The sequence below is a fragment of the Isoptericola sp. NPDC060185 genome (genome assembly GCF_042728595.1).
GTDB lineage: Bacteria > Actinomycetota > Actinomycetes > Actinomycetales > Cellulomonadaceae > Isoptericola.
In genome coordinates this window covers 1-41,579 of the sequence record NZ_JBHWYY010000037.1, presented here as the reverse complement: position 1 = coordinate 41,579, position 41,579 = coordinate 1, and the positions used below count along the sequence as shown (strand labels likewise).

The 41,579-nt window shown below is 73.4% G+C and carries 44 protein-coding genes; 22 read left to right on the top strand and 22 right to left on the bottom strand.

The features are described 5' to 3' along the window. Both ACFWDO_RS13330 and ACFWDO_RS13325 read right to left on the bottom strand, forming a co-directional pair. Positions 1 to 193 (bottom strand): 3-deoxy-7-phosphoheptulonate synthase (locus ACFWDO_RS13330; RefSeq protein ID WP_380346983.1); only part of this gene is annotated, 193 nt, incomplete at its 3' end. Positions 194 to 251: 58 nt separating this feature from the next. Then, positions 252 to 1,478 (bottom strand): pyrophosphate--fructose-6-phosphate 1-phosphotransferase, encoded by a 1,227-nt coding sequence (locus tag ACFWDO_RS13325; RefSeq protein WP_380323466.1) that lies wholly within the window; start codon positions 1,476 to 1,478, stop codon positions 252 to 254. A 168-nt stretch (positions 1,479 to 1,646) separates the two neighbouring features. On the opposite strand from ACFWDO_RS13325, the gene ACFWDO_RS13320 reads away from it, so the two are divergent. Continuing rightward, positions 1,647 to 2,180 carry a GNAT family N-acetyltransferase gene (locus ACFWDO_RS13320; protein ID WP_380323469.1) on the top strand — a complete coding sequence of 178 codons (534 nt, stop codon included), beginning with the start codon at positions 1,647 to 1,649 and terminating at the stop codon, positions 2,178 to 2,180. A 17-nt stretch (positions 2,181 to 2,197) separates the two neighbouring features. Here the strand turns inward: ACFWDO_RS13320 and ACFWDO_RS13315 are convergent, their stop codons facing one another. Beyond that, positions 2,198 to 3,076, bottom strand: coding sequence for a lysophospholipid acyltransferase family protein (locus tag ACFWDO_RS13315; protein ID WP_380323472.1), 879 nt, complete (start codon positions 3,074 to 3,076; stop codon positions 2,198 to 2,200). Between the two features lie 117 nt (positions 3,077 to 3,193). Here ACFWDO_RS13315 and ACFWDO_RS13310 point away from each other — a divergent pair, with 117 nt between their 5' ends. Next, positions 3,194 to 3,745, top strand: a complete 552-nt coding sequence (locus ACFWDO_RS13310; protein ID WP_380323475.1) for a hypothetical protein — start codon at positions 3,194 to 3,196, stop codon at positions 3,743 to 3,745. 51 nt (positions 3,746 to 3,796) lie between these two features. Here the strand turns inward: ACFWDO_RS13310 and ACFWDO_RS13305 are convergent, their stop codons facing one another. Continuing rightward, a complete protein-coding gene (locus ACFWDO_RS13305; RefSeq protein ID WP_380323478.1) occupies positions 3,797 to 4,741 on the bottom strand; it encodes an ROK family glucokinase in 945 nt (314 codons plus the stop codon). A 235-nt stretch (positions 4,742 to 4,976) separates the two neighbouring features. Here ACFWDO_RS13305 and ACFWDO_RS13300 point away from each other — a divergent pair, with 235 nt between their 5' ends. The 3 genes from ACFWDO_RS13300 to ACFWDO_RS13290 all read left to right on the top strand — a co-directional run bounded on the left by ACFWDO_RS13300 (position 4,977) and on the right by ACFWDO_RS13290 (position 8,926). Further along, positions 4,977 to 6,788 (top strand): AMP-dependent synthetase/ligase, encoded by a 1,812-nt coding sequence (locus ACFWDO_RS13300; RefSeq protein WP_380323481.1) that lies wholly within the window; start codon positions 4,977 to 4,979, stop codon positions 6,786 to 6,788. A 105-nt stretch (positions 6,789 to 6,893) separates the two neighbouring features. Then, positions 6,894 to 8,651 carry a DEDD exonuclease domain-containing protein gene (locus tag ACFWDO_RS13295; RefSeq protein WP_380323484.1) on the top strand — a complete coding sequence of 586 codons (1,758 nt, stop codon included), beginning with the start codon at positions 6,894 to 6,896 and terminating at the stop codon, positions 8,649 to 8,651. Beyond that, the gene (locus ACFWDO_RS13290) at positions 8,645 to 8,926 is read left to right on the top strand and encodes an Lrp/AsnC family transcriptional regulator (protein ID WP_380323486.1); all 282 of its coding nucleotides are present in this window, start codon (positions 8,645 to 8,647) and stop codon (positions 8,924 to 8,926) included. Before ACFWDO_RS13295 ends, ACFWDO_RS13290 begins: the two co-directional genes overlap by 7 nt. Positions 8,927 to 8,949: 23 nt before the next feature. Here the strand turns inward: ACFWDO_RS13290 and trpD are convergent, their stop codons facing one another. Continuing rightward, positions 8,950 to 10,017 carry an anthranilate phosphoribosyltransferase gene (trpD, locus tag ACFWDO_RS13285; RefSeq protein ID WP_380323489.1) on the bottom strand — a complete coding sequence of 356 codons (1,068 nt, stop codon included), beginning with the start codon at positions 10,015 to 10,017 and terminating at the stop codon, positions 8,950 to 8,952. Positions 10,018 to 10,075: 58 nt separating this feature from the next. Next, positions 10,076 to 10,513 (bottom strand): hypothetical protein, encoded by a 438-nt coding sequence (locus ACFWDO_RS13280; RefSeq protein WP_380323492.1) that lies wholly within the window; start codon positions 10,511 to 10,513, stop codon positions 10,076 to 10,078. A 264-nt stretch (positions 10,514 to 10,777) separates the two neighbouring features. Between ACFWDO_RS13280 and ACFWDO_RS13275 the strand changes: the two genes are divergently transcribed. From ACFWDO_RS13275 to ACFWDO_RS13255, 5 genes are all read left to right on the top strand, one after another. Next, the gene (locus ACFWDO_RS13275; protein WP_380323495.1) at positions 10,778 to 11,431 is read left to right on the top strand and encodes a heme-copper oxidase subunit III; all 654 of its coding nucleotides are present in this window, start codon (positions 10,778 to 10,780) and stop codon (positions 11,429 to 11,431) included. 67 nt (positions 11,432 to 11,498) lie between these two features. Then, positions 11,499 to 12,278, top strand: coding sequence for a c-type cytochrome (locus tag ACFWDO_RS13270; protein ID WP_380323497.1), 780 nt, complete (start codon positions 11,499 to 11,501; stop codon positions 12,276 to 12,278). Beyond that, positions 12,275 to 13,327 (top strand): Rieske 2Fe-2S domain-containing protein, encoded by a 1,053-nt coding sequence (locus ACFWDO_RS13265; protein WP_380323500.1) that lies wholly within the window; start codon positions 12,275 to 12,277, stop codon positions 13,325 to 13,327. The genes ACFWDO_RS13270 and ACFWDO_RS13265 overlap by 4 nt, the downstream gene beginning before the upstream one ends. Next, a complete protein-coding gene (locus tag ACFWDO_RS13260; RefSeq protein WP_380323503.1) occupies positions 13,324 to 15,027 on the top strand; it encodes a cytochrome bc complex cytochrome b subunit in 1,704 nt (567 codons plus the stop codon). The genes ACFWDO_RS13265 and ACFWDO_RS13260 overlap by 4 nt, the downstream gene beginning before the upstream one ends. Positions 15,028 to 15,196: 169 nt before the next feature. After that, positions 15,197 to 15,823 (top strand): superoxide dismutase, encoded by a 627-nt coding sequence (locus tag ACFWDO_RS13255; RefSeq protein ID WP_380346981.1) that lies wholly within the window; start codon positions 15,197 to 15,199, stop codon positions 15,821 to 15,823. 96 nt (positions 15,824 to 15,919) lie between these two features. On the opposite strand, the gene ACFWDO_RS13250 is transcribed toward ACFWDO_RS13255, so the two are convergent. The 4 genes from ACFWDO_RS13250 to coxB form a co-directional block, all read right to left on the bottom strand. Then, positions 15,920 to 16,756, bottom strand: a complete 837-nt coding sequence (locus ACFWDO_RS13250; protein ID WP_380346979.1) for a hypothetical protein — start codon at positions 16,754 to 16,756, stop codon at positions 15,920 to 15,922. Between the two features lie 179 nt (positions 16,757 to 16,935). After that, entirely contained in the window at positions 16,936 to 17,337 is a 402-nt protein-coding gene (locus ACFWDO_RS13245) for a cytochrome c oxidase subunit 4 (protein ID WP_380319908.1), read from the bottom strand. Then, complete coding sequence (gene ctaD, locus ACFWDO_RS13240) at positions 17,334 to 19,154, bottom strand: cytochrome c oxidase subunit I (protein ID WP_380319906.1); 1,821 nt, start codon at positions 19,152 to 19,154, stop codon at positions 17,334 to 17,336. The genes ACFWDO_RS13245 and ctaD overlap by 4 nt, the downstream gene beginning before the upstream one ends. Beyond that, a complete protein-coding gene (gene coxB, locus ACFWDO_RS13235; protein ID WP_380319903.1) occupies positions 19,154 to 20,074 on the bottom strand; it encodes a cytochrome c oxidase subunit II in 921 nt (306 codons plus the stop codon). The genes ctaD and coxB overlap by 1 nt, the downstream gene beginning before the upstream one ends. 446 nt (positions 20,075 to 20,520) lie before the next feature. Here coxB and ACFWDO_RS13230 point away from each other — a divergent pair, with 446 nt between their 5' ends. Next, positions 20,521 to 21,651: a cysteine desulfurase family protein gene (locus tag ACFWDO_RS13230; protein WP_380319900.1), complete on the top strand. Its 1,131-nt coding sequence runs from the start codon at positions 20,521 to 20,523 to the stop codon at positions 21,649 to 21,651. Further along, positions 21,648 to 21,938, top strand: coding sequence for a sulfurtransferase TusA family protein (locus ACFWDO_RS13225; RefSeq protein WP_380319897.1), 291 nt, complete (start codon positions 21,648 to 21,650; stop codon positions 21,936 to 21,938). Before ACFWDO_RS13230 ends, ACFWDO_RS13225 begins: the two co-directional genes overlap by 4 nt. Before the next feature lie 115 nt (positions 21,939 to 22,053). Here the strand turns inward: ACFWDO_RS13225 and ACFWDO_RS13220 are convergent, their stop codons facing one another. Beyond that, on the bottom strand, positions 22,054 to 22,404 hold the full coding sequence (locus ACFWDO_RS13220) for a HesB/IscA family protein (RefSeq protein WP_380319894.1): 351 nt from the start codon (positions 22,402 to 22,404) through the stop codon (positions 22,054 to 22,056). A 120-nt stretch (positions 22,405 to 22,524) separates the two neighbouring features. Further along, complete coding sequence (locus ACFWDO_RS13215; protein WP_380319891.1) at positions 22,525 to 23,001, bottom strand: glycerate kinase; 477 nt, start codon at positions 22,999 to 23,001, stop codon at positions 22,525 to 22,527. A 214-nt stretch (positions 23,002 to 23,215) separates the two neighbouring features. On the opposite strand from ACFWDO_RS13215, the gene nadA reads away from it, so the two are divergent. From nadA to ACFWDO_RS13200, 3 genes are all read left to right on the top strand, one after another. Then, positions 23,216 to 24,436: a quinolinate synthase NadA gene (nadA, locus tag ACFWDO_RS13210; RefSeq protein WP_380319917.1), complete on the top strand. Its 1,221-nt coding sequence runs from the start codon at positions 23,216 to 23,218 to the stop codon at positions 24,434 to 24,436. A gap of 36 nt (positions 24,437 to 24,472) precedes the next feature. After that, positions 24,473 to 25,084 carry a DJ-1/PfpI family protein gene (locus ACFWDO_RS13205; protein WP_380319888.1) on the top strand — a complete coding sequence of 204 codons (612 nt, stop codon included), beginning with the start codon at positions 24,473 to 24,475 and terminating at the stop codon, positions 25,082 to 25,084. 73 nt (positions 25,085 to 25,157) lie between these two features. Further along, positions 25,158 to 25,694, top strand: a complete 537-nt coding sequence (locus tag ACFWDO_RS13200) for an acyl-CoA thioesterase (protein WP_380319914.1) — start codon at positions 25,158 to 25,160, stop codon at positions 25,692 to 25,694. A gap of 109 nt (positions 25,695 to 25,803) precedes the next feature. On the opposite strand, the gene ACFWDO_RS13195 is transcribed toward ACFWDO_RS13200, so the two are convergent. The 3 genes from ACFWDO_RS13195 to ACFWDO_RS13185 are packed head-to-tail and all read right to left on the bottom strand — an operon-like array spanning position 25,804 to position 29,778. After that, complete coding sequence (locus tag ACFWDO_RS13195; protein ID WP_380319885.1) at positions 25,804 to 26,346, bottom strand: hypothetical protein; 543 nt, start codon at positions 26,344 to 26,346, stop codon at positions 25,804 to 25,806. Further along, on the bottom strand, positions 26,336 to 26,842 hold the full coding sequence (locus ACFWDO_RS13190; RefSeq protein ID WP_380319882.1) for a pyruvoyl-dependent arginine decarboxylase: 507 nt from the start codon (positions 26,840 to 26,842) through the stop codon (positions 26,336 to 26,338). Before ACFWDO_RS13190 ends, ACFWDO_RS13195 begins: the two co-directional genes overlap by 11 nt. Further along, positions 26,839 to 29,778, bottom strand: a complete 2,940-nt coding sequence (locus tag ACFWDO_RS13185) for a response regulator (RefSeq protein WP_380319879.1) — start codon at positions 29,776 to 29,778, stop codon at positions 26,839 to 26,841. The genes ACFWDO_RS13190 and ACFWDO_RS13185 overlap by 4 nt, the downstream gene beginning before the upstream one ends. Positions 29,779 to 29,905: 127 nt before the next feature. Between ACFWDO_RS13185 and ACFWDO_RS13180 the strand changes: the two genes are divergently transcribed. Together ACFWDO_RS13180 and ACFWDO_RS13175 are read left to right on the top strand one after the other, a co-directional pair. Continuing rightward, positions 29,906 to 30,292 carry a response regulator gene (locus ACFWDO_RS13180; RefSeq protein ID WP_380319876.1) on the top strand — a complete coding sequence of 129 codons (387 nt, stop codon included), beginning with the start codon at positions 29,906 to 29,908 and terminating at the stop codon, positions 30,290 to 30,292. Continuing rightward, on the top strand, positions 30,289 to 30,633 hold the full coding sequence (locus ACFWDO_RS13175) for an Hpt domain-containing protein (RefSeq protein ID WP_380319873.1): 345 nt from the start codon (positions 30,289 to 30,291) through the stop codon (positions 30,631 to 30,633). The genes ACFWDO_RS13180 and ACFWDO_RS13175 overlap by 4 nt, the downstream gene beginning before the upstream one ends. A 4-nt stretch (positions 30,634 to 30,637) precedes the next feature. Here ACFWDO_RS13175 and ACFWDO_RS13170 read toward each other — a convergent pair whose 3' ends face one another. Together ACFWDO_RS13170 and ACFWDO_RS13165 are read right to left on the bottom strand one after the other, a co-directional pair. Continuing rightward, positions 30,638 to 31,498, bottom strand: a complete 861-nt coding sequence (locus ACFWDO_RS13170) for a hypothetical protein (protein ID WP_380319870.1) — start codon at positions 31,496 to 31,498, stop codon at positions 30,638 to 30,640. A gap of 4 nt (positions 31,499 to 31,502) precedes the next feature. After that, on the bottom strand, positions 31,503 to 32,927 hold the full coding sequence (locus ACFWDO_RS13165; RefSeq protein ID WP_380319867.1) for a dipeptidase: 1,425 nt from the start codon (positions 32,925 to 32,927) through the stop codon (positions 31,503 to 31,505). Positions 32,928 to 32,966: 39 nt separating this feature from the next. On the opposite strand from ACFWDO_RS13165, the gene ACFWDO_RS13160 reads away from it, so the two are divergent. The 3 genes from ACFWDO_RS13160 (at position 32,967) to ACFWDO_RS13150 (ending at position 35,201) form a co-directional block, all read left to right on the top strand. Then, complete coding sequence (locus ACFWDO_RS13160; protein ID WP_380319864.1) at positions 32,967 to 33,581, top strand: DUF3043 domain-containing protein; 615 nt, start codon at positions 32,967 to 32,969, stop codon at positions 33,579 to 33,581. Between the two features lie 34 nt (positions 33,582 to 33,615). Beyond that, positions 33,616 to 34,629 carry an aldo/keto reductase family protein gene (locus tag ACFWDO_RS13155; RefSeq protein WP_380319861.1) on the top strand — a complete coding sequence of 338 codons (1,014 nt, stop codon included), beginning with the start codon at positions 33,616 to 33,618 and terminating at the stop codon, positions 34,627 to 34,629. 86 nt (positions 34,630 to 34,715) lie between these two features. Continuing rightward, entirely contained in the window at positions 34,716 to 35,201 is a 486-nt protein-coding gene (locus ACFWDO_RS13150; RefSeq protein WP_380319858.1) for a GNAT family N-acetyltransferase, read from the top strand. Between the two features lie 37 nt (positions 35,202 to 35,238). Here the strand turns inward: ACFWDO_RS13150 and ACFWDO_RS13145 are convergent, their stop codons facing one another. Beyond that, on the bottom strand, positions 35,239 to 36,213 hold the full coding sequence (locus tag ACFWDO_RS13145; RefSeq protein WP_380319855.1) for a YitT family protein: 975 nt from the start codon (positions 36,211 to 36,213) through the stop codon (positions 35,239 to 35,241). A gap of 61 nt (positions 36,214 to 36,274) precedes the next feature. Between ACFWDO_RS13145 and ACFWDO_RS13140 the strand changes: the two genes are divergently transcribed. Beyond that, a complete protein-coding gene (locus ACFWDO_RS13140; protein WP_380319852.1) occupies positions 36,275 to 37,744 on the top strand; it encodes a PLP-dependent aminotransferase family protein in 1,470 nt (489 codons plus the stop codon). 25 nt (positions 37,745 to 37,769) lie between these two features. Here ACFWDO_RS13140 and ACFWDO_RS13135 read toward each other — a convergent pair whose 3' ends face one another. From ACFWDO_RS13135 to ACFWDO_RS13120, 4 genes are read right to left on the bottom strand one after another with little or no spacing between them, the layout of a single operon-like run. Further along, entirely contained in the window at positions 37,770 to 37,976 is a 207-nt protein-coding gene (locus tag ACFWDO_RS13135) for a hypothetical protein (protein ID WP_380319849.1), read from the bottom strand. Continuing rightward, the gene (locus ACFWDO_RS13130; RefSeq protein WP_380319846.1) at positions 37,973 to 39,073 is read right to left on the bottom strand and encodes a quinone-dependent dihydroorotate dehydrogenase; all 1,101 of its coding nucleotides are present in this window, start codon (positions 39,071 to 39,073) and stop codon (positions 37,973 to 37,975) included. The genes ACFWDO_RS13135 and ACFWDO_RS13130 overlap by 4 nt, the downstream gene beginning before the upstream one ends. Then, positions 39,070 to 39,636: a hypothetical protein gene (locus ACFWDO_RS13125; protein WP_380319843.1), complete on the bottom strand. Its 567-nt coding sequence runs from the start codon at positions 39,634 to 39,636 to the stop codon at positions 39,070 to 39,072. Before ACFWDO_RS13125 ends, ACFWDO_RS13130 begins: the two co-directional genes overlap by 4 nt. Continuing rightward, on the bottom strand, positions 39,612 to 39,971 hold the full coding sequence (locus tag ACFWDO_RS13120; RefSeq protein WP_380319841.1) for a hypothetical protein: 360 nt from the start codon (positions 39,969 to 39,971) through the stop codon (positions 39,612 to 39,614). Before ACFWDO_RS13120 ends, ACFWDO_RS13125 begins: the two co-directional genes overlap by 25 nt. A gap of 74 nt (positions 39,972 to 40,045) precedes the next feature. On the opposite strand from ACFWDO_RS13120, the gene ACFWDO_RS13115 reads away from it, so the two are divergent. Beyond that, positions 40,046 to 41,536, top strand: a complete 1,491-nt coding sequence (locus ACFWDO_RS13115; protein WP_380319838.1) for a leucyl aminopeptidase — start codon at positions 40,046 to 40,048, stop codon at positions 41,534 to 41,536. The last annotated feature ends 43 nt before the right edge of the window (positions 41,537 to 41,579 follow it).

The window sequence follows — 41,579 nt, the reverse complement described above, 5'->3', positions numbered from 1 at the left end:
AGGCGAGGCGCTCGGTGAGCCGCCTCGCCTCGGCCGGCACCACCAGGGGCGCCGCCTGGGAGAGCCGGCCCGCCACCGCCGCGAGCGCGTCGGCGTCCGGCCACGTGGGCTGCTGGCGCGCCTCGAGGCTCCGGAACCTGTCCAGGCCCTCGGGGTCGCTCCCGGGCGCCACGGTGTCGACGGCGGTGGTCATGCGGGCTGCTCCTCGCTGGTGGCGGCCGGCTGGCCGCGGGGTGGGTGCGACCGGGTCGTCAGTGCGCGGCGGGCTTCGCGGGGACCAGCGGCTGGCCGATGCCCGCGAGGATCTCGCCGAACCACGGCTGCGAGACGTCGAACGCCTTGCCGCCCGCGATGCGCGGGAACGCGATCGCCTTGAGGCGGTCGCCGTCCTCCTCGTCGTGCCCGATGACGCCGGGCTCGCCGCGCAGGGCGCACTCGACGGCCAGGTCGGTCATCGACTTGATGAGGCGCAGGTCCTCGGCGTTGGCGGCCGCGGCGCGCGAGTAGTAGCCCGACTTCTGCACCATGACCTTCTCGGCGCCCAGCTTCTCCGCGAACTGCTTCGCGAACCACTGGCCCGGGTTGATGGTGTCGAGCTTGACGTGCCCGAACGGGTCGCGGGGCACCTCCTCGCCGGAGGCCTCGAGCTGCTGGACGATCTCGTTCATCCCCGCGCCCTCGGACAGGAAGATGTTGACGTTGCCGATCTCGTCCATGACGGCGCGCAGGCGCGCGGCCTCGGCGTCGATGTCGATCTCCAGCTCGGGCAGGAAGACGGCGTGCACGTCCCAGCGCTCGCGCGTGAGGCCGAGGGCGGGGGCCCACTCCTGCGCGTCGAGCCACTTGCGGTACTCCTGCGCGGCTGCCGCGGTGAGCCAGCCGCAGTGGCGGCCCATGACCTCGTGCACGATGAGCATGCGCGGGCCGGAGCGGTGCTCGCCGATGACGTTCGCGGCGAAGCCGGCGGCCTCCTCGGCCGCCGTCCAGGCGCCGAGCGACTGCTTGATCGGCACCACGTCGTTGTCGATCGTCTTGGGCAGGCCCACGACGGTGAGCTCGTAGCCGTTGTCGTGCAGGTACGCGGCGAGGTCCGCGGCCGTGGTGTTCGTGTCGTCGCCACCGATGGTGTGCAGCACGTCCACGCCGTCGGCCTTGAGCTGCTCGGCCGCGACCTCGAGCGGGTTCTGCCCCTCGGAGACGAGGCCGCGCTTGACGCAGTCCGCGGCGTTGGTGAGCTTCACGCGCGAGTTGCCGATCGGCGAGCCGCCGAAGCGGTGCAGGATGCCGGCCTGCTTGCGCCCCTCGGCGTCGATCACGATCTTCGTGCCCGTGAGGAGTCCGTGGTAGCCGTACTGGTAGGCGATGATCTCGATCGACGGGTCGAGCTCCGTGTAGCGCTCGATGAGGCCGCCGACGGCGGAGGACAGGCAGGGCGCGAAGCCGCCGGCGGTCAGGAGAGCCACGCGACGAACCGACATGACAGGGGCTACCTCTCGGTGGGGGACGGGATCCCTCCCATCCTAGGAGCACCGCCCGGGAGCCGGACCCGCCGTCCACCGGGCGAACCGGGCACCCGGCCGGCACCCGCGGCGTGAGATGATCTCGGCCGAGCCTCCCCGCCGACCGGCGCCGGGAGGCTCTTGCGTATGACGACCTCACGCACTCCCCTGCCCCCGCCCCGCCTCCGCCCCGCGACCGCCCGCGACGGCGACGCCCTCGAGCGGCTGTGGGCGCTCTTCCGCCACGACCTCTCGGAGGTCACGGGCGAGCTTCCCGGGCCCGACGGCCGCTTCCGCGACGAGCGGCTGCGCGCGGCCCTCGCGGACCTCGACCGCTGCGACGGCGCACGCTGGGGCGCGCACCTCGCCACCGTCGACGACCGTCCGGTGGCGTTCGCCCTCGTCCGCGGCCTCGACACGCCCGTGCGGGTGCTGTCGGCGTTCTTCGTGGCGCGGGCGGCACGACGGCACGGGCTCGGGCGCGAGGTCGCCACCGCGGTGCTCCGGACCGTGCCCGGGCCGTGGGAGATCGCCTTCCAGGACGCCAACGCTGCCGCCGCGGCGTTCTGGCCGCGGGTCGCGACCGACGTCGCCGGCGAGGGCTGGTCGCTCGAGCACCGCGCGGTCCCGGGCAGGCCCGACCTGCCGCCCGACTCCTGGGTCCGGCTCGACGTGTCGTGAGCGGCTCGGGACGCGGCTCAGGAGGCGGTGGACGGCCCCTCGGGAGTGTCCTGCGGCGGCGTGGCGCCCTGGTCCTGCTGCGGGTCCTGCTGCGGGTCCTGCTGCGGGTCCTGCTGCGGGTCCTGCTGCGGGTCCTGCTGCTGGTCCTGCTGCTGGTCCTGCTGCTGGTCCTGCTGCTGGTCCTGCTGCTGGTCCTGCTGCTGGTCCTGCTGGGCCGCCGTCGCGAGGCGGGCCTTCATCGTGGCCGCGTAGACGTCCACGTACTCCTGGTCCGACAGGCGCAGGATCGCGTACATGATCTCGTCGGTCACCGAGCGCAGCACGAACCGGTCGTTCTCCATCCCCTGGTAGCGGCTGAAGTCGAGCGGCTCCCCGAAGACGATGCCGATGGGCATGGGCTTCGGGACCGCCCGGCCCAGCGGCTGCGCGACGTCGGTCCCGACCATCGCGACGGGGATCACGGGCGCGCCGGACTCCAGCGCCAGCCGGGCGACGCCCGTCTTGCCGCGGTACAAGCGCCCGTCGGGGCTGCGCGTACCCTCGGGGTAGATGCCGAACAGGTCGCCCTCGTCGAGCACGCGCAGCCCGGTGCGCAGGGCGGCCTCGCTGGCCTTGCCGCCCGACCGGTCCACCGGGATAGTGCCGACGCCGCGCATGAAGCCCGCCACCATGCGGCCGCGGACGCCGCCGCCGGTGAAGTAGTCGGACTTCCCGAGGAACTGGACCTGGCGGTCCAGCACGAGCGGCAGCACGAACGAGTCGATGACAGCGAGGTGGTTGCTCGCCAGGATCGCCGGGCCCGAGGACGGGATGTTCTCGACGCCCTTCGTCCAGGGGCGGAACGCCAGCCGGAGCCACGGCCCCACCACCACGTTCTTCATCACCCAGTAGAACAACTGTCCTCCTCGCCCAGTGCGGGCAGCGCCCCGTCAGCGGACCGCCTGCGACGGGCCGAGGCGCCGGCGGTGGTCGCCACCGACGCGTTGCTTCGCCCACGACAATAGAGTGAACCCATGCCCGCACCGAACCCGGACGCCGAACCGGACCTGCCGGACGACGACCTGCCCGACGACGCCGTCGAGGCCCGCTGGGCCGACATCGTCGCGCAGCTGGGCGGCCTCGGCGACGACGCGGAGACCGAGGCGAGGACCGCGGACGAGGCCGACGCCACCGCCGCGCCCGACGCGGCCACGTCCCGCGACACCCAGTCTCCGCCGGAGAACGACGAGCGGCCGGTGCGCACGACCGGGAACGGCCCCCGCGACTGGCCCGTCACGCCGGAGGTCGAGGCCCTGGAGGAGACGGAGTCTCACTTCGTGCCGCCCGAGCCCGAGCCGGTGCTCGCGCGGGACCCCCTGCTCACCCTGGCGTGGACGCTCGTGGTGGCCGTCCCGGTGCTCGTCGTCGTGGGGGTCGTCGTGCGCGCCGCGGTCCCGACGCTCCGCATCCCGGCCTGGTCCGGGCCCGTCGCGGGCGTCCTGTTCCTGGTCGCGCTCGGGATCCTGCTCTGGCGCATGCCGCACCGGCGCGACCCGGACGACGACGACACGGGCGCGGTCGTCTGAGGAGCCCCGCCCTGCGGGCGGGCCGGCAGCGGTGGCCGCCGGCCCGCTCCGTCAGCGGCGCGCGAGGTCCGCGGCGCCGATGATGCCCGCCTCGTTGCCGTGCTCGGCGAGCTCGATCTGCGCCACCGGCCGGTGGCCGAGGGCGGAGAGCTGCGCCTCGTAGGCCTTGCGGACCGGCAGGAGCAGCAGGTCGCCGGCCGCGCCGACACCGCCGCCGATGACGATCAGCTCCGGGTCCAGCAGGGCGGCCACGGACGCCGACCCCTCGCCGATCCAGCGGCCGAGCGTCGCGAGCAGCTCGACGGCGAGCTCGTCGCCCTCCTGGGCGGCCTGGGTCACCTGCGGCCCCTCGATCGCGGCGGAGTCACCGCCCGCGAGCTCCACGAGCCGCGCGGCGCGGTCCGGCTGGGCGACGGCGGCCTGCCGGGCGTCGCGCACCAGGGCCGAGCCGGAGGCGTACTGCTCCCAGCAGCCCTCGTGGCCGCACCCGCAGTAGTGGCCGCCCGGGACCACGCGCATGTGGCCGACCTCGGCCGCCACGCCCCACTTGCCCCGCACCAGCTCGCGGTCCACGACGACCGCGCCGCCGAGTCCGGTGCCGACGGTGAGCATGAGCATGTCCGTCGCCTCGCGGGCCGCACCGAAGCGGAACTCCGCCCAGCCGGCGGCGTTCGCGTCGTTCTCCACGACCACCGGGACGTCCAGGTCGAGGAGACCCTCGATGCGCTCCGCGAGCGGGTACTCGCGCCACGCGATGTTGGGCGCGAACAGCACGGACCGGCGGTCCGGGCTCACGAAGCCCGCCGCGGCGAGCCCGATGGCGCCGATCTCGTGCTCCTTGGCCAGCTCGGCGCAGGCGTCGGCGATGGCCCGGTCGATGCTCGCGACGTCGTCGGCGACCGTCTCGCGCCGTACCTTCGCGAGGACCGTGCCCGCCTCGTCCACCACACCCACGGCAATCTTGGTGCCGCCGATGTCGACTCCGATGGCGTGCATGCAGGAACCTCACGTTCATGTGTCGGGACGCCGCGTCCGCGCGGCGCGTCTCCCGGTCGCCGAGCGGCACGGGGGCGCGCGGCGCGCGCCGGGTCCAGACTAGCCATCACGACCGCGAGGGTGCGACGCTCGTCCGTCACCGAACCGTGTCCTGGACCACTCGTGAGACCCGGTATCGTGACCGCCTGGGAACGAACACCCCTGGCAATGCATCAGCATGGACGATGGAGTCAGCATGGACGAGATCACCATCCCGCAGGCGGTCGAGCTGCCTGCCACGTCGAACCTCAACGACCTTCTCTCCACCCGAGTGGCGAACGACCCGCGCGCCACGCTCGCCGAGCGCCCGTCCGGCGGCGGCTGGGAGCAGGTCTCGGCCGCGCAGTTCGACGCCGAGGTGGTGGCCGTCGCCAAGGGGCTCGTCGCGAAGGGCGTGCAGCCCGGCGACCCGGTCGGGATCATGTCGCACACCCGGTACGAGTGGACGCTCCTCGACTTCGCAGCCTGGGCGGCCGGCGCTGTGCCCGTGCCGATCTACGAGACGTCGTCGGCCGAGCAGGTCGAGTGGATCCTCACCGACTCGGGGATCACCCTGCTCGTCGTCGAGGACTCCGGCCTCGCCGCCACGGTCGCCGAGGTCTCCGACCGCGCCCCGGCGCTTCGTGAGGTGCTCGAGATCGAGGACGGCGCGATCGCCGCCCTCACCGCCGCGGGCGCCGCGGTGCCCGACGACGAGATCGTCCGGCGCCGCGGGATCGCGGACCTCGCCGACGTCGCGACCATCATCTACACGTCGGGCACCACCGGGACCCCCAAGGGTGCGGAGATCACCCACGGCAACCTCGCGCTGCTCGGGGTCAACGCCGTCGCGGCCGTCCCCGAGGTGTTCAAGGACGGCGGGCGCACGCTGCTGTTCCTGCCCCTCGCGCACGTCTTCGCCCGGTACATCGAGATCCTCGCGATCGCCAGCGGCACCGTGCTCGGCCACTGGGCGGACCTCAAGACGGTCACCGCCGGGCTGGGTGCGTTCCGACCCACCTACATCCTCGCCGTGCCGCGCGTCTTCGAGAAGGTCTACAACGCGGCGGAGCAGAGCGCCGCTGCGGGCGGCAAGCTCAAGATCTTCCACTGGGCGGCCGCCACGGGCATCGCCTACTCGCGCGCCCTCGACACCCCGTCCGGTCCCTCGCTGTGGCTGCGCCTGCAGCACAAGGTCGCCGACACCCTGGTGTTCTCCAAGCTGCGCGCCGTGCTCGGCGGGCAGGCTCAGTACGCGGTCTCCGGCGGCGGGCCCCTCGGCGAACGCCTCGGCCACTTCTTCCGCGGCCTGGGCGTGACGATCCTCGAGGGCTACGGCCTCACCGAGACCACCGCCCCCACCAGTGTGAACCGCCCCGACGCCATCAAGATCGGGTCGGTCGGCCCGCAGCTGCCCGGCTGCGGCGTGCGCATCGCCCCGGACGGCGAGGTGCTGCTGCGCGGCATCCAGGTCTTCCGCGGCTACCACAACAACCCGGAGGCGACCGCGGAGGCGTTCGACGACGGCTGGTTCCGCAGCGGCGACCTCGGCGTCCTCGACGACGACGGGTTTCTCACCATCACGGGCCGCAAGAAGGAGATCATCGTGACGGCGGGTGGCAAGAACGTCGCCCCGGCGCTCCTCGAGGACCGCATCCGCGCCCACGCCCTGGTGAGCCAGTGCGTCGTGGTCGGCGACAACCGGCCGTTCATCGCCGCGCTCGTCACCCTCGACGCCGAGGGCCTGCCCGGTTGGCTGAAGATGCACGGCAAGCCGGAGCTGACGCCCGCGCAGGCCGCGACCGACCCGGACGTCCTCGCCGCCCTGGACGCCGCGGTGACCCGCGCCAACCAGGCCGTGTCCAAGGCCGAGTCCATCCGCAAGTTCGCCGTGCTGCCGGGCGACCTCACCGTCGAGAACGGGTACCTCACCCCCAAGCAGAGCGTGCGCCGGCACGTGTTCGTGAAGGACTTCGCCGCGGAGATCGACGAGCTGTACGTCGACACCCGCCAGAAGTCCGCGAGCTGACCGGACCGCCCCCGCATCGAGGGTGCTGACTTGTTCCGAACGGCTCGTCCGAGGAACAAGCCAGCACCCTCGATGCGTGTCGGTGGGCCTCGCTAGGTTCCCCGCATGCCGAGCACCACCCCGCCCGCGGCGAGCCCGACCCCGCTCCAGCCGTCCTTCGAGGACCTCGGCACCCCGCTGAGCGACGTCACCTTCGTCGTGGTCGACCTCGAGACCACCGGGGGCAGGGCCGCCGACGGCGGCATCACGGAGATCGGCGCGGTGAAGGTCCGCGCGGGCGAGGTGCTCGGCGAGCTGCAGTCGCTCGTGAACCCCGGCCACCCGGTCCCCGCGTTCGTCGCCCGGCTCACGGGTATCACGACCTCGATGGTCGCCACCGCTCCCCCGATCGACCTCGTGCTGCCGAGCTTCCTGGAGTTCGCGCGCGACGCCGTGCTCGTGGCGCACAACGCGCCGTTCGACGTCGGCTTCCTCCGGGCCGCGTGCGAGCGGCTCGGCTACGACTGGCCCGGGTTCCGCGTGGTCGACACCGTCCCGCTCGCGCGGCGGGTGGTCACGCGTGATGAGGCGCCCAACCACAAGCTCTCCACGCTGGCCGCGCTCTTCCGGGCAAGGGTGACGCCGGAGCACCGTGCGCTGGCCGACGCCCGCGCGACCGTCGACGTGCTGCACGCCCTCCTGGAGCGCCTGGCGCCGCTGGGGATCACGCACCTGGAGGACCTCGCCACCGCAGCCGACCCCGTGCCGCCCGACGTGCGCCGCAAGCGCACGCTCGCCGACGGGCTCCCGGAGGCGCCGGGCGTGTACCTCTTCCGTGGCCCCGGCGACGAGGTGCTGTACGTCGGCACGTCCACGAACCTGCGCAAGCGGGTGCGGTCGTACTTCACGGCGGCCGAGAAGCGCGGCCGCATCACGGAGATGGTGCGCATCGCGCACGCGGTCACCCCGGTCGTGTGCGCGACGCCGCTGGAGGCCCAGGTACGCGAGCTGCGGCTCATCGCCGAGCACTCCCCACGCTACAACCGCCGCTCCAAGCACCCAGAGCGGCAGACCTGGGTGCGGCTCACGGACGAGGCGTACCCGCGCCTGTCGATCGTGCGCGAGGTCCGGGAGGGTGCCCCGCACATCGGACCGTTCACCTCCCGGCAGGCGGCCCAGGCCGCCGTGGACGCCCTCCACGACGCCCTCCCGCTGCGGCAGTGCACCGCCCGGCTGCCCCGAGTCGCGCGCACGCCGGGCAGCCCGTGCGCGCTCGCCGGGATGGGCCGCTGCTCCGCGCCGTGCACCGCCACAGGCACGGCCGACGTGGGCTACGACTCCGTGGTCGACGCGGCGCGCACGGCGCTCACCGGCGACCCGTCCGCCGTCGTCGACGCCCTCGCTGCCCGTGTGGCCCGGCTGGCCGCCCAGGAGCGCTTCGAGGAGGCCGGGCAGGTCACCCGCCGGCTGCGGTCGTTCGTCCAGGGCGCCGCGCGCGCCCAGCGGCTCGCCCCCGTCTCGCGCTGCGCCGAGATGGTCGCGGCCCGGCCGACGGCGGCGGGAGGGTGGGAGCTGGTCGTGGTCAAGCACGCGCGCCTCGCGGCGACGGCCGTCACCGGCCCAGACGAGGACCCCCTCCCCGTCGTCGACGCCCTGCGGGCGACGGCGGAGGACGTCGCCCCGTCCGTCGTGCCCTCGCCCGCGTGCCACCCGGAGGAGGCCGCCCTCGTGCTCGGCTGGCTCGAGGAGCCCGGGGTCCGCCTCGTGCACGTGAGCGAGCCGTGGTCCTGCCCGGCGCGGTCGGCCGCTGCCCACGTCGGGCTCGGGGCCGTGTCGGCGAGCGTCGCCGAGGCGGCCGGCGTGGCTACGATGACCGCATGCTGACCGCCATCGTGCTCATCGACACCGAGGCCGACCAGATCCCCGAGGTGGCCACCAAGGTCACGGACCTCAAGGGGGTCAGCGAGGTCTACTCCGTCACCGGCAAGGCCGACCTGGTCGCCATGGTGCGCGTGCGCGAGCACGAGGAGCTGGCCGACGTCATTGCCGACGGAATCAGCAAGGTCCCGGGCGTCGTGCGGACCGAGACGCTCATCGCGTTCCGCACCTACTCCCACGTCGACCTCGAGCAGGCGTTCGCCCTCGGCCTCGACGACTGACTCCAGGGGCGGGCCGGAGGCCGTCAAGCCTGCGTCGCCGCGACCCAGCCGTCGAGCACGCGGACGGCGCCGCCCTCGTCGACGGCGCGCGCGGCGAGGTCCATCCCGGCCGCGAGCCGCTCGACGAGTGAGCCCTCGCCCGTGCCGGGCAGGCTGCCGTCGGCGACGAGGCACGCGGCGGCGTTGAGCAGCACTGTCTCGCGCACGGGGCCGCGGTCGGTGCCGTCGAGGACCCGGCGCGCCACGCCCGCGTTGTGTTCCGCGTCGCCGCCACGCAGGTCGGCGACCTCGATGCGCTCCAGGCCGAGGTCCGTCGCGGCGTCCAGGCGGTGCTCGACGACGGCGCCGCCGCGCACCTCCCAGACCGTCGCGCCGCCGGTGGCGGCGAGCTCGTCCAGCCCGTCGTCGCCCCGGAACACGAGCGCGTCGGTGCCCCGGCCGGCGAACACGCCCGCCATGAGGGGCGCCATGCGCGCGTCGGCGCAGCCGACCGCGGTCGCGCCTGGCTGCGCCGGGTTCGTGAGCGGTCCGAGGAAGTTGAACGCGGTGGCGATGCCCAGGTCGCGGCGCGCCACGCCCGCGTGCCGCATCGACGGGTGGAACAGCCCCGCGAAGCAGAACGTGATGCCCACCTCGCCCGCCAGGGCCGCGACCCGCTCGGGCGCCTGGTCGAGGCGGATCCCGAGGGCCTCGAGCACGTCCGCCGAGCCGGACGACGAGGACGCGGCACGGTTGCCGTGCTTGACGACCCGCAGCCCCGTGCCCGCGATCACGACGGCCGCCATCGTGGACACGTTGACGGTGTGGTGCCGGTCGCCGCCGGTGCCGACGATGTCGACCGTCCGCCCGGGCACCTCGATCCGGGTGGCGTGCTCGAGCATCGCGTCGGCGAGCCCGGTGAGCTCCGCCGCCGTCTCGCCCTTGGCCCGTAGCCCGACGAGGAAGCCTGCGAGCCGGGTGGGCGGGACCTCGCCCGACATGACCTCGTCCATGGCCCACGCCGTCTCCGCGGCGGTCAGGTCGCGCCCGGCGACCAGCTCGGTGAGGATGCCGGGCCAGGTGGGGTCGGTTGCCGGGTCGGTGGAGGCCACGGGGGTCCCTTCGGTTCGGAGCCGGGCACCCGGGCCAGGGCGTACGCCCCTCGGCGGGTCAGGCGGCTGCGGTCAGGAAGCCGGCCACGGTGCGCTGCAGCTCGATCGCGTCGAGCGGCCTCGGCACCACGGCGTCGGCGAGCGACCACGATGCTAGCCATCCGTCGTCGCGCCTGCCGGTGAGGACCACGACGGGCGGGCACCGGTACACCTCGTTCTTGAGCTGGCGGCACAGCCCCATGCCGCCGGCCTTGTCAGCCTCGCCGTCGAGCACCAGCAGGTCCCACCCGCCGCGGTCCGCCGCGGCGATCAATGCGGCAGGCGTCGCTACCTCGGCCCACGAGATCGCCGGGGCGTGCGCCCGCAGCCGGGGGCCGACGGCGGTGCGGACCTGCTCGCGCACCGTCCGGTCGTCGCTGTAGAGCAGGACGCGCGGCCCGCGCGCGGGTGCGGCCGGCTCGAGGGTGGTCGGGCGTTCCGTCGTCTGATCCGTCATCGAGGCTCCCCTTCGTGGACGTGCACGGCACCGGGCACGGACACGACGCCCGGACCGGACGCACGGCCGCCGGACGTCGATGTTTGCTGGCATCGTGGCACACCCGCGTCACCTCGGGCAGCCGCCGAACGTGGTCTTTTACTGGCACTCTCCATCGATCCGTCACCTCGTAGGGGCAGAGTGGCGAGTTTCCGCAGATTTTGTGCGCATCGACTTCGCGCAGCGCCCACACGAGTGGCTCGAACCGGCCACATGTCGGCCATAATGGCTGACGTGTCGACCGCAACGGCTGCTGCCCCCCATGCCCACCAGCACGTGAGCGTCAACCGTCCGAACCCCGTGTCGGTCGGGACGATCGTCTGGCTCGCGAGCGAGCTCATGTTCTTCGCCGGCCTCTTCGCCATGTACTTCACCGTGCGATCGGTGATGCCCGAGGCGGAGTGGGCCGCTCAGGCGGACAAGCTCAACATCACCTTCTCGACGATCAACACCACCGTGCTGGTGCTGTCGTCCGTCACCTGCCAGATGGGCGTGTGGGCCGCCGAGCGGTTCAAGCCGGTGCGCTCCGGCTCCATCTTCCAGGTGAACAAGTGGGGCATGCACGAGTGGATGACCCTCACCTACCTCATGGGCGCCTTCTTCATCGGCGGCCAGATCTTCGAGTACACCGAGCTGGTGCACGAGGGCCTGACCATCTCGTCCAGCCCGTACGGCTCGGTCTTCTACCTGACCACCGGCTTCCACGGCCTCCACGTGCTCGGTGGCCTCATCGCCTTCCTGTTCCTGCTCGGCCGCTCGTTCGCCGCCCGGAACTTCGGTCACCACGAGGCCACGACCGCGATCGTCACGTCCTACTACTGGCACTTCGTCGACGTGGTGTGGATCGCCCTCTTCGCTGTCATCTACCTCCTGCGCTGAACCCCCCGGCCGGCGTCGACGCCGGTCCTGAACCTGCACCTTCGATCTGCGAGACGAGGATCATTTCGTGAAGGCACTCGCCGCCCGCAGGCACCACCGGCTGGCGCCGGTCGTGCTGCTGCTGCTGGCGCTGCTGGTCACGGGCGGCGTCTACGCCGCCCTTGCCCCGAGCCCGGCCCAGGCCGACACCGCCAGCACCGCGGACATCGAGACCGGGAAGAAGCTCTTCCAGGCCAACTGCGCCACCTGCCACGGACCGAACGCGGAGGGCACCTCCGAGGCGCCGTCGCTGGTCGGCGTGGGCGCCGCCGCGGTCGACTTCCAGGTCTCCACCGGCCGGATGCCCATGCAGATGAACGGCCCCCAGGCCGAGGCCAAGCCCCGGCAGATGAACGAGGAGCAGACGGCCGCGCTCGCCGCGTACATCTCCTCCCTGGGTGCCGGCCCGGCCATCCCGACCGACGAGCAGGTGGACGGGAGCAAGGGCGACCCGGCCAACGGCATGGCCCTGTTCCGCACCAACTGCGCGATGTGCCACAACGCCGTCGGCGCCGGTGGTGCCCTCTCGGAGGGCAAGTTCGCACCGCCGCTGTGGGACACCTCGAGCCGCAACGTCTACCAGGCCATGCTCACCGGCCCGCAGTCGATGCCGGTGTTCAACGACGCCAACATCACGCCCACGGAGAAGCGCGACATCATCGCGTTCCTCGACCAGCAGGACCAGGGCTCGGCCGGTGGCCTCACCCTCGGTTCGCTGGGTCCGGTCAGTGAGGGCCTCTGGGCCTGGATCATCGGCATCGGCCTGATCATCGGCGGCGCTGTGTGGATCGGAGCGAAGTCCTCGTGAGCGAGAACCAGAACCCCCAGGGCAGGTCGCGCGACGTGACCCCCCACGCCGGCAACGGGACGGTCGAGCACGCCGACCGGTTCACCGACCCGGGCGTCCCGGAGCACCACCCGCGCCTCGCGGACACCGACCCCAAGGCCGCGAAGCGCAACGAGCGGATCATCGCGATCCTCTTCGCGATCTCGTGCCTCGGTACCATCGCCTCCCTCGTGGCGTACTTCGCCGTGCGCCCGGACGGCACCACGCCCGGCGTGCGCATGTCGACGGTGCTGCTCGGCGTCGCGATCGCCGTCTCCCTGTTCGGCATCGGCTTTGCCGCCGTGCACTGGGCCAAGACCCTCATGTCGGCCAAGGAGTACGTCGAGGAGCGTCACTCGAGCAGCAGCTCGGAAGACGTGCGCGAGGTCGTCCAGCAGCAGTTCAAGGACGGGCTCGAGGACTCGGGCATCGCCCGCCGTCCCGTGCTCAAGGGCGCGGTCGTCTCCGCGCTGGCGCTCTTCCCGCTGACCGTCGCCGTGCCGCTCGTCTCGAGCGTCGGCGGCGACTGGAACGTGGGCAAGTTCCGTCACACCCTCTGGAAGAAGGGCGTGCGCCTCGCGTACGACCCCTCGGGCCGCCCCATCAAGGCCTCGGACCTGACCGTCGGCTCGGTCGCGCACGTCATCCCCGACGTGCCCGCCGAGGAGCGCGAGTCGCACGAGTGGATCACGGAGAAGGCCAAGGCCGTCGTCCTGCTGGTGCGGATGGACCCCCGCGACCACATCCGTGACCACCGCGAGGGCGCGTCCTACGACGGCATCGTCGCGTACTCGAAGATCTGCACCCACGTCGGGTGCCCGGTCGCCCTCTACGAGCAGCAGACGCACCACCTGCTGTGCCCGTGCCACCAGTCGACGTTCGACATCACCGACGGCGCCAAGGTGGTCTTCGGTCCCGCCAAGCGTCCGCTGCCCCAGCTGCCCATCTCCGTCGACGACGAGGGGTATCTTGTGGCTGAGGACGACTTCAACGAGCCCATCGGCCCGAGCTACTGGGAGCGCCTGAAGTGAGCACCACGACCACTCCCCCCACCGCGGCGGAACCCACGACGTTGATCGGCAAGTCCGCCGACTACCTCGACCAGCGGACCAAGGTCGGCGTGCTCGCGAAGCAGCTCGTCCGCAAGGTCTTCCCGGACCACTGGTCCTTCATGCTCGGCGAGATCGCGCTGTTCTCGTTCGTCGTGCTCCTCATCTCCGGTGTGTTCCTTGCGATGTTCTTCGAGCCGTCGATGGCGCTCACCACGCACCACGGCGCCCCGGCGACCATGGACGGCCAGCTGATGTCGGTGGCGTTCTCGTCGACGCTCGACATGTCGTTCGAGGTGCGCGGCGGCCTGCTCATGCGGCAGATCCACCACTGGTCGGCGCTGATCTTCGTCGCCGGCATCGTGGTGCACATGATGCGCGTCTTCTTCACCGGCGCGTTCCGCAAGCCGCGCGAGCTCAACTGGCTCGTCGGCACGCTGCTGCTGATCTGCAGCCTGCTCGCCGGCTTCTCCGGCTACTCACTCCCGGACGACGTCCTCTCCGGCAACGGCCTGCGCATCACCGACGGTGTCGTGAAGTCGATCCCGATCATCGGGTCGTACCTCTCGTACTTCATCTTCGGCGGCGAGTTCCCGGGCGAGCACATCATCCCGCGCCTCTTCACCGTGCACATCCTGCTGGTGCCGGCCCTGATCCTCGCGCTCGTGGGCGTGCACCTGTTCCTCATGGTGCTCAACAAGCACACGCAGTACCCGGGCGGCGGCCGCACCGACCAGAACGTGGTCGGCTACCCGGCGGTCCCGGCGTTCGCCACGAAGATGGGCGGCAACTTCTTCATCATCTTCGGTGTGCTGGCCCTCATGGGCGGCACGCTGGCGATCAACAACGTGTGGAACTACGGCCCGTACGACCCGTCACCGGTGTCCGCGGGTGCCCAGCCTGACTGGTACATGCTGTTCCTCGAGGGATCGTTGCGCCTCATGCCGGGTCAGGCCGAGATCGTCACGTGGGGCGACTACACCCTGTCGCTGAACATCCTCGTGCCGGCGGTCATCATCCCGGGCCTGCTGTTCACGTTCCTGTTCGTCTACCCGTTCGTCGAGGCGAAGGTGACGGGCGACCACCGCGAGCACCACGTGCTCGACCGGCCGCGCAACGTGCCGACCCGCACGGGCCTGGGCGTCGCCTTCCTCACGGCCTTCGTCATCCTGGCGCTGGCCGGGTCGAACGACCTCATCGCCACGCACTTCGCACTCTCGATCAACACGATCACGTGGGTGTTCCGCGTCCTGTTCTTCGTCGGTCCGGTCTTCGCGTTCTGGGTCACCAAGCGCATCTGCATCGGCCTGCAGCGCAAGGACCGCGAGCTGGTGCTCCACGGTCACGAGACCGGCCGCATCGTCCGGTTCGCGAACGGCGAGTACATCGAGGTCCACCGCCCGCTGGACGAGCAGGAGCGCTGGCTCCGGGTCAACTACGAGGCACGTCGGCCGCTCGAGATCGAACCGGCGACCGACTCCCGCGGCGTCAAGCGCAAGGGATACAAGAAGGACAAGCGCTGGCAGAAGCTGTCGCGGTTCTTCTACGAGGACCGTGTCGAGCCCGTGACCCCGGCCGAGCTGGCCGCGGCGCACGCGCACGGCGAGCACGACGAGCTCGAGCCCGCCCACGATGCCCCCGAGCTGGTCTCGGGGTCTGGATCCGTCGAGCGGGAGCACTGAGTCTCCTGCAGGCTGGAACGGTGGCCCGCGCTCCCCTCCCCCGACTCGTCGGGCGGGGTGCGCGGGCCTCCGTCGTCCTCGGCGCCTAGCCGCGCCGGACGCAGCCCTCGACGACGTCCCCATCGCACGCCGGCCACGACGTGCGGCACCGAACCGGAGGTATCTCAGCATGGCTGTCTACACGCTCCCTGACCTGCCCTACGACTACAGCGCCCTCGAGCCGCACATCAGCGGCAAGATCATGGAGCTGCACCACGACAAGCACCACGCCGCGTACGTCACCGGCGCCAACACGGCGCTGGAGAAGCTCGCCGAGGCCCGCGAGTCCGGCGACAACGCCGCGGTGAACCTGCACGAGAAGAACCTCGCGTTCAACCTCGGCGGCCACACCAACCACACCGTCTTCTGGCACAACCTGTCCCCCGAGGGCGGCGGCCAGCCCGAGGGCGAGCTCGCCGAGGCCATCAAGGACACCTTCGGCAGCTTCGAGAAGTTCCAGGCCCAGTTCGCCGCCGTCGCCACCGGCATCCAGGGCTCCGGCTGGGCCGTCCTCGGCTGGGACTCCATCGGCCAGCGCCTCGCCATCTTCCAGCTCTTCGACCAGCAGGCCAACGTCCCCGTCGGCATCACCCCGCTGTTCATGCTGGACATGTGGGAGCACGCCTTCTACCTCGACTACCTCAACGTCAAGGCCGACTACGTCAAGGCCGTGTGGAACATCGCGAACTGGCAGGACGTCGCCGCCCGCCTCCAGCGCGCCCGCACCCAGACCGCCGGGCTGATCGTCCCCGCCTGACGACTCCCGGACCGGGACGCACACCTCCCGGACGCACGACAGGGGCCCGCACGCATCGCGTGCGGGCCCCTGTCGTCGCGCGAAGTGCCCGGGACGTCACCCCTGGGCGCCGAACTCCGAGTACGGGACGACCTCGTCCTTGGCCGGCGCCTCGATGTCGACGGGCTCGCCCCACTTGCTGAAGGCCGTCGAGACGATCATCTCCTGGCCGCCGATGTCCATCGTGATGTCCGCGGCGACAGGCAGCCCCTCCGGGGCGACCTTGTAGACCAGGGTCATCTCCCCCACCTGGTCGGCCATCTCCGCGTTCACCCCCGTGGGGCCGTCCTCGAGCTTCGACGGGTCGACGGTCATCGTGTACACGTCCGCGTCGACGCCGTCCACCTTCTCGGTGCCGGTGTGCTCGAAGGAGGTGACGGCGTCGGCCATCGCCTCGGCCTGGGCGGCGGCGTCCATCGACTCCATCGAGTCGAACGTGCCCGCCATGTTCGGGTCGGCGGCCATCTCCTCCGCCGTCAACGAGAGGTACTTGCCCTGGGTCAGCTCGCCCATCGACATGTAGATCGTCCCGTCGAGCAGGACGATGTCCATGTCCATGCCCATGACACCCATGGACATCTGCATGGCCGTGTCCTCGACGGTCGTGCCGTAGGAGATGTCTGCCGTGGTGGTGGTCCCGCTCATCCCGGCAGTGTCGGCGAGCTCGCCGCCGTAGGTCATCTCCAGGTGCGACGTGGAGGCCGTCTCCTGCGCCCCCTGCATCTGCTCGGCGAGGTCGGTGAGGTTCGCCGCGGTGACGATCTCTGCGGTCTCCTGGGCGGCCTCCGAGGCGCCGGAGGTGGAGGCGGCGGGGTCCTCGCTCCCGCAGGCGCTCAGGGCGAGAGCGACGAGGCCCGCCGATGCCAGGGCCACGGACTTCTGGGGGACACGCACGTGCAGCTCCTTCGCAGGGAATGGTGAGGCTCCATTCCATCACGACGGGGCGTTCCCGTGGGCTGGCCGCCCGTGCGGGCGGTGGATCGTTGCCGTTCCGTGCTCCCGTCCGTCGCGGGCGGAGACGACGACGCGCCCCGCTCCGACGAGGGAGCGGGGCGCGTCGTGGTGCAGCGGACTCAGTGAGCGTGCTGCCCGCGGCTGAACTCGAAGACCCAGCCGACGAGCCCGATCACGCCGAGGACGAAGCCGATGTAGAGCACCCACCAGCCGACCGCGAGGCCGAGGAAGGCGACGGCGGCGGCGCCGGCGATGACGAGCGGCCACCAGCTCCACGGCGAGTACACGCCCTGGTCTCCGGCGCCCTGCTCGATCTCGCCCTCCTCGTCGTCCTCCGGTCGCAGGTCGATCCGGCGGGCCGTCAGAGCGAGGTAGGCACCGACCATGGCGACCAACGCACCCACGAGCGGGATGCCCAGGTACCCCACCGGCTCGGTGAAGTGCGTGACGAGTCCGTAGATCACGCCTACGACGACGAAGAACGGGGCGAGGAACAGGAAGAGCTTGATCTCGATCTTCACTTGCGGGTCTCCCCCTCGTCCTCGATGACCGTCGTGGTCGACTGCGCCGCGTCGGACTGCGCGCTGTCGCGACGCTCCTCCACGACCTGCTGGTGCCCACGCCGGTCCGGGTCGCCGTACACGGCGTTCAGACCGCCGTGGCCCGGTGCCTGCTCCATCGCCGCGACCTCCGGGTGGTGCAGGTCGAACGCGGGCGACTCAGAGCGGATGCGGGGCAGCGACGTGAAGTTGTGCCGCGGCGGCGGGCAGCTGGTGGCCCACTCGAGCGAGCGGCCGTAGCCCCACGGGTCGTCGACCGTCACCTTCGGCGCGTTGCGCCAGGTGGTGTACACGTTCCACAGGAAGGGGAGCGTGGAGGCGGCCAGGATGAAGGCGCCGATGGTCGACACCTGGTTCTCCCAGGTGAAGCCCTCCTCCGGCATGTAGTCCGCGTACCGGCGGGCCATGCCCTCGACGCCCAGCCAGTGCTGGATGAGGAACGTCATGTGGAATCCGACGAACAGCAGCCAGAAATGGACCTTGCCGAGGCGCTCGTTGAGCATGCGCCCGGTGAACTTCGGCCACCAGAAGTAGAAGCCGGCGAACATCGCGAACACCACGGTGCCGAAGACGACGTAGTGGAAGTGCGCCACGACGAAGTACGAGTCGGACAGGTGGAAGTCCAGCGCGGGGCTCGACAGGATGATGCCGGTCAGGCCACCGAAGAGGAAGGTCACGAGGAAGCCGATCGACCACAGCATCGGTGTCTCGAACGTGAGCTTCCCGCGCCACATCGTGCCGATCCAGTTGAAGAACTTCACGCCGGTCGGGATGGCGATGAGCATCGTCATGAAGGCGAAGAACGGCAGCAGCACGGCGCCGGTCACGTACATGTGGTGCGCCCACACGGTGACGGACAGGGCGGCGATCGCGATCGTCGCGATGATGAGGCCCTTGTACCCGAAGATCGGCTTGCGGCTGAAGACCGGGAAGATCTCCGACACGATGCCGAAGAACGGCAGCGCGATGATGTAGACCTCAGGGTGACCGAAGAACCAGAACAGGTGCTGCCAGAGGATCGCCCCGCCGTTCTCGGGGTTGAAGACCTGCGCCCCGAGGCGACGGTCGGCACCAAGCGCGAAGAGCGCCGAGGCCAGCGGCGGGAAGGCCATCAGCACGAGCAGGCTCGTGACGAGCGTGTTCCACGTGAAGATCGGCATCCGGAACATGGTCATGCCCGGCGCGCGCATCGTGATGATCGTGGTGATGAAGTTGACCGCACCGAGGATCGTGCCGAAGCCCGCCAGCGCGAGGCCGAACACCCAGAGGTCTCCGCCCAACCCTGGACTGAAGGTCGTGTTCGACAACGGTGCGTAGGCGAACCATCCGAACGAGGCCGCGCCCTGCGGGGTGAAGAAGCCCGCCGCGGCGATGATGCCGCCGAAGAAGAAGAGCCAGTACGCGAACATGTTGAGCCGCGGGAACGCGACGTCCGGCGCACCGATCTGCAGCGGCATGATCACGTTGGCGAACCCGGCGAACAGCGGCGTCGCGAACAGCAGCAGCATGATCGTGCCGTGCATGGTGAAGAGCTGGTTGTACTGCTCCTTGCTCTGCACGATCTGCAGGCCGGGCGAGAACAGCTCGGCGCGGATCAGCAGGGCAAGGATGCCGCCGATCGCGAACCACGCGAACGACGTGATGAGGTACATGTACCCGATCGTCTTGTGGTCGGTGGAGGTGATCCACTTGACCACGGTGCGACCGAGGTTCTGGCGCTTCGGCGCGAGGCCGGGGATGACCTCGGCGCCGTGCGCGGTGGCTGTCGTGGCCGCCATCAGTTCTCGACCTCCGGGAGCGTGTCGTCCTGCGGGAAGTTCGCGTGCTGCTGGCGGTTCAGGTCGAGGCCGAGCTCGCCCGTCTGCCCCGCGTCGCGCAGGTCGCTCATGTGTGCGTCGTACTCCGCCTGGGAGACGACCTTGACGTTGAAGAGCATCCCGGAGTGGAACTCGCCGCAGAGCTCGGCGCACTTGCCGGCGTACGTGCCCTCGCGGGTCGGCGTCACCTGGAAGGTGCCCGTGCGGCCCGGGATCATGTCCTGCTTGTACAGGAACGCGGGGATCCAGAACGAGTGGATGACGTCGCGCGAGTCGAGCGTGAACTCGACGGTCTGGTCGACCGGCAGGTAGAGCGTCGGGACGTCCTTCGAGGTGCCCGGCGCGCCGTCCACCTCGTCGTCGACGGTCTGGCCACCGACGTCCAGCAGGTGCTGGCCGGTGTCGTACACGCCGTCGGTCAGGTAGTTGAAGTCCCAGCTCCACTGCTTGCCGATGACCTGGATGTTCACGTCGGGCTCGGCACTGGTGTCCTTCACGGCGGACATGTCGCGGTCCGTGTAGAAGAACAGGACCAGGATCATGATCGTCGGAACGGCCGTGTACATGATCTCGAGCGGCATGTGGTAGCGCGTCTGGACCGGGAGCTGGTGGTCGTTGCGGCGCTTGCGGTAGGCCGCGACGCACCACAGCATCAGGCCCCAGGTGAGGACACCGACGATCAGCGCAGCGATCCAGGAGCCGACCCAGAGGTTGGTGATTCGCTCGGTCTGGTTGGTCACCTCCCCGTCGCTGTATCCGGGCAGGTATCCGCGCTTGACGGAGTCGCTGGCACAACCGGACGCCAACACCGCGACGGCGCCGGCGATGACCGTCGCGCGCAGGATGACCCGCCGGGTGCGGGTGGGGCTCTTCGAGTGCAAGGGAGGCCTTTCACGTCACGTCCAGCCCGAACGCCGCAGCCCTGGGGGGCGGGCGCGCAGACGGGACCTTCGTCCTCGATGTGATGCAGCCTAGCGCGCCCGGAGCAGGTTCGACGCCGCAAAAGCCCCGTCGGGACGTGACTCTTTCCGCACGGGACGTCCACATCTGCCGGTTGCACACAGACCCCGCGGGCGTGTCAGATCGTTGCGCCCGGGTGTCAGATCCTCGGGCGCCGACGACCGCGACGGGAGCCCCACCCCGACCGGCAGAAGATGGCACGATCATGCCTCGGGCGCGGGTTCCGCGCCCCGGCGTACGCCGACCGACAGGCGTCGCACCGCACGTCATCCCCCCACGGAGCACACCTGTGACGGACGCCACCGATCCCGCCGCGCCCCCCTCCCCCGCGGCCTCGACCACGCGCCAGGGAGGGGTTCTCGCACGGGTGCACCTGGACAACGGGGGCGGCGCGCCGCTGCACCCGCTGGCGCGCCAGGGCCTGCTGCAGGCGCTCGACGACGGCTGGGCCGACCCGCGCCGCCTTCACACGGAGGGCCGGCGCGCCGCACGCCTCCTGGACGGCGCCCGCGAGGCGGTCGCCGCCGTGCTCGGCGCGCGCACGGAGGAGGTCCGGTTCACCCCGAGCCACGTCGCGGCGCTCCACTCCGCGGTGCTCGGCACGGCCGCGGCCCGGCGCCGCGCCGGCAGTGACGTCGTCGTCGGGGCGACCGAGCGCGCCGCGGTGCTGCACGCTGCCGCGGCGTCCGCCGCCACGCACGGTGGCGCCCGGGTGCCGGTCGGCGTCGACCGGCACGGCCGGGTCGACCTCGACGCCTTCCGCGCCGCCGTCGCCGCGCCCGGGGTCGCCCTCGCCGCGCTCCAGCACGCCAACGGGGAGGTCGGGACTCGCCAGCCGCTCCGTGCCGCCCACGACGCGGCCCGAGCCGCCGACGTGCCGCTCCTCGTGGACGCGGGGGCGAGCCTCGGCCACGACGACCTGCCCGACGCCTGGGACCTGCTCGCCGCCCAGCCGTCCGACTGGGGCGGCCCGGCGGGCGTCGGTGTCCTCGCCGTGCGCCAGCGCGTGCGGACCGTGCCGCCGGGGCCTGAGGACGCGGACCCGTGGGCCCCCGGCGGCGTGAGCGTGCCCGCGGCGTTCGCCGCCGCCGTGGCCCTGCAGGCCACCGTCGCCGACCGGGCCGCCGAGGACGCGCGGCGGCGGGCGCTCGTCGACCGCGTGCGGGCCGCCGTCGCGACGATCCCCGACGTCGACGTCGTGGGTGACCCCGACGACCGGCTCCCCCACGTCGTGACCTTCTCCTGCCTCTACGTCGACGGCGAGGCGCTCGTGACCGAGCTGGACCGCGCGGGGTTCGCCGTCGGCTCGGGCTCCGCGTGCACCTCGAGCACGCTCGAGCCCTCCCACGTGCTCGCGGCGATGGGCGTGCTCACGCACGGCAACGTGCGGGTCGCGCTGGACCGTTCCACGACGGAGGACGACGTCGAGCGCTTCCTCGAGGTGCTCCCCGGCGCCGTCCGGCGCGTGCGCGACGCGCTCGGGGTGAGCGGGCTGTGACTGCGCACCGCGACGCCGCGGGATCCGGCGCGGGCCCCGGCGAGGTCCTCGTCGACGCCCGCGGCCTGCGCTGCCCGCTGCCGGTGATCCGGCTCGCCGGGGCAGCGCGCGACCTGCCCGCGGGGGCCCTCGTCACCGTGCTGTCCACGGACCCCGCGGCCCGGCACGACGTCCCCGCGTGGGCACGGATGCGCGGCCATGCGATGGCCGCGGACCCCGAGACCCGCGATCCGGACGACGGCGACGCGTTCTGGGTGCTCACGGTGCGGCTCGGCGCCGGGGCCTGAGTGAGCGCCACCTCCGGGTACGGCACGGGCGGCCATCTCCACGCGTGCTCCGCGCATGACGACGGCCCGGCCACCCAGAGGGGCGACCGGGCCGTCGGAGGCCGGGATCAGCGGCTCAGCTGAACGAGCCGCCGCAGGCGCAGGAGCTGCCGGCGTTCGGGTTGTCGATCGTGAAGCCCTGCTTCTCGATGGTGTCCGCGAAGCCGATCTTCGCGCCCTCGAGGTAGGGCACGCTCATGCGGTCCACGACGACCTCGACGCCGTCGAAGTCGCGCAGCGCGTCCCCGTCGAGCAGACGCTCGTCGAAGTAGAGCTGGTAGATCAGGCCGGAACAGCCGCCGGGCTGGACGGCCACGCGCAGACGCAGGTCGTCACGGCCCTCCTGCTCGAGCAGGCTGCGAACCTTGTCGGCGGCGACGTCGGACAGGTCCACGCCGTGCGTGGCGATCTCGGTGGTGTCGGTCATGCTTCCTCCAACAGGCGGACCCTTGCGGCTGTTCCCGATCCTACGCGCGAATCTCGCAGACGCGATGACGCGGCTCACAGCCCCCGCGCGTCGCCCCTCCCGGGCGGGGGCGGACGAGGCTCAGGCCCACGAGGGAGCCCAGGTCCGCGCGACGCGGGGCACGGCGGCCAGGACGTCCGGGCCGGTCTCGTGCACCCCGCTCACCCCCGCCCCGGACCACTCGCGCCGCGAGACCTCGCTGCGCCCGGCCAGCACCACGACCGGCAGCGCGAGCGGCGCGGCGGCGCGCACCGCGGCGGCCACGAGACCCTCCCGCAGCGTCGTGCCGTCCAGCGCGCCCAGGTGCACGACGACGAGGTCCGCCGCCTCCGCCGCCGCGTCCAGGGGCCCGGCCCCGGGCGAGGCCACCGAGGCCAGCCCGAGCGCGTCCAGCGGGACGAACACCCCGACGGGCGCGGCCTGTCCCACCGCGGCGGGGCCGGCACCGGGGAGCACCGCGGTCGTCACCTCGCACGCCGGCGCGGCCTCGCGCCACGCGGTCGCCAGGTCCGGGAGGAGGGCGTCGGCGTCCTCGCCGACGCAGAGCAGCACGCGCATGCCGCGATCGTGGCACAGGCGGGGCCCCGACGGGCCCGGCGCGAGCCGGCGGTGCGGTGACGCGGGCTGCACGGGCGACCGGCGCACGCGTGCGCGGCGGCCCGTACACGGGCCCTCCCGGGCCCGGGGACGGGCCGGACGCGGCGCCGGACCCGGAGCCGGACGCACGGCGTGACGCGCGGCGGCCTTGTGGAAACATAGGCGGGTGACCACCCTGCTGAACGACACCGCGGGCACCTCGACCGGCACCTCGACCGGCTTCTCCGAGCCCGCGCCCTCCGCGCTGCTGCTGCTGGGCCAGGGCCGTGACCTCGCCTCCGAGCGTGGCGTCGAGTGCACGGGCGCGCTGCCCGCACCGTCCGACCCCGACCTGGTGGACCGGGCCCGCGCCGCACGTGCCGCGCTGGGCGAGCGCGCGTTCGTCCTCGGGCACCACTACCAGCGCGACGAGGTCATCGACTTCGCCGACGTCACGGGCGACTCCTTCAAGCTCGCGCGCGAGGCCGCCGCCCGCCCCGAGGCGGAGTTCGTGCTCTTCTGCGGCGTGCACTTCATGGCCGAGAGCGCCGACATCCTCACCTCCGACGCGCAGCAGGTCGTGCTGCCCGACCTCGCCGCCGGCTGCTCCATGGCCGACATGGCGGAGATCGGCCAGGTCGAGGAGGCGTGGGCGGTGCTGCAGGACGTCGGGATCGCCGACGACACCGTGCCGGTGACGTACATGAACTCCTCCGCCGCGATCAAGGCCTTCACCGGCCGCCACGGCGGCACCGTCTGCACGTCGTCCAACGCCCAGGTCGCGCTGCGCTGGGCGTTCGACCGCGTGGGCGGCGTCGAGGGCACCGGCAAGGTGCTGTTCCTCCCCGACCAGCACCTGGGCCGCAACACCGCCGTCCTCCAGCTCGCCATGAGCCTGGACGACTGCGTGGTCTACGACCCGCGCAAGCCCCTGGGCGGCCTCACCGAGCAGCAGCTGCGCGACGCGCGCATGATCCTGTGGCGCGGGCACTGCTCCGTGCACGGCCGGTTCTCCGAGCGCAACGTGGCGGACGTCCGGGCGAAGGTGCCCGGCGTCGAGGTGATGGTGCACCCCGAGTGCAAGCACGAGGTCGTCACGGCCGCCGACCGGGTCGGCTCGACCGAGTTCATCATCCAGGCCCTGGAGTCCGCCGAGCCCGGCAGCTCCTGGGCGATCGGCACCGAGCTCAACCTGGTGCGTCGTCTCGCCAAGGCGCACCCGGACAAGCAGGTGCACTACCTCGACTCGACCGTGTGCTTCTGCTCCACCATGAACCGCATCGACCTGCCGCACCTGGTGTGGGCGATGGAGTCCCTGGTCGAGGGGCGCGTGGTCAACCGGATCGTGGTCGACGCCGACGACGCCCACTGGGCGCGCGTGGCGCTCGACCAGATGCTGGCGCTGCCGGGGATCTGACCGGGGGCCGCGCGCGGCCCGGACGCGGGAGATGGCATGAGCACGGACGGTGGGCTCCACATCGGGATCTTCGTGTTCGACGACGCGGAGGAGCTCGACGTCGTCGGTCCGTTCGAGGTGCTCGCCGCGTGGGAGCAGCGTTCGAGCGTCGAGTCGGGGCTCAAGCCGCAGGTCAGCACGTTCTCGCGCGACGGCGACGGCGTGCGCCTGGCGAAGGGGCTGCGGCTCGTCCCGGCCCGCTCGGCCGACGACGTCGGGCCGCTGCACGTGCTCGTCTACCCGGGCGGCTGGGGCACCCGTGCGATGATCGCCGACCCCGCCCACCTCGAGTGGCTGCGGCAGGTGCGCCTCCAGACGCCGATCCTCGCGAGCGTGTGCACCGGGGCGCTCGTGCTCGCGGCGGCGGGACTGCTGGGCGGTCGCCCCGCGACGACGCACCGCGACCACTACGACGAGCTGGCGCAGCTCGACCCCAGCGTCGTGGTGGACACGGAGGCCCGGTTCGTCGACGACGGCGACGTCGTGACGGCGGCCGGCGTCTCGGCGGGGATCGACATGGCCCTGCACCTCGTGGCGCGGCTGGAGTCGCCCGAGGTCGCGCGTGCCGTGCGGCGCGGCCTCCAGTACGACCCGGCTCCCCCGGTCTGAGCGTCCTCGGTACCGGGAAGAGTCAGGTACCTGATACCGACGGTCGCCGATATAGCCTGCGCGGGTGACTCGAATGATCCAGCTCACCTGGGCCTCCCTGCGGCCGCGCAAGCCCGTCCCCGGCCAGGGCATGCTCGACCCGTCGGTGACCACGATGCGCGTGCACCCCGGCGACCTCGACCTGTACCTGCACGTCAACAACGGCTCGTACCTGCAGATGATGGACGTGGCGCGCTCGAACTTCATCGCCGACCTCGACGGGTTCGCGAAGATCGGCGACCGCAAGTGGTACCCCGTCGTCGCCGCGTCGACCATGACGTACAAGCGCTCCCTGCAGCTGTGGGACCGGTTCGAGATCACTACCCGCGTGCTCGGGTGGGACGAGCGCGTCGTCTACATCGAGCAGGTCTTCACCTGCAAGGGCCGGCTCTACGCCCGAGGGATCGTGGCCGGGCGGTTCCTGGGCCCGGGCAACGCGCGGGTCCCCGCCCCCGACGTCGTCGCGCTGATGGGGCCGGACGCACCGCCGCAGAGCCCCGAGCTGCCCGCCGACGTCGCCGCGTGGGCGCGGGCCGTGGACGTCGCGCACCGGGACGCCGGCCGGGTCTGACCCGGGTCCGAGCCGGGTCCGAGCCGGGTCCGAGCCGGGTCCGAGCCGGGTCCGAGCCGGGTCCGAGCCGGGTCCGAGCCGGGTCCGAGCCGGGCAGACCCGCCGGGAGTCAGTGGAACGTGGTCGCGTAGTACGTCTGGCGGTCCACCGTCTCCACGGTGACGTCCTGCGTGCGCTCCAGCCGGCGACGCAGGTTGTCCGCGAAGCGCAGCGAGTCGTCGTTGAAGCGCGAGACGTCGTACGCGCACACCACCCGGTGCTCGGCGAGGTGCGCGACCAGGGCGTCGATCATGTCCATGAAGGTGCGCGTGGCGCGCCGCCCTGGGTGCGCGAGGGTGAAGCCGATGTACCAGACGGCGCCGCGCGCCGCGTGCTCCGGGTAGCGGGCCGCGAAGAACTCCGGGCTCACCCACGGCACAGCACCCAGGTCCGTCGCGAGCGTCGTCAGGCCGACCGGCACGCCCGCACGGTCGTGCGCGAGCAGCTTCAGCACGCGCGGGTCGGCCATCTCCTCGTCGAACTCCTCGCGGTGCAGGACGTGCCGCGCGGCGGCGCGCGTGCGCAGCGGCTCGAACGCCTCCAGGTAGAGGCGCCAGAAGTCCTCGGCGACGTCGCCCGTGACCGTCGGCTCGAAGGTGACGTCAGCGCGCACCGGTCTGCTCCCCCCAGCCCACGGCGCGGTACGTGGCGACCACGACCGCGCACACCGGGAGCGTCTCGCACGTCAGGCCGGTGATCATGCGACCCTCCGGGGCGAAGGTGCCCCCGCGCGTGGCGGACAGGTCCTCGAGGCTGTGCGTGAGGTCGGTGGCGACCTGCTCGTGCGACGGCCCGTCGTGCTCGACGAACAGGCCGGCGCCGCTGCCGTCGTCGCGGCGCGACCACGCCACCCCGGCCCACGCCTCGTGGCCCGGCAGCGACGCGTACCCCGCGGCGTAGACGCACCAGAGCGCGTCGCCGTGCTCCCCGCGCAGCTGGTCCGCGCCGTCGACCTCGAGCACGGCGCTGCCCGGCGGCACCACGGAGCTGAGGCGCACCAGGTTGAAGTCGCCGACGCCGGCGGCGACGAGCGCGGCGTCGAACGCCGCGAGGGTCGTGCGCCCGGTGCCGGTACCGGCGCTCACGCGGATGGTCAGGGGGTCGCTCATGGGGTCCTCGGGGTCGGCGGGTCGGCGGTCACAACGTCAGGGGGCACAGTGTCGGAAGGCACAGCGTCGGAGGGCACGGCTCCGGCACGGCCGGAGGCCGCGTCCAGGAGGTCGAGCACCGGGCGCAGGACGGCGTCCGGCGCCCTGTCCCCCTTGGTGAGGAAGACGGTACTGCCGAGCCGGAGGTCGTCCTGCTCGCGCGTGCCCACCTCCGCCCCGGAGTAGACGACGAGGGGGACGTGGCGCAGGCGCCCGCTGCGACGCAGGTCGGCGACGAGGTCCTGTCCCGAGCCGTCGGGCAGCCGCAGGTCGAGGACCACGACGTCCGGCCCCGGGCCACCGGTGAGGGCCGCGCGCGCCTCGGCGAGACCGCGGGCCGGCGTCACGACGAGCCCGCCGCTCTCCAGGACGGTCACGAGGACCTGGCGCAGGTCGTCGTCGTCCTCGACCACCAGCACCCGGTCGTGGTGCGGCCGCAGCCGGATCACCTCGCGGACCGTCTCGACGAGCCGGTCGGGGTCCACGGGCTTGACCAGCCAGCCGTCCGCGAGCGCCGCGGTCTCGCGCGCGTCGGCGGGCGACGTCCCGGACACCACGACGACGGGCAGCTGCGCGGTCGCAGCGGACCGGCGCAGCCGACGGAGGATCTCCGTGCCGCCCGTGCCCGGCATGGCGAGGTCCAGCACGACGGCCGCGGGGTGCTCGTCCTCCACCACGTCGACCGCCGCGCGCCCGTCCGTGACGCCGACGACGTCGTAGCCGCGCTCCTCGAGCACCTCGCGGAGCACCTCCACGACGTACGAGTCGTCGTCGACCACGACCACGCGGGTGGTCGCACCCCCGCCGTCCGGTGCGGCGGGCTCCACCGGGGGAGCCACGACGTGCGGCAGCGTGAACCGGAAGCTGGCGCCGTGCCCTTCTCCGTCACTCACGGCCCACATCCGGCCGCCGTGCCGCTCGACGATGCTCCGGGCGATCGCGAGTCCGAGGCCGGTACCGCCGCGCTCGCGAGCGTCGGACGCGTCGATCTGCTCGAACCGGCCGAACACCGTCTCGAGCTTGTCCGGGGGGATCCCGCGCCCCTGGTCGTCGACCCGTACCTCCACGAGCTCGCCCAAGGGAGCGGCCGTCACCCGGACGGTGCCACCGCGCGGGGAGAACTTCACGGCGTTGCTGAGCAGGTTCACCAGCGTCTGCACGATGCGCTCGCCGTCGACCCGCACGACGTCGGCGTCGTGCTCGGGCGCCAGCACGACGCCGGCCTCGTCCGCGAGGATCGACATCTGCTCCACCGCGGCTGCCACGAGCGCGTCGACGTGGTGGTCGGCCAGCTCGAGCGGGGTGGTGCCAGCGTCCATGCGCTCGACGTCCAGGATGTCGTCGACGAGCCGGCCGAGCCGCTCGCTGCTGGTCAGGGCGATCCGGACCATGCGGCCGGCCTGCGCGGAGGAACGGTCGAGCACGCCGCTGTCGAGGAGCCCGAGAGCGCCGCGGATCGACGTGATCGGGGTACGCAGCTCGTGGCTCACCACGGAGACGAACTCGTCCTTGATCCGCTCCACCTCGCGCCGCTCGGTGACGTCGCGGAACACGACGACCGCACCGGTGACCTCGCCGTCGGCGCGCAGGGGGCTCGCCGTGACCTCGACGGGCACGTCCTTGCCGTCCAGGCGCCGGTAGACGTCCTGCTCGGCCGTCGCCGTGACGCCGTCCCGCACCGCCTCGGCGATGTAGCACCGGTCCGCGGGGTAGGGCGTGCCGTCGTCCGCCGGGGCGTGGAAGGTCTCGTGCGCGTCGCGGCCCACGAGGTCGTCCGCGGTGGCACCCAGGGTCCGGGCCCCCGCGGCGTTCACGAAGGTGACCCGCCCGGCGGCGTCGACGCCGTAGATGCCGTCGGCCACGGACTCGAGCGTGCGCTCCCGCTCGCTCGCGAGCGCACGCAGCTGGGCGGTCCGCAGCTCCACCCGGCGTTCCAGGCCGTGGCGCAGCGACTCGTTGTCGACGACCACGAGGATCTGGCGCGCGACGACCGCGACGACGACCGCCACCCACAGCGCGTTCGCCATCCACGGGGTCGGCTCACCGGACTGGCCGACCCGCACCAGGGCCGCCGCGAGGAAGAGCGCGAACGTGACGACGGTGCCGAGCACCGACGAGCCGCCGGCGCGCTCGCCGGTCACCGGGCTGCCCGACGCGGCGGGGTGCCGGGCGGCCACGGCGATCGCGAGGTAGCCGCCGACCCACGCGGCGTCGACGGGACTGCCGAACGTGAACCCGCCCTCGGCGGTCAGGAGCGCGAAGGCCACGTCCGCCACGGCGTACAGCACGAACCCGCTCCCGACGAGGCCGAGCGGCACCCGCTCGGCGGCGCTCGACCTGGTCAGCACGAGCACGGCGAGGGTGGCGAGCAGCGCGTCCACGACCGGGAGCGCGTAGGCCGTGAGCGAGGGGGCCGCGGAGAAGGCCTGCCCCTCGAGCACGACGGCGAAGACGGCGATGTACAGCACCGAGCCGCCGACCACGACGCTGTCGAGGAGCATCCGCACCAGCTCGTGCCCGCGCGGGCGCACGGTCGGGAAGAACGCCAGGCCGATCACGCCGAGCAGCAGAGCCGCGATGTAGGCGGCGTCACCGGTGTCGGGGTCACCCGCGAGCACGGCCCACACGTTCCCGAGCAGGCCCACGAGGCCGCCGAGCGCCAGCAGCCCCCACGCGCGCCGGCGCCGGCCTGTCGAGCGCACCGCCCGCCACCCGCAGCTGAGCGCCGCGACGACGCCCGCGACCGCGATCGCGGTACGCGAGAGCTCGGCCCGCGCCGCCTGGTCCGTCGGGCCGGCGAGGACGACCGTCAGCGCCAGCACGGCGACGGCGCCCGCCCAGCACCACCGGACGAAGGTGCGGTGCGCCTTCGCCGTCGTCGGTCGCGCGTCCCTCATGGGGCCGAGGTTAGGAGACGTCGGCCCGCTCCGCCCCCCGCACGGGCGCTCCGGGCGACGGAGGGCGCCGGTCGTCCGTCGGGGGTACGGTCGATCGATCGAGCAGCCGGACGAAGGGGAACGACACGTGGCGACGGGGGGCCGACGCGTGGTGGTCATCGACGACGATCCGTCGATCCGGGAGGTGGCCGCGCTGGCGCTGTCGGCCGTGGGCGGGCACGAGGTGCACACCGCGGGCGACGGGACGGCGGGCCTGGAGGTCGCCCGACGCGTGCGGCCGGACGCGATCCTCCTCGACGTCATGATGCCAGTGCACGACGGGCCCACGGTGCTCGGCCGGCTGCGCGCCGTGCCGGAGCTGGCCGACGTGCCGGTCGTCTTCCTCACGGCGAAGGTCGGCACCCCGGAGATCTCGCGGCTCGACGGCCTGGGGGCCGTCGCCGTCCTGACCAAGCCGTTCGACCCGCTGCGCCTGGCCGACGAGCTCGCCCTGGCCCTCGGGTGGGACGCATGACGTCCGCGGACCCCGAGGGCGGGCTGGGCGACGCCGTCGTGGTGCTCGCCCGCCGGGCCCGTGCGCGCAACGTCGGCCGGTCGCGGCGGATCCTGGAGCTCCTGGAGGCGCCGGGCGCCCCGCCGGACCGGGCTGCGCGCGAGGAGGCGGAGCGCCTGTGCCACACCGTGACCGGGTCGGCGAGCACCTTCGGGGACACGGCGCTCGCCGCCGCCACGCAGCAGCTGGAGGCCGCGCTGCGCGACGGGCGGGCCGAGGCTGCCGCCGCGGCGCTCGACGCGGTCCGCGCGGCGGTCGCCCCGGACGACGAGGCCCGCGCCCCGGGGTCCGTCGACGCGTAGGGGCTCAGCCCGCCGGCAGCGCCCGCACGTCCGCGAGCGCCTCCGCGAGCGCGACGGCGTCGGCTCCGGAGCCCTCCGGCAGAGCCTCGAGCTCCGCGCGGAGACCCCGCGCCGCGGCCGGGTCGCCGGCGCGGACGGCCAGCTCCGCCAGGTAGGCGAGCGCCGGCGCGACCTCGGCCACGGGCGGCCCGTCCGCGCCGGCCCGGGCCCGGCGCAGCGCGCCGCCGAGGACCTTGCGGGCCTGGGCGACGTCACCCCTCGAGTCGGCCAGCACGACGGCGTTCTCGGTCGCCCGCGCGAGCGCGCCCCCGCCGCCGGAGGTCCACGTCATCGTCCCGCCCTCGCCCGCGGCGAACGTCGTCCCGGGATCCGGTGCCCGCGTGACCCGCACCCAGTTGCCCGCGGGGTCGATGACGCTGAAGCCGCTCAGCCCCGCGTTGTTGGCGCGCCTCCGCGGGCGCGTCACCCGCGGCACGCCCGACACCGGCAGGCGGCCGTGGAGCGAGCGCAGCCCGGCCGCGAACGACTCGTAGACGGGCTCGGTCTCCGGGACGACGACCACGCACGTGGAGTGGCTCGCCTCCGGGTCCCAGCCCGGCATCCCGTAGTACTGGACCTGGATGCCGCCGCGCCCGAACGACACCACGGGGTAGGGCCGGCGCTGCCGGTACGTCACCTCGAGACCGAGCGCCGTCCAGAACTCCACCAGCGCGTCCTGGTCGTGCTCGGAGTCGCCGCACGGCAGCAGCGACACCATGAAGGCACGCTCGGCGGCGCGGACGAACGCGCCGCCGGTCGGGTCGGTGGGCGGGCCGGCGGGAGCGGGGTCTACGGGACCAGGGCCCGCGGGGCCGGGATCCGGCATCGGTTCAGCCCTGCGCCGCGACCTGGCGCAGCAGCAGCGCCTCGGCCAGGACGACCTTGCGCAGCTCGCCCAGGTGCACCGACTCGTCGGCGCCGTGCGCGCGGGAGTCCGGGTCCTCGACGCCCGTGACCAGCACGGAGGCGTCGGGGAAGAACTCGAGGAGATCGGCGATGAACGGGATGGAGCCGCCGACGCCGATGTCCACCGGGTCGGTGCCCCACGCCGCGGCGAACGCGGCCCGGGCGGCGCGCATCGCGGCGGAGTCGCCGGCGGCGTGGAACGCCCGGCCCTGCTCCCCCGGCCGCCAGGTGACGCGCGCGCCGGACGGCGCCGCCGCCTCGAGGTGGGCACGCAGGGCGTCCTCCGCCGCCTGCGGCTCCTGGCCCGGCGGGATGCGCAGCGACAGCTTGGCCGCCGCGCGGGGCGCGATCGTGTTGGACGCGTGCGCGACGCTCGTGGCGTCGATGCCGATGACGGACAGCGCCGGCTTGGTCCACAGCCGGCCGGCGATGGTGCCCTCGCCCGCGAGCGTCACGCCGTCGAGCACGGAGGAGTCGGCGCGGAACGCCGCCTCGTCGTAGTCGACCTCCGGCTCCGGCGCGCTCACCAGGCCCGGCACCGCGACGTTGCCCGCGTCGTCGTGCAGGGTGGCGATCAGGCGGGCCAGCAGCGTGTTCGCGTCGAGCACGGGGCCGCCGAACATCCCGGAGTGGACCGCGTGCCCGAGCACCTCGACCTCAACCACGCCGTCCACCAGGCCGCGCAGCGACGTGGTCAGGGCCGGCACACCCACCTTCCAGTTCGTGGAGTCGGCCACGACGATGACGTCGGCGGCGAGCAGCTCGCGGTGGTCGGCGAGGAACTGGCGGAAGCTCGGGGACCCCGACTCCTCCTCGCCCTCGACGAAGACGGTGATCCCGACCGGCAGGTCCGCGCCCGTCTCCGCGGCGAGCGCCGACAGCGCCCGCAGCGCGCCGACGTGCGCGACCAGCCCGGCCTTGTCGTCGGCGGCGCCGCGCCCGTAGAGCCGCTCGCCCACCTGGACGGGCTCGAACGGGTCGGTCGCCCACGCGGCGGCGTCGCCGGGCGGCTGGACGTCGTGGTGGGCGTACAGCAGCACGGTGGGCCGGCCCTCGGGCGCGGGGCGGCGCGCGACCACGGCGGGCGCGCCGGGCGTCCCGTCGGGGCGCGCCGAGCTCAGGATGCGGACATCGGGCAGGCCTGCGTCGCTCAGCAGCGCGGCGACGGCGTCGGCGCTCGCGGCCACGTGGGCCTGGTCGAAGGCGGCGGCCGAGACGCTCGGGATGCGCACCAGGCGCTCGAGGTCGGCCTGGAGGGCGGGGAACTGCGCCTCGACGTGCGCGCGCAGGGTGGTGGCGGCGGCGTCGTGCGGCGGGGCGGCCGGGGAGGTGGCGTGGGTGTCGGTCACGCGGCTCACGCTACCCGCGCGCTCGACTACCCTGGGTGCGTGTTCTCCCGCAACAAGTCCGACGCGACGTCGTCGTCCCCCGACTCCACCGACCCCGTCGACGCGGCCGCCGAGATCGAGAAGTCCGGCGCCCCCGCCGGCAAGGGACGCCCCACCCCCAAGCGCAGCGTGTCCGAGGCGGCCAACAAGCGCCCCCTGGTGCCGAACGACCGCAAGGCGGCCAGCAAGGCGGCGCGGGAGAAGGCGCGCGAGCAGCGCAACCTCGAGTACAAGGCGATGCAGACCGGCGACGAGCGCCACCTGCCGCCGCGCGACAAGGGCCCCGTCAAGCGCTACGTGCGCGACTACGTGGACGCCCGGTGGAACCTCGGCGAGTTCTTCCTGCCTGTCGCGTTCCTGTTCATCATCCTCAACCTGGTCTTCAGCCGGAACCTCACCATCTCGGCCCTCGTGCTGATGCTGCTGTACGCCGTCGTGCTGCTCACCATCGCCGACGCGTTCCTGCTGTGGCGGGGGCTCAAGAAGCGGCTGCTGGCCAAGTTCCACGACGTCCCCAAGGGCACGATGATGTACGCCGTCATGCGCGCCTTCCAGATCCGCCGCTCGCGCCTGCCCAAGCCGACGTCGAAGAAGCACGGCGTCTACCCGGAGTGATCGCCCGGCCGTGCGCCCGACCTAGGGTGGGCGCATGGTCAACTACCGGTACCTCGGCAACAGCGGTCTGAAGATCTCCGAGATCACCTACGGCAACTGGCTCACCCACGGCTCGCAGGTCGAGAACGACGTCGCCACGCAGTGCGTGCGCGCCGCGCTCGACGCCGGCATCACCACGTTCGACACGGCCGACGTCTACGCGAACACGAAGGCCGAGCAGGTGCTGGGCGACGCCCTGGCGGGTGAGCGGCGCGAGTCGCTCGAGATCTTCACCAAGGTGTACTGGCCCACCGGCCCGGGCGGCCCCAACGACACGGGCCTGTCGCGCAAGCACGTCATGGAGTCGATCAACGGCTCGCTGAAGCGCCTCGGCACGGACTACGTCGACCTCTACCAGGCGCACCGGTACGACACCGAGACGCCGCTCGAGGAGACGATGCAGGCGTTCGCCGACATCGTCCGCCAGGGCAAGGCGCTGTACATCGGGGTGTCCGAGTGGACCGCCGACCAGATCCGCGCCGGCGCGGCGCTGGCGAAGGAACTCGGCTTCCAGCTGATCTCCTCCCAGCCGCAGTACTCCATGCTGTGGCGCGTCATCGAGGAGGAGGTCGTGCCCGCGTCCAAGGAGTGCGGCCTCTCGCAGATCGTCTGGTCGCCGATGGCGCAGGGCGTGCTGTCCGGCAAGTACGTGCCCGGCCGGCCGCTTCCCGCCGGCTCCCGCGCGACCGACACGAAGGGCGGCGCGCAGAGCATCCGCCGCTTCCTCGACGACGACGTCCTCACGCGGGTGCAGGGCCTGAGGCCCGTCGCGGACGAGCTCGGCCTGTCGATGGCGCAGCTCGCCGTCGCCTGGGTGCTGCAGAACGACAACGTCGCCGCCGCGCTGGTCGGCGCGTCCCGGCCCGAGCAGGTCGCGGAGAACGTCAAGGCGTCCGGCGTGACCATCCCCGGCGAGCTCATGGCGCGCATCGACGAGGTCCTCGGGGGCGTCGTGGAGCGCGACCCGGCGAAGACCGCCGAGAACGCCCCGCAGACGCGCGTGGCCTGACCGCCCGCCGGCGGCCGACGTCGCGGTGGGTCCTCGTCATGAGACCGGACGACGACCCACCGTTACGTCGGCGCTACGGTGCCGCCATGCCGTCCCTGGTCGTACGCCCCGCCCACACCGACGACGCCGCCGCCCTGTGGCCGCTCACCCGCGACTTCGCGACGAGCTTCCGGCCCCGGAGGGACGCCTTCGACGCCACCCTGGCGACGCTCCTCGCCCGGGATGACACCCTGCTCGCCGTGGCGACCGCACCGGCGACCGAACCGGCGACCGGACCCTCGACCGACGGCGGACCGCTCGGCTACCTGCTGGCGAGCGTGCACCTGACGTTCCTCGCGAACGGGCCGGTCTGCTGGGTCGAGGAGGTCATGGTCGACCGGGCGCACCGGGATCGCGGGCTCGGCCGGTCGCTCATGGCGTACGCGGAGGCCTGGGCGACGGCGCGCGGGGCCGCCTACGTGTCGCTGGCCAGCCGCCGGGCCGGGGGCTTCTACAAGGCCCTCGGCTACGACGACTCCGCCACCTTCTACCGCCGCGTCCTGCCTTCCGGCAAGCGATCCGTCGCGCCCTGACGGGGCACGGCGCGACGGATCCCCTGCCTGAGGGTCGTCAGCGGCCGCCGTGCTCCCGGACGACGGCGTCGAGGGCGCGCGAGATCTCGCGGGTGCGCCGGGCCACGACGTCTTCGGGCGGCTCGGGCGCCGGCTCCTGCGCCGCCCGCGCATCCCGCGCCATGGGGGTGCGCGCCGCTCCCGTGATACCGGCGGGCACCAGCCACCGCCAGCGCACCGTCGCCTGCACCACGGGGCCCACGCCCAGGGCGTAGGCGATCGTCGCCCAGCCGAACGTGCCGCCCAGCAGGATGCCGACCAGCACCACCGCGACCTCGATGCCGGTCCGCACCAGGCGCACCGACCAGCCGGTGCGCTGCACGAGGCCGGTCATCAGCCCGTCGCGGGGGCCCGGTCCGAGCCGCACGCCGATGTATGCCGCGGTCGCGACGCCGTTCAGGACGATGCCGCCCACGGCGAGCGCGACGCGGGCCGCCAGGCCGGGGTCGGGGGCGAGCCAGGCCATCGCGGTCAGGCTCGGGCCGATCGCCACGCTGATCACCACGACGTTCGCGACGGTGCCGACGCCGGGCCGCTGGCGCAGCGGGATCCAGGCGAGCAGCACGAGCACGGACGTCGCCGCGACCACGGCGCCGAACCCGAGGCCGGTGCTGCGCACGATCCCCTGGTGCAGCACGTCCCACGGCATGCCGCCCTGGCCGGCGTGCAGCAGCATCGCCATCGACCACGCGTAGCCGAGCAGCCCCACGACGAGCTGCACCCCGCGGCGGACCGGCCCCATCGACGCCACCGCCGCAGACGTCCCCTGTGCGCGGGACGTTCCCGCTGCCGCAGGCGAAACCGCCACCTGCGAGCCCGCGGCGGTCGGCTCCGCCGTCGCCGACGAGGTCTCGGCCGGGGCGGACGGCGCGACCCGGGGGCGGCGCAGCGCGGCCCGCCGCGCGGGGCGGCCAGGCAGGCGGCGGGAGCCCCGACGGGCCGGGCGACGGATGGAGGCGGGCGTCGTGCTCATGGTCCCTACCCTGCGACACATTGGCCTTGCAATCCATGGCCAATGGGGCGACAGTGGCCCCGTGACCGTCGCCTCGCCGCACCCCGCGGCCACCGCCGCCCCCGCCGTCCGGCAGCTCTCGCCTGCCGCGACGGCCCGCCTGCTCGGCGACTGGCGGGCCGGAGGACCCGCGTACCTCGCGCTGGCGGACGCGCTGCGCGCCGCCGTCCTGTCGGGCAGTCTGCCGCCGCTGACGCGCGTGCCCAGCGAGCGGGAGCTGGCCGCGGCCCTGCATGTCTCGCGCACGACGACCTCCGGCGCGTACGCGCGGCTGCGCGAGCTCGGCTTCCTCGTCAGCCGCGTGGGGTCGGGCACCGTCACGACCCTCCCGCGCGGCGCCGGCACCGCGCGCGGCCGCGTCCCGGCGGCTGCCGGCGACGCCCCGGCCGACTCCCCCGCCGGCGACCTCGACGAGCCGCCCGTCGACCTCGCGCAGGCGACGCCGTCGGCCACGCCCGCCCTGCACGACGCATACGCCGCGGCGCTCGAGACGCTGCCCGGCTACCTGGGCACCGGCGGGTACGCCCACCTCGGCATCGAGCCGCTGCGCGCGGCGATCGCCGACCGGTACACGGCGCGCGGCGTGCCGACCACGCCGGACCAGATCCTCGTCACGACGGGCGCGCAGCAGGCGATCTCGGTGCTGACGCACGCCTTCGTGGGCCGTGGCGAGACCGCCGTCGTCGAGTCGCCCACCTACTTCCACGCGCTGGAGCCCGCGCGGCGGCTCGGCGGGCGGCTGGTCGGCGTGCCCGTCGGGGACGTCGAGACCCTCGCGTCGGCCGTGCGGCGCACGCGCCCCCGGCTCGTCTACCTCGTGCCGGACTTCCACAACCCCACCGGGCACACCCTGTCCGCCGAGGGCCGCGCCGCGGTCCGAGAGCTCGCGGACCGCACGGGTACCACGGTGGTGGGCGACGAGACGCTGACCGACCTGGCGCTCGACCCCGGCGCCGCCGTCCCCGCGCCGTTCGCGGGCGAGGGCACGTCGCCGCACGTCGTGACGATCGGGTCGGCGTCGAAGTCGTTCTGGGGCGGGGTGCGCGTCGGGTGGGTGCGCGCCGACCCCCAGGTGGTCCGGCGGCTGGCGCGGGTGCGGGAGTCCGCCGACATCGCGACCCCCGTGCTCGAGCAGCTCGCGGTCGTCGAGCTGCTGCGCCGCGCCGACGAGATCCTGCCGGGGCGCATCGACGAGCTGCGGCGCCGCCGCGACCTGCTGGTCGGCCTGGTCCGCGACGCCCTGCCGGACTGGCGGGTGCCGGTGCCGGCAGGCGGGCTGTGCCTGTGGGCGGACCTGGGCCGGCCGCTGGGCCAGGCGCTCGCCGCGGCGGCCGTGAACCACGGCGTCCTGGTCACGCCCGGGCCGGCGTTCACCCCGGACCGGTCGTCCCGCGACCACGTGCGCCTGACGTTCACCCGCGAGCCGGACCAGCTCGCGGCGGCCGTGCCGCGGCTGGCGCGGGCCTGGGCCCAGGTGAGCGCGGGCCGCTGAGCCCCGGGCGTATCCCGGTCCCGCGTCAGACGGCGGGCAGCGGCACGTTCGGCGCGGCCTGGTTCCCGTCGTGCAGGAGCCGCGCGACCGCCGCGCCCTCGGCGGACAGGTCGCGCCAGTGCTCCCCGAGCCACTGCTCGGCGTCGTACTGCGTGGTGAACACCGGGCTCGGCACGGACAGCGCGCCGCCGTCGGCGTCGTCGAGCGCCCACTCCCAGCGGGGGCGGATCACGACGCGCTCCCCTCGGACCGGGCGAGCGCGCCGGCCGCGACCGAGCCGCGAGTCCGCGTCAGCGCGCGGTTGACCCGCGACGGCCACAGCGGCCCCGAGTAGATGAACGACGTGTACCCCTGCGTGAGGTCGGCGCCCGCCCGCAGGTAGGCGCGCACGTCGTCGGCGCTCGCGATGCCGCCGACGCCGATGATCGCGGGCTCGGGCCCGAGCCGCGCGCGCAGCCGGCCCACGACCTGCAGCCCCCGCTCGAGCAGCGGCGGGCCGGACAGGCCGCCGGGGCCGCGGTCGTGGCCGATGGTCGTGTTCACGGCGACCACGCCGTCCAGGCCGAGCTCGATGACGAGGTCGGCCATCGCGTCGACGTCGGCGTCGGCGAGGTCGGGGGCGATCTTCACCAGCAGCGGCACGCGCCGGGCCCCGGCCGCGGCGGTGGCCTCGTCGGCGGCGGCGCGCGCCGCGGTGAGGATGGGGCGCAGCTCGGCCGTGGTCTGCAGGTCGCGCAGGCCCGGAGTGTTCGGAGACGAGACGTTGACGACGAGGTAGTCGGCCCAGGGGGCGAGCTCGCGCGCGCACGCGGCGTAGTCGTCGGCGGCGCCTTCGGCAGGCGTCGTCTTGTTCTTGCCGATGTTCGCGCCCACCACGACGGCGCGGCCCGCGGGGGTGCCGCGCAGCTCCCGCAGCCGCGCGGCGGCGGCGGGCGCGCCCTCGTTGTTGAAGCCCATGCGGTTGCGCACGCCCCGGACGTCGAGCTCGCGCCACATGCGCGGCTTCTCGTTGCCCGGCTGGGGGCGCGGCGTGACCGTGCCGATCTCCACGAAGCCGAAGCCGAGCATCGTCAGGCCGCGGATCGCCCGGGCGTTCTTGTCGAAGCCGCCCGCGAGACCGAAGGGCGCGGGGAAGGTCCGGCCGAGCACCTCGATGCTCCCCGGCCCGCCGCTGCCGCGGCCCAGGTAGGGCGCGATCGCGCCCTGGACGACGTCACGCAGCACCGGCACGCGGCCGGCGAGCGAGATGGCGCCGAACGCGAGCTCGTGCGCGCGCTCGGGGTCCATCTTCTTGAAGACGCCGTTGAACAGCAGCGTGTACGGGCTCATGAGACCTCCGGGTCGGCGGGGTTCGGCTCGGGTGCGGTCGGCTCGGGCGGTGTCGGTTCGGTCGCCGTCGGGTCGGGTGACGCGTGCTCGTCGTCGGCGCGGGGGCGCGTGCGCCACAGCCACCACAGCCCGACGAACGGGAGGACGAGCGGGATGTAACCGTAGCCCTGGCCGAAGCCGGACCACACGGTCGTCTCGCCGAAGACGTCGGGCGACGCCGCCGAGGCGGCACCCACCGCGAGCACGCCCACGGCCTCGAAGCCCACCGTCACCCACGCGACCGTCCGCCACCGCGGGCCGCCCTTGGCCAGGGCGATCGTGGCGAGCACGTAGACCACCGCGGACAGCGTGGACAGCGAGTAGGCGAACGGCGCCTCGGAGAACTTGGTGGCCAGCTCGTAGGTCGAGCGGCCGATGGCGGCGAACGCGAGGACGCCGTAGACCGTGACCAGCAGGCGCCCGAAGCCCGCACCCGTGCGTCGCGCCTCGCCCCGCGGCCGGCTCCCGCCGCCGGGCGTGCTGATGCCGTTCGACCCGCTCATGCCGCGCCCCAGATCTGCCACAGCCGCCAGTCGAGGAAGCCGACGGTGAGCGCGGCGACGGCCAGCACCACCGACGACCACTTGGTGCGCTCCGCGAACGCCCAGACCGCCGCGATCGGCAGCACGATCAGCGCGGTGGCGACGTAGCCCCAGAACAGAGGGCCGTCGACGGGGTGGTCGCGGGTGGCCATGAGGACGCCGGCGACGACCGCCTGGACGACGACGAGGGCCTCGACGACGGCGGCGCCGAACAGCTGCTTGAGGATCACCGCCCGGTCCCGGACGACGAACCAGAGCGCCCACCCGGCGAGCGCGGCGCACGCCACCAGGACGAGGATCAGGAGGGGAAGAACCACGCCCGCAGACTACCGGCCGGCCGCACGCCGCGACGCGGGCGGTAGGCCCCCGGGGACGGGGATAGCATCGGCGCGTGGCAGACCTCACCCTCTCCGGCAAGAATCCCACCGCTCTCAAGGTCGACGCGCTCGTCGTCGGGACCTGCTCCACGTCCGACGGCGTCGCCGTCGTCGCGGACCAGCTCCCCGAGTCGCTCGTGCGGCAGATCGAGACCCTCGCGCCCCGCCTCGGCGTGACCGGCGCCCCCGACGAGGTGCGTCGCCTGCCCGCGGGCGACGGCGTCGCCGCGGACGTCCTCGTGCTCGCCGGCCTCGGCGAGCGCGCGGCCGACGGCACCTTCCCGCGCGAGGTGCTGCGCTCCGCGGCCGGCGCCGCGACCCGCGAGCTCGCGGGCACGGACTCCGTGGCCGTCGCGCTGCCCGCGGTGGACGAGGACGAGCTCGCCGCCGTCGTCGAGGGTGCTCTCCTGGGCGCCTACACCTACACGCGCTACCGCTCGGGCAAGGACCAGAAGTCCGCCGTCGGCAGCATCCAGGTGGTGACGACCTTCGCCCGCTCGGGCCGCGCCAAGTCCGCCGTCGCGCGCGGCGAGGTGCTCGCGGCCGCCGTGCACGGCACCCGCGACCTCGTCAACGACGCTCCCAACGAGCTCTACCCCGCGGCGTTCGCCGACGCGGCCAAGGCCGCGCTCAAGGGTGTCAAGGGCGTCAAGGTGACCGTGCTGGACGACAAGCAGCTCGCCGCCGGCGGCTACGGCGGCCTCGTGGGCGTGGGCCAGGGCTCCTCGCGCGGCCCCCGCCTCGTCAAGCTCTCGTACGCGCCGGCCAAGGCCGCGGCGAAGGTCGCGATCGTGGGCAAGGGCATCACGTTCGACACCGGCGGCATCTCGCTCAAGCCGCCGGCCAGCATGCCGACCATGAAGTCCGACATGGCGGGCGCCGCCGCCGTGCTGCACACCGTCCTCGCCGCCGCGAAGCTCGGCCTGCCCGTCGCCGTGACCGGCTACCTCTGCCTGGCGGAGAACATGCCGGGCGGCAACGCCCAGCGCCCCGCGGACGTCGTCACGATCCGCGGCGGCAAGACCGTCGAGGTCACCAACACCGACGCCGAGGGCCGCCTCGTCATGGCGGACGGCCTGGTCGCCGCCGTCGAGGACGGCCACGACGTCGTCCTCGACATCGCGACCCTCACCGGCGCGCAGATGGTGGCGCTCGGCAACCGCACCTCCGGCGTCATGGGCACCGACGCGGTGCGCGACGAGGTCAAGGCCGCGGCGGACGTCGCCGGCGAGGCCTTCTGGCCGATGCCGATGCCCGCCGAGCTCAAGGCCGGCCTGAAGTCGAACGTCGCGGACATGGTCAACTCCGCCCCCAGCCGCTGGGGCGGCATGCTGTTCGCTGCGCACTTCCTCGCGGAGTTCGTGGGCGACACCCCGTGGGCGCACCTCGACATCGCCGGCCCGTCGTACAACGAGGGCTCGTCGTTCGGGTACACGCCCACCGGCGGCACCGGCGTCGGCGTGCGCACGATGCTCGCGTTCCTCGAGGCGCGCGCCGGTCTCTGACCTGCCTGCGCACGACGACGGCGCCCGACCACCACGGTGGTCG

What these genes read in the sequence shown, in the direction of transcription:
- ctaD (WP_380319906.1), bottom strand. Translation starts at nt 19,154, where the DNA reads ATGGCGGCCACGACAGCCACCGCGCACGGCGCCGAGGTCATCCCCGGC.
- ACFWDO_RS13295 (WP_380323484.1), top strand. Translation starts at nt 6,894, where the DNA reads ATGCCGAGCACCACCCCGCCCGCGGCGAGCCCGACCCCGCTCCAGCCG.
- ACFWDO_RS13290 (WP_380323486.1), top strand. Translation starts at nt 8,645, where the DNA reads ATGCTGACCGCCATCGTGCTCATCGACACCGAGGCCGACCAGATCCCC.
- ACFWDO_RS13185 (WP_380319879.1), bottom strand. Translation starts at nt 29,778, where the DNA reads ATGAGGGACGCGCGACCGACGACGGCGAAGGCGCACCGCACCTTCGTC.
- ACFWDO_RS13220 (WP_380319894.1), bottom strand. Translation starts at nt 22,404, where the DNA reads ATGACCGACACCACCGAGATCGCCACGCACGGCGTGGACCTGTCCGAC.
- ACFWDO_RS13155 (WP_380319861.1), top strand. Translation starts at nt 33,616, where the DNA reads ATGGTCAACTACCGGTACCTCGGCAACAGCGGTCTGAAGATCTCCGAG.
- ACFWDO_RS13190 (WP_380319882.1), bottom strand. Translation starts at nt 26,842, where the DNA reads ATGAGCGACCCCCTGACCATCCGCGTGAGCGCCGGTACCGGCACCGGG.
- ACFWDO_RS13215 (WP_380319891.1), bottom strand. Translation starts at nt 23,001, where the DNA reads ATGCGCGTGCTGCTCTGCGTCGGCGAGGACGCCGACGCCCTCCTCCCG.
- ACFWDO_RS13255 (WP_380346981.1), top strand. Translation starts at nt 15,197, where the DNA reads ATGGCTGTCTACACGCTCCCTGACCTGCCCTACGACTACAGCGCCCTC.
- ACFWDO_RS13175 (WP_380319873.1), top strand. Translation starts at nt 30,289, where the DNA reads ATGACGTCCGCGGACCCCGAGGGCGGGCTGGGCGACGCCGTCGTGGTG.
- ACFWDO_RS13205 (WP_380319888.1), top strand. Translation starts at nt 24,473, where the DNA reads ATGAGCACGGACGGTGGGCTCCACATCGGGATCTTCGTGTTCGACGAC.
- ACFWDO_RS13325 (WP_380323466.1), bottom strand. Translation starts at nt 1,478, where the DNA reads ATGTCGGTTCGTCGCGTGGCTCTCCTGACCGCCGGCGGCTTCGCGCCC.
- ACFWDO_RS13280 (WP_380323492.1), bottom strand. Translation starts at nt 10,513, where the DNA reads ATGACGGATCAGACGACGGAACGCCCGACCACCCTCGAGCCGGCCGCA.
- ACFWDO_RS13130 (WP_380319846.1), bottom strand. Translation starts at nt 39,073, where the DNA reads ATGAGCCCGTACACGCTGCTGTTCAACGGCGTCTTCAAGAAGATGGAC.
- ACFWDO_RS13310 (WP_380323475.1), top strand. Translation starts at nt 3,194, where the DNA reads ATGCCCGCACCGAACCCGGACGCCGAACCGGACCTGCCGGACGACGAC.
- ACFWDO_RS13320 (WP_380323469.1), top strand. Translation starts at nt 1,647, where the DNA reads ATGACGACCTCACGCACTCCCCTGCCCCCGCCCCGCCTCCGCCCCGCG.
- ACFWDO_RS13170 (WP_380319870.1), bottom strand. Translation starts at nt 31,498, where the DNA reads ATGCCGGATCCCGGCCCCGCGGGCCCTGGTCCCGTAGACCCCGCTCCC.
- ACFWDO_RS13275 (WP_380323495.1), top strand. Translation starts at nt 10,778, where the DNA reads ATGGCTGACGTGTCGACCGCAACGGCTGCTGCCCCCCATGCCCACCAG.
- ACFWDO_RS13300 (WP_380323481.1), top strand. Translation starts at nt 4,977, where the DNA reads ATGGACGAGATCACCATCCCGCAGGCGGTCGAGCTGCCTGCCACGTCG.
- ACFWDO_RS13305 (WP_380323478.1), bottom strand. Translation starts at nt 4,741, where the DNA reads ATGCACGCCATCGGAGTCGACATCGGCGGCACCAAGATTGCCGTGGGT.
- ACFWDO_RS13145 (WP_380319855.1), bottom strand. Translation starts at nt 36,213, where the DNA reads ATGAGCACGACGCCCGCCTCCATCCGTCGCCCGGCCCGTCGGGGCTCC.
- ACFWDO_RS13200 (WP_380319914.1), top strand. Translation starts at nt 25,158, where the DNA reads ATGATCCAGCTCACCTGGGCCTCCCTGCGGCCGCGCAAGCCCGTCCCC.
- ACFWDO_RS13150 (WP_380319858.1), top strand. Translation starts at nt 34,716, where the DNA reads ATGCCGTCCCTGGTCGTACGCCCCGCCCACACCGACGACGCCGCCGCC.